The 56833-nt window shown below is 62.4% G+C and carries 50 protein-coding genes (1 of these 50 cut by a window edge); 27 read left to right on the forward strand and 23 right to left on the reverse strand.

What is annotated here, in order from left to right:
- Both J5Y06_RS20610 and J5Y06_RS23640 read left to right on the forward strand, forming a co-directional pair.
- On the forward strand, positions 1 to 431 hold a 431-nt coding region (locus tag J5Y06_RS20610; protein ID WP_209337092.1), incomplete at its 5' end, for a hypothetical protein.
- Between the two features lie 80 nt (positions 432 to 511).
- Positions 512 to 1006: a GNAT family N-acetyltransferase gene (locus tag J5Y06_RS23640; protein WP_385932477.1), complete on the forward strand. Its 495-nt coding sequence runs from the start codon at positions 512 to 514 to the stop codon at positions 1004 to 1006.
- Here J5Y06_RS23640 and J5Y06_RS20615 read toward each other — a convergent pair.
- The 5 genes from J5Y06_RS20615 to J5Y06_RS20635 form a co-directional block, all read right to left on the reverse strand.
- Positions 1003 to 1521: an AAA family ATPase gene (locus J5Y06_RS20615; RefSeq protein WP_209337093.1), complete on the reverse strand. Its 519-nt coding sequence runs from the start codon at positions 1519 to 1521 to the stop codon at positions 1003 to 1005. The genes J5Y06_RS23640 and J5Y06_RS20615 overlap by 4 nt on opposite strands.
- A complete protein-coding gene (locus tag J5Y06_RS20620; RefSeq protein ID WP_209337094.1) occupies positions 1518 to 1934 on the reverse strand; it encodes an ASCH domain-containing protein in 417 nt (138 codons plus the stop codon). The genes J5Y06_RS20615 and J5Y06_RS20620 overlap by 4 nt, the downstream gene beginning before the upstream one ends.
- Positions 1935 to 2264: 330 nt before the next feature.
- Positions 2265 to 4079: a translation elongation factor 4 gene (lepA, locus tag J5Y06_RS20625; protein WP_209337095.1), complete on the reverse strand. Its 1815-nt coding sequence runs from the start codon at positions 4077 to 4079 to the stop codon at positions 2265 to 2267.
- 147 nt (positions 4080 to 4226) lie between these two features.
- The gene (locus J5Y06_RS20630; RefSeq protein ID WP_209337096.1) at positions 4227 to 5135 is read right to left on the reverse strand and encodes an AraC family transcriptional regulator; all 909 of its coding nucleotides are present in this window, start codon (positions 5133 to 5135) and stop codon (positions 4227 to 4229) included.
- A 76-nt stretch (positions 5136 to 5211) separates the two neighbouring features.
- Positions 5212 to 5955, reverse strand: a complete 744-nt coding sequence (locus J5Y06_RS20635) for an SDR family oxidoreductase (RefSeq protein WP_209337097.1) — start codon at positions 5953 to 5955, stop codon at positions 5212 to 5214.
- Between the two features lie 622 nt (positions 5956 to 6577).
- On the opposite strand from J5Y06_RS20635, the gene J5Y06_RS20640 reads away from it, so the two are divergent.
- The 3 genes from J5Y06_RS20640 to J5Y06_RS20650 all read left to right on the forward strand — a co-directional run bounded on the left by J5Y06_RS20640 (position 6578) and on the right by J5Y06_RS20650 (position 12282).
- Entirely contained in the window at positions 6578 to 9640 is a 3063-nt protein-coding gene (locus tag J5Y06_RS20640) for an NB-ARC domain-containing protein (protein ID WP_209337098.1), read from the forward strand.
- A 429-nt stretch (positions 9641 to 10069) separates the two neighbouring features.
- The gene (locus J5Y06_RS20645; protein WP_209337099.1) at positions 10070 to 11296 is read left to right on the forward strand and encodes an alpha/beta hydrolase; all 1227 of its coding nucleotides are present in this window, start codon (positions 10070 to 10072) and stop codon (positions 11294 to 11296) included.
- Positions 11293 to 12282 (forward strand): Lnb N-terminal periplasmic domain-containing protein, encoded by a 990-nt coding sequence (locus J5Y06_RS20650; RefSeq protein WP_209337100.1) that lies wholly within the window; start codon positions 11293 to 11295, stop codon positions 12280 to 12282. Before J5Y06_RS20645 ends, J5Y06_RS20650 begins: the two co-directional genes overlap by 4 nt.
- 18 nt (positions 12283 to 12300) lie before the next feature.
- On the opposite strand, the gene J5Y06_RS20655 is transcribed toward J5Y06_RS20650, so the two are convergent.
- Both J5Y06_RS20655 and J5Y06_RS20660 read right to left on the reverse strand, forming a co-directional pair.
- On the reverse strand, positions 12301 to 14415 hold the full coding sequence (locus tag J5Y06_RS20655) for an ATP-binding protein (RefSeq protein WP_209337101.1): 2115 nt from the start codon (positions 14413 to 14415) through the stop codon (positions 12301 to 12303).
- 99 nt (positions 14416 to 14514) lie between these two features.
- Positions 14515 to 14808 (reverse strand): hypothetical protein, encoded by a 294-nt coding sequence (locus J5Y06_RS20660; protein ID WP_209337102.1) that lies wholly within the window; start codon positions 14806 to 14808, stop codon positions 14515 to 14517.
- A 194-nt stretch (positions 14809 to 15002) separates the two neighbouring features.
- Here J5Y06_RS20660 and J5Y06_RS20665 point away from each other — a divergent pair, with 194 nt between their 5' ends.
- The 3 genes from J5Y06_RS20665 to J5Y06_RS20675 all read left to right on the forward strand — a co-directional run bounded on the left by J5Y06_RS20665 (position 15003) and on the right by J5Y06_RS20675 (position 18028).
- A complete protein-coding gene (locus J5Y06_RS20665; RefSeq protein ID WP_209337103.1) occupies positions 15003 to 16706 on the forward strand; it encodes an MFS transporter in 1704 nt (567 codons plus the stop codon).
- A 128-nt stretch (positions 16707 to 16834) separates the two neighbouring features.
- Complete coding sequence (locus tag J5Y06_RS20670) at positions 16835 to 17599, forward strand: DUF2243 domain-containing protein (RefSeq protein WP_209337104.1); 765 nt, start codon at positions 16835 to 16837, stop codon at positions 17597 to 17599.
- Between the two features lie 90 nt (positions 17600 to 17689).
- Positions 17690 to 18028, forward strand: coding sequence for a hypothetical protein (locus tag J5Y06_RS20675; protein WP_209337105.1), 339 nt, complete (start codon positions 17690 to 17692; stop codon positions 18026 to 18028).
- Between the two features lie 66 nt (positions 18029 to 18094).
- Here J5Y06_RS20675 and J5Y06_RS20680 read toward each other — a convergent pair whose 3' ends face one another.
- Entirely contained in the window at positions 18095 to 18607 is a 513-nt protein-coding gene (locus J5Y06_RS20680) for a YciE/YciF ferroxidase family protein (RefSeq protein ID WP_209337106.1), read from the reverse strand.
- A 420-nt stretch (positions 18608 to 19027) separates the two neighbouring features.
- Here J5Y06_RS20680 and J5Y06_RS23360 point away from each other — a divergent pair, with 420 nt between their 5' ends.
- The gene (locus tag J5Y06_RS23360; RefSeq protein ID WP_280819566.1) at positions 19028 to 19159 is read left to right on the forward strand and encodes a hypothetical protein; all 132 of its coding nucleotides are present in this window, start codon (positions 19028 to 19030) and stop codon (positions 19157 to 19159) included.
- Positions 19160 to 19180: 21 nt separating this feature from the next.
- On the forward strand, positions 19181 to 20083 hold the full coding sequence (locus tag J5Y06_RS20685) for a ribokinase (RefSeq protein ID WP_209337107.1): 903 nt from the start codon (positions 19181 to 19183) through the stop codon (positions 20081 to 20083).
- Positions 20084 to 20087: 4 nt separating this feature from the next.
- Here J5Y06_RS20685 and J5Y06_RS20690 read toward each other — a convergent pair whose 3' ends face one another.
- Complete coding sequence (locus J5Y06_RS20690; RefSeq protein WP_209337108.1) at positions 20088 to 21083, reverse strand: CAP domain-containing protein; 996 nt, start codon at positions 21081 to 21083, stop codon at positions 20088 to 20090.
- A 69-nt stretch (positions 21084 to 21152) separates the two neighbouring features.
- The gene (locus J5Y06_RS20695; protein WP_209337109.1) at positions 21153 to 22091 is read right to left on the reverse strand and encodes a nucleoside hydrolase; all 939 of its coding nucleotides are present in this window, start codon (positions 22089 to 22091) and stop codon (positions 21153 to 21155) included.
- Between the two features lie 115 nt (positions 22092 to 22206).
- On the opposite strand from J5Y06_RS20695, the gene J5Y06_RS20700 reads away from it, so the two are divergent.
- Both J5Y06_RS20700 and J5Y06_RS20705 read left to right on the forward strand, forming a co-directional pair.
- A complete protein-coding gene (locus J5Y06_RS20700) occupies positions 22207 to 22632 on the forward strand; it encodes an Hsp20 family protein (protein WP_209337110.1) in 426 nt (141 codons plus the stop codon).
- Between the two features lie 65 nt (positions 22633 to 22697).
- Entirely contained in the window at positions 22698 to 22955 is a 258-nt protein-coding gene (locus J5Y06_RS20705; protein WP_209337111.1) for a BQ00720 family protein, read from the forward strand.
- A gap of 80 nt (positions 22956 to 23035) precedes the next feature.
- Here J5Y06_RS20705 and ptsN read toward each other — a convergent pair whose 3' ends face one another.
- From ptsN to lptC, 6 genes are all read right to left on the reverse strand, one after another.
- Positions 23036 to 23500 (reverse strand): PTS IIA-like nitrogen regulatory protein PtsN, encoded by a 465-nt coding sequence (ptsN, locus tag J5Y06_RS20710; protein WP_209337112.1) that lies wholly within the window; start codon positions 23498 to 23500, stop codon positions 23036 to 23038.
- Between the two features lie 64 nt (positions 23501 to 23564).
- Positions 23565 to 24149: a ribosome hibernation-promoting factor, HPF/YfiA family gene (hpf, locus tag J5Y06_RS20715; RefSeq protein WP_209337113.1), complete on the reverse strand. Its 585-nt coding sequence runs from the start codon at positions 24147 to 24149 to the stop codon at positions 23565 to 23567.
- A 262-nt stretch (positions 24150 to 24411) separates the two neighbouring features.
- On the reverse strand, positions 24412 to 25944 hold the full coding sequence (rpoN, locus tag J5Y06_RS20720) for an RNA polymerase factor sigma-54 (protein ID WP_209337114.1): 1533 nt from the start codon (positions 25942 to 25944) through the stop codon (positions 24412 to 24414).
- 148 nt (positions 25945 to 26092) lie between these two features.
- Positions 26093 to 26842: an LPS export ABC transporter ATP-binding protein gene (gene lptB / locus J5Y06_RS20725; protein WP_245248212.1), complete on the reverse strand. Its 750-nt coding sequence runs from the start codon at positions 26840 to 26842 to the stop codon at positions 26093 to 26095.
- 65 nt (positions 26843 to 26907) lie between these two features.
- A complete protein-coding gene (locus tag J5Y06_RS20730; RefSeq protein WP_385932447.1) occupies positions 26908 to 27495 on the reverse strand; it encodes an LptA/OstA family protein in 588 nt (195 codons plus the stop codon).
- Positions 27488 to 28195, reverse strand: a complete 708-nt coding sequence (gene lptC / locus J5Y06_RS20735) for an LPS export ABC transporter periplasmic protein LptC (protein ID WP_209337117.1) — start codon at positions 28193 to 28195, stop codon at positions 27488 to 27490. The genes J5Y06_RS20730 and lptC overlap by 8 nt, the downstream gene beginning before the upstream one ends.
- Before the next feature lie 294 nt (positions 28196 to 28489).
- On the opposite strand from lptC, the gene sppA reads away from it, so the two are divergent.
- The 10 genes from sppA (at position 28490) to olsB (ending at position 38079) form a co-directional block, all read left to right on the forward strand.
- Positions 28490 to 29464 carry a signal peptide peptidase SppA gene (sppA, locus tag J5Y06_RS20740; protein ID WP_209337215.1) on the forward strand — a complete coding sequence of 325 codons (975 nt, stop codon included), beginning with the start codon at positions 28490 to 28492 and terminating at the stop codon, positions 29462 to 29464.
- Positions 29465 to 29529: 65 nt separating this feature from the next.
- On the forward strand, positions 29530 to 29823 hold the full coding sequence (locus tag J5Y06_RS20745; protein ID WP_209337118.1) for an integration host factor subunit beta: 294 nt from the start codon (positions 29530 to 29532) through the stop codon (positions 29821 to 29823).
- Positions 29824 to 29891: 68 nt separating this feature from the next.
- Positions 29892 to 30245, forward strand: coding sequence for a LapA family protein (locus J5Y06_RS20750; protein ID WP_209337119.1), 354 nt, complete (start codon positions 29892 to 29894; stop codon positions 30243 to 30245).
- Between the two features lie 13 nt (positions 30246 to 30258).
- Positions 30259 to 31224, forward strand: a complete 966-nt coding sequence (gene lhpI / locus J5Y06_RS20755) for a bifunctional Delta(1)-pyrroline-2-carboxylate/Delta(1)-piperideine-2-carboxylate reductase (protein ID WP_209337120.1) — start codon at positions 30259 to 30261, stop codon at positions 31222 to 31224.
- Positions 31225 to 31287: 63 nt separating this feature from the next.
- Positions 31288 to 32406, forward strand: a complete 1119-nt coding sequence (locus tag J5Y06_RS20760) for an RsmD family RNA methyltransferase (protein ID WP_209337121.1) — start codon at positions 31288 to 31290, stop codon at positions 32404 to 32406.
- Positions 32403 to 33269, forward strand: coding sequence for a TrmH family RNA methyltransferase (locus J5Y06_RS20765; RefSeq protein ID WP_209337122.1), 867 nt, complete (start codon positions 32403 to 32405; stop codon positions 33267 to 33269). The genes J5Y06_RS20760 and J5Y06_RS20765 overlap by 4 nt, the downstream gene beginning before the upstream one ends.
- Entirely contained in the window at positions 33266 to 33763 is a 498-nt protein-coding gene (gene lspA, locus J5Y06_RS20770; RefSeq protein WP_209337123.1) for a signal peptidase II, read from the forward strand. The genes J5Y06_RS20765 and lspA overlap by 4 nt, the downstream gene beginning before the upstream one ends.
- Before the next feature lie 5 nt (positions 33764 to 33768).
- Positions 33769 to 34752 (forward strand): acrylyl-CoA reductase (NADPH), encoded by a 984-nt coding sequence (gene acuI / locus J5Y06_RS20775; RefSeq protein ID WP_209337124.1) that lies wholly within the window; start codon positions 33769 to 33771, stop codon positions 34750 to 34752.
- 88 nt (positions 34753 to 34840) lie between these two features.
- Positions 34841 to 37108 carry a PAS domain-containing hybrid sensor histidine kinase/response regulator gene (locus tag J5Y06_RS20780; RefSeq protein ID WP_209337125.1) on the forward strand — a complete coding sequence of 756 codons (2268 nt, stop codon included), beginning with the start codon at positions 34841 to 34843 and terminating at the stop codon, positions 37106 to 37108.
- A gap of 122 nt (positions 37109 to 37230) precedes the next feature.
- Positions 37231 to 38079, forward strand: a complete 849-nt coding sequence (olsB, locus tag J5Y06_RS20785; RefSeq protein WP_209337126.1) for a l-ornithine N(alpha)-acyltransferase — start codon at positions 37231 to 37233, stop codon at positions 38077 to 38079.
- A gap of 24 nt (positions 38080 to 38103) precedes the next feature.
- Here olsB and J5Y06_RS20790 read toward each other — a convergent pair whose 3' ends face one another.
- Both J5Y06_RS20790 and J5Y06_RS20795 read right to left on the reverse strand, forming a co-directional pair.
- On the reverse strand, positions 38104 to 39186 hold the full coding sequence (locus J5Y06_RS20790; protein ID WP_209337127.1) for an endonuclease/exonuclease/phosphatase family protein: 1083 nt from the start codon (positions 39184 to 39186) through the stop codon (positions 38104 to 38106).
- Positions 39187 to 39305: 119 nt separating this feature from the next.
- Complete coding sequence (locus tag J5Y06_RS20795; protein ID WP_209337128.1) at positions 39306 to 41591, reverse strand: NADP-dependent malic enzyme; 2286 nt, start codon at positions 41589 to 41591, stop codon at positions 39306 to 39308.
- 131 nt (positions 41592 to 41722) lie between these two features.
- Between J5Y06_RS20795 and mutS the strand changes: the two genes are divergently transcribed.
- The gene (gene mutS, locus J5Y06_RS20800; protein ID WP_245248233.1) at positions 41723 to 44419 is read left to right on the forward strand and encodes a DNA mismatch repair protein MutS; all 2697 of its coding nucleotides are present in this window, start codon (positions 41723 to 41725) and stop codon (positions 44417 to 44419) included.
- 20 nt (positions 44420 to 44439) lie between these two features.
- Here mutS and J5Y06_RS20805 read toward each other — a convergent pair whose 3' ends face one another.
- From J5Y06_RS20805 to J5Y06_RS20825, 5 genes are all read right to left on the reverse strand, one after another.
- Positions 44440 to 44847, reverse strand: a complete 408-nt coding sequence (locus tag J5Y06_RS20805) for a DUF1801 domain-containing protein (RefSeq protein ID WP_209337217.1) — start codon at positions 44845 to 44847, stop codon at positions 44440 to 44442.
- 77 nt (positions 44848 to 44924) lie between these two features.
- Positions 44925 to 46907: a BCCT family transporter gene (locus tag J5Y06_RS20810; RefSeq protein WP_209337129.1), complete on the reverse strand. Its 1983-nt coding sequence runs from the start codon at positions 46905 to 46907 to the stop codon at positions 44925 to 44927.
- Between the two features lie 198 nt (positions 46908 to 47105).
- Positions 47106 to 47531, reverse strand: coding sequence for a DUF1801 domain-containing protein (locus tag J5Y06_RS20815; protein ID WP_209337130.1), 426 nt, complete (start codon positions 47529 to 47531; stop codon positions 47106 to 47108).
- Positions 47532 to 47593: 62 nt separating this feature from the next.
- A complete protein-coding gene (locus J5Y06_RS20820; protein ID WP_209337131.1) occupies positions 47594 to 49090 on the reverse strand; it encodes a helicase HerA domain-containing protein in 1497 nt (498 codons plus the stop codon).
- 99 nt (positions 49091 to 49189) lie between these two features.
- The gene (locus J5Y06_RS20825; protein WP_209337132.1) at positions 49190 to 50449 is read right to left on the reverse strand and encodes an Hsp70 family protein; all 1260 of its coding nucleotides are present in this window, start codon (positions 50447 to 50449) and stop codon (positions 49190 to 49192) included.
- Between the two features lie 136 nt (positions 50450 to 50585).
- Here J5Y06_RS20825 and J5Y06_RS20830 point away from each other — a divergent pair, with 136 nt between their 5' ends.
- The 4 genes from J5Y06_RS20830 to trpS form a co-directional block, all read left to right on the forward strand.
- Positions 50586 to 51200 carry a hypothetical protein gene (locus J5Y06_RS20830; RefSeq protein ID WP_209337133.1) on the forward strand — a complete coding sequence of 205 codons (615 nt, stop codon included), beginning with the start codon at positions 50586 to 50588 and terminating at the stop codon, positions 51198 to 51200.
- Between the two features lie 73 nt (positions 51201 to 51273).
- Positions 51274 to 54078 (forward strand): [protein-PII] uridylyltransferase, encoded by a 2805-nt coding sequence (locus tag J5Y06_RS20835; protein WP_209337134.1) that lies wholly within the window; start codon positions 51274 to 51276, stop codon positions 54076 to 54078.
- Positions 54079 to 54127: 49 nt separating this feature from the next.
- A complete protein-coding gene (gene murJ / locus J5Y06_RS20840; protein ID WP_209337135.1) occupies positions 54128 to 55696 on the forward strand; it encodes a murein biosynthesis integral membrane protein MurJ in 1569 nt (522 codons plus the stop codon).
- Positions 55697 to 55817: 121 nt separating this feature from the next.
- Positions 55818 to 56833, forward strand: the 5' portion of a protein-coding gene (trpS, locus tag J5Y06_RS20845; RefSeq protein ID WP_209337136.1) for a tryptophan--tRNA ligase. The gene runs 52 nt beyond the window's last position; the window shows 1016 of its 1068 coding nt (coding positions 1-1016); its start codon is at positions 55818 to 55820; its stop codon lies beyond the right edge, outside the window.

Consider the following 56833-nt stretch of genomic DNA (forward strand, 5'->3'; position numbering starts at 1 on the left):
GATGTGATGACTTCGACCCTGCTGAACGGAGCGTCAGAGGCTTTGGACATAGTCTTACTCATAGGCGTATGCCTATGCCTTATCAGCTATGCCGCGTGTCCGGTCAAAATGGGGTGCGCTCCAACAGCACTGACTTCCATCCCGACAGGATGATCATCTATCATTGGTCCTCCTTCGCCATATCAGCGACAGCTGCGGTAGAGAGCTTCACTGCCCTCGCGACTTTCAAAGCGTACTATACAGGCAGCTTATGGGTGTACGGCCTTGTGATCGTAGCGCTGGGCGCAATGGGTAGCGCCGTTCAGAACACGGGTGCATCGCTGATGGCATGGACATTCGGGGCTGGTCCGATGCTCTCCAACCTTGTTCTGTTCCTAATGCTGATTTTTGCACTGGCATTGATTGTACTCGAACATCATCGAAAAACGTGAATTATCCAGTATGCACTCTCGACGTTCATTCGGCAGGATTTATGTTGGATATGACGAATCAGTTTGAATGGGGAACAATCATGAGGGAGACAGGCTGTGAGCGTACACTTTTCTCTACCCTTGCCCCCTGCACATCTGCCGACCCAGCAACGGTTCAAACCGTCTTGGAGCGGGCGGGCATAACTCAGCTTTACCCGAATTTCGAAGATTGGTTTCTCAGGAAGGTGGTTCCGGGAATACGAGCCGGTGAGAGGTGCATTATGACCTCTTTCATCGAAGGCTTGCTGGTGGGCGTTGCAATTTGTAAACGCACGGAGGTGGAACGAAAGCTATGCACTTTGTGGGTTTCGCCACAAGCTCGTAGGCGCGGTGTTGCTTCGGAGTTGGCCAGCAGCGCCTTCAGTTGGCTTGGCACAAACCAGCCGCTGTTCACTGTACCCGAAGAACGTCTTTGTGAATTTGATAGGCTACTTCAATCTTGGTCCTTTCCTAAGCCGGTAATCTACAAAGATTTATATAGATCGGACCGTGCCGAGTACGTGTTCAACGAACATTTGGACACGGTCTGTCATTAATCATCTTTTATGTAACAGCTCAACGTGCCGGCAAACGCGTCTAGCGACGGTTCGTCAAGCGTTATCACATGGATGCCTTGGCGCGCCGCGATGCGCTCGCACGCAGATCTTTCCATAAGACTCAGCGCGGCGATTTCTGCTTCCGAATGAACGGTAGCAGTCCGTAGACGTCTAGAAAGTATGTCCTTAGGTAGAGCATTGACATAAATGATCAGGTCGGGAGCGAGCTGATCGAAGAACCAATCTGGAACGATAAAAGGTCCCTCGCCGGTCTCGATAAGCGCATGTCCATCGATTAGCTGATGAGGCTGCTTGAAAGTGACAGACTGTAAAACATCGAGCGCTCGACGTTGATTAAATAATCCGTCAGCTAGCGTTAGGACGGGAAACACCCCACCTCCTGCTCGCAGTAGTTTACTGACACCAAGATAGTCGACAACAGACAAACTATTGGCCGCGTGGCGGGACCGGCTTGTTTTTCCAGATTTGGAGAGACCGGCAACGAATACTTTCAATCTATCATCCTAATCATATCGATGAGCTCTTGAGAGGCGTATGCCCACGATTGAGGTGCCGTAAAGCCAAGCTCTGAGCGCAATTCAACAAGCGGTACAGGTCTCACGAGAGAGACACAGCGACTGATATGAAGGCCGTAGCCGATGTCCCGTTTCAAGAAATAATCGTCGAATTGTAATCTGTCCACGCAGGAACCCTCGCCGCAAGCGTTCCAAAGGTCTGCGATTGGAAGTGCATCTATGCGGCCAATGCTTAGCGAGGCTGTTATGCCGGAAACAGGTGAGGTTTCGTATAGGTAAGCTGATGAGCCGACAGGCAGCAGAGGAAAGCGCCGCCGCAGTTCAATAGTCTTTTTACCTGAGCGAACCAAATTCGCCCATTTGGGCTGAATGCTAAGTACGAAATGCTTCATGACTTGCTTTTGACTTCTTTCATAGCATTAACATAGGATTACGCGAAGCAAAGTCGGATGAGGGGTGGTCCAGCTTGGCGCGGGCGGGGTGGGAGGTTGGCGGGGTGCGTAGGCGGAGAGGTCGGCGGGACACAGCACCCCTCATCCGTCTCGGCGCAAGACCGCCGATCCACCTTCTCCCACAAGGGGAGAAGGGGCAGCGCTTCGATCTGCGCCGTCACTGAAGCTGGAAGGCTCGGCGTAGATCCAGAGTCCAAGCCCTCGGATGGCGAGTTGAGGGCGAACACACGGCGGGCAAGAAGGCCAAGACGAGTGCGCGAAGCGCCGCTTCTAGTTGTCACCCATCTTGAGCGCCTGGATAAACGCTTCCTGCGGGATCTCGACCCGGCCGAACTGGCGCATGCGCTTCTTGCCTTCCTTCTGCTTCTCGAGCAGCTTGCGCTTGCGGGTGACGTCGCCGCCATAGCACTTGGCCGTCACGTCCTTGCGCAGGGCGGAAATCGTTTCGCGCGCGATGATGCGCCCGCCAATGGCCGCCTGGATCGGGATCTTGAACATGTGCTGCGGGATCAGGTCCTTCAGCTTTTCGCACAAGACGCGGCCGCGCTTTTCAGCCGCCGTGCGGTGCACCAGCATGGACAGCGCGTCCACCGGCTCGTCGTTTACCAGGATCGACATCTTCACGAGGTCGCCTTCGCGGTAATCGGTCAGGTGGTAATCAAAGGACGCATAGCCCTTGGAGATCGACTTCAGCCGGTCATAGAAATCGAACACCACTTCATTGAGCGGCAGGTCGTAAACCAGCATGGCGCGCTTGCCGACATAAGACAGGTCGGCCTGGATGCCGCGACGGTCCTGGCACAGCTTCAGGATGCCGCCGAGATAATCGTCCGGCGTCAGGATCGTGGCGCGGATCCACGGCTCCTCGATTGACGCGATCTTCATGACATCGGGCATGTCGGCGGGGTTGTGCAGTTCCTGCGTGGTGCCGTCGGCCATCACCATGCGGTACACCACGGAGGGCGCGGTTGCGATGAGGTCGAGGTTGAACTCGCGCTCCAAGCGCTCCTGGATGATTTCCAGATGCAGGAGGCCGAGGAAGCCGCAGCGGAAGCCGAAGCCGAGCGCGGCCGAGGTTTCCATTTCAAACGAGAACGACGCGTCGTTCAAGCGCAGCTTGCCCATGGCGGCGCGCAGGTCCTCAAAATCGGCGGCGTCGACCGGAAACAAGCCGCAGAACACCACCGGCTGCGCCGGCTTGAAGCCCGGCAGCGGGTTTGTGGTGGGGCGGCGGTCTTCCGTGATCGTGTCGCCGACGCGGGTGTCGGCCACTTCCTTGATGGACGCGGTGATGAAGCCGAACTCGCCGGGGCCGATCCCGTCGGACTGGATCATCTTGGGCGTAAAGAAGCCGGTGCGCTCCACGGGATATTTCGCCCCCGTGCCCATCATGCGGATGGTCTGGCCCTTTTTCAGCGTGCCATCGATGACGCGCACGAGCACGATCACGCCGAGATAAGCGTCATACCAGGAATCCACCAGCATGGCCTTGAGCGGCGCGGATGCGTCGCCTTCGCGCGGCGGCGGCAGCTGGTTGACGATCGCTTCCAGAACATCGGGAACGCCAAGGCCGGTCTTGGCCGAGATCATCACGGCCTGGGACGCGTCGATGCCGATGACTTCCTCGACCTGCTCCTTGATGCGCTCGGGCTCGGCGGCGGGCAGGTCGACCTTGTTGAGGACCACCACGATCTCATGGTTGGCGTCGATCGCCTGATACACGTTGGCCAGCGTTTGCGCTTCCACGCCCTGCGACGCGTCCACCACCAGGAGCGAGCCTTCGCAGGCGCGCAGCGAGCGCGACACTTCATACGCGAAGTCGACATGGCCCGGCGTGTCGATCAGGTTCAGCGTATAGGTTTCGCCGGATTTGGCGGTGTATTGGAGGCGCACGGTTTGCGCCTTGATGGTGATGCCGCGCTCCTTCTCGATGTCCATGTTATCGAGAACCTGCTCCTTGCCCTCCATTTCGCGGGCATCAAGGCCGCCGCAAAGCTGGATCAAGCGGTCGGCCAGCGTCGACTTGCCGTGGTCGATATGGGCGACAATGGAGAAATTGCGGATGTGGGACAGGGGCGTGGTCATGGTGCGCCGCGTATAAAGCGCGGCGGGCCAAAGGCAAAGCGAATTGCGGCCCGGCGGGGCAAAGGGGCGGCGCTTTTACGGATCTTTTCCGATTTTGGTTCTGGCGAGGCGCTGGAACTCGACCGCAGGCCGGACGTGGCGGTCGGCTCAATCCTCCACATCGGCGGCAACGGAACGGAGACTGCGAAGTGTCTGCGCATCCCTGCTCGGGGCGGTGCCAAAATACCGCCGGTACTCGCGGCTGAACTGAGAAGCGCTGTCGTAGCCGACCTTGAAACCCACTCCGGTCACATCGTTGGGATGGGTCGCCAGCAGCAACCTCGCTTCCTGCAGGCGGATCTGTTTCTGAAACTGGATCGGGCTCATGGCGGTGACCGCCTTGAAGTTGCGGTAGAAGGCGGACGCGCTCATGCCCACGAAGTCTGCCACGTCCTCCACCTTGAACGACACCGCATGATGCTCCCGTATCCAGCGAACAGCCCGGGAAACGTGGCTGAGGTGACTGTCAGCGAGCCCGAGCTGACGCACCGCGCTGCCTTGTTCTCCCACCATCAGCCACCAGAGGATTTCCCGCTTGATGAGCGGCGACAGCACGGCGATGTCGCGTGGGGAATCGAGCAGGCGAAGCAGGCGAAGCACTGCATCGAGCAGTGCTGGCGGGGCATCGCTGACCAGCATACTGGAAGGAGGCGGCCTATTTCCCTGGCGCCCCCCGCCGGGACCCGCCTGCAGCAGCAGTTCGGCTATCGCCGTCGGCTCAAGCAGAAAGCCGAAGCCAAGTGCCGGGTGATCGGGGCTGGCGCCGACGAACCTGCCCGACACGGGCAGATCCACCGAAGCGACCAGGTATTGGCCAGGACCGTACTCATACATGCGTTCGCCCAGCGCAAGGCGCTTCGCCCCCTGTGCAACAAGCGCCATCACGGTGCCAGACATGGTTTGTTCGTGAGCGGATACATCATGCCGCGCCAACAGGACGCCGGAGATCGATGTGCTCATGTCCGCTCTGGCGTGACGATCAATCAGGTCCCGAAGTTCCGCGATGTGCTTGTCCATGGCTCAACCGTTGTTCAGCTACGCCCGCTTGTGGATCCCACAAACAAACACTTCTGCTTTCCTGATTGCGTCCAGCTCAGCTGGCCCTCGCCAGTGCCACGGCATCGGCTCCGGCAGGAAAACGGAGCCGGCCGGACAGGTCGTTGGCAGCAGCCCACACTGCCTCGGCAACGTCACTCTCCCTTGTTGTGAGTGCGGGATTGGCAAACGCGGCAAAGATCGGCTGTGCAAAGGCCTTGTAAGCGGCGGGGACGAGATCATCGATGTTCAGTTCTGAGTTCTGGCCAAACCGCGTCGTCGGAGCATAGCCAGGCTGGACCAGTTTAGCGCGAATGTTGAATTCCGCCAGTTCATGCGCCAAGGAGCCCGTGAAGCCCTCGATCGCCATCTTGCTCGCTGTGTAGGCTGCGGCCAAAGGCATGGGCGTCAGTGTGACACTGGATGTGACATTCACCACGACGCCGGAGTTCTGCGCCCGGAACAAGGGGAGAACTGCTTGAGTCATGGCCATGACGCCAAACGTGTTGGTGTCGAAGACTTTTCGGATATGGCTCATCGGGGTTGCTTCAAAAGCCCCGACAACGCCGATCCCGGCGTTGTTGACGAGCACGTCGATGGGGCCGCTTTCATGAAGGGCCGCGGCGATGCTTCGCTCATCCGTCACATCCAGCGGGATGATCCTGAGGCGTTCGGAACAAGGCAGTATGGCTTTGTTGGGGTTGCGCATGGTCGCGACAACCTTCCAGCCCCTGGAATGGAAGAAGCGGGCAGTCTCAAGTCCATAGCCCGACGAGCTGCCGGTGATCATGACGGTCTTCATAGGTCGATCCTTTTGCTGACAGGCGACCTCTTGACCGCCTCGAGACCATCTAGGCGCCCTGCACTTCCGGCCGTTATCATCAAACTCCCCACAACTTGCACGATCCTACTTCTTTGGAGAGAGGGGCGAGGTTCCGCCCCGCGTCAGAAGGACGAGGTGAATTGTCCATGGAGAGTTCGCAGGGCGGCGCGATCGCCGAAAGAAGCGGTTTTGATCCCTTATGCATGAGCGCCGACGCGCTGTTTCAAACGCTGCACGGCTTGGCCCTGGAGGAAGAGGGCTTAGGAGGGAAGGGCGGCGAGTCGGTGACACCCTCCTCCGAACGGCGGAGGTCGTTTTTCGAACCCATGGCGGTCATTCAGATCCTAGCCACGGAATCAGTAAAGCTGCGATTCCACGGTTCGAGGGGACGGCTGCGAGGCGCCTCCTGTCGGCCGTTCGGACGCACGCGGGATTGTTCTTCGATAAGCCATGCTCCGGCGTCTGCAGCATAGTTTTCTGACCAAAAAACAGGTGTGGAATCTTTCCTGATTGTCGGCGGTTGCGCGCGCCCGTTTGAAATGGCGTAGTCTAAGCCGCGTCATATTAGGTTGCGGCAATGATAAGCGGCGGGAGAATGTAATTGCAAAACGATTTGGTATTCTACGAGAAAGACGCGCTCCTTTATCGGCTGCATGAAGGTCTTAAGAAGAGCGATAAGAGTGTCGTCTTCGTTGTTGGATCTCCACTAACGGCGCCATACGCGGCTGCGCCTGGCGTGTCTGACGTCGCCGAAATCGTCGAGCTGATCCGCTCAAGGTTTAAGGGTAGAGGTCCGCACCTGGAAAAGCTCGATGCGAGACTGGCAGGAGCACCCAACCGCTACCAAGAAGCATTTGATTTCCTGTCGCCCCGGCTGGGGCAGGACGCTGCTAACGATATCGTCAAGCAAGCCGTTGCCGCCGCGCTGGTCTCCTCAGGAACGGAAGCATGGAGCGAGGCAATCTGCCGGCTATCAGAGGACCAGCTTCAGGCCTTGGACAAGAACGAGCACGCCTGGCACTTGACGCCCGCCGCTAGCGCGCTCGGCGGGCTGATCGCGAAGTACCCCCATCGTTTCGGCAAGATTTTGATAACTTCCAACTTCGATCCTTTGGTCGAAGTTTCCATCCGGCGTGCTGGCGGGGTCGCCTGGCGCACCTCCCTTTCCGTTGATGGTTCAATCAACCAGAGCACGGCGGAAGGCTGTCAGGTAATCCATATCCATGGCTATTGGCACGGAAGCGACACCCTCCACACGAATAGGCAGCTCGTCCGCAGCCGTCCTACGTTGCAGAACGACCTGCTGGTTCGCCTAAGAAATCATATCGTTGTTGTCATAGCTTACGGTGGCTGGCCTGATATCTTTACGAGCGCGCTCGGCGGCGTGGTCGGAAATGATAATCTCTTCCCCGAAATACTTTGGTCCTTTTTCGGCGAGGTGCCGCAGGTAAGCGAACATCTACTAAGTCAGTTAAGCCGAGGAATACATCGCAACCGCGTTACCCTTTACAAGGGGATTGATTGTCACACGTTCCTACCTGAACTCCTCGGTCTCTGGGACGACGAAGATTACTCTCGTACAGCCGATCTACCGGCCGCGACGACTGTCGCGTCAGCGACTGAGCCCTCGGCCGCGAGAAGAGAGAAGTCGCGATCTCAGCTCTTCCGCCTTGCGCCGCTCGAATGTGACCGCCCCCCAAATATCGAGATATGGGTAGGGCGCGAGAATGAGTTGCGAGCGCTCGAGACATCGAATGCAAAGGTAGTCATCATCTGTGGGATCGGCGGCGAAGGAAAGTCGGCTCTCGCATCGCACTATGTTACGACGTTGAGCGAACGCGAGGGGATTTACCGCTTCTGGGATTGGCGCGATTGCAAGGAGCAAAGCGACCGAATCCGTACCCAGATTGTTGAGGTCATCGTTCGTTTCTCGGACGGCAAGATAGCATCAAGCGAATTAACCGAAGCAAGCGACGAGGAACTTGTTGAAGTCCTGATCGACCAAACAAGAGACGCTCATGCCGTCCTCGTCTTCGACAACGTCGACAGCTATGTCGATCTGGAGAACCGAGTTTATACGGGCGCCATCGATTTGCTCGTCCATCGGCTCGCGGCTAGCGAGTCTACGAGCCGCGTGATTCTGACCTGCCGACCTGATGTGCAATACTCACCTTCGTCGGTCATCACCTTTTCGATGAAGGGCATCTCGGCTGACGAAGCGGTCGACCTCTTTAATAAGCGGGCGCCGGGCCACTCTATACCCGAGGCGGACATTCACGATGCGCATACCTTAACGAAGGGGCATGCTTTCTGGCTCGACCTGTTAGCAGTTCAGGTCAACAAGGTTCCAGGCACAACGCTCCGCAAGTTGCTAGACGACATGCGCCGGGGGCGCGAAGAGGTTCCTGATGTCCTCTCGTCGATCTGGGACAAACTTGCTCTGCGCGAGCAGACGCTCCTTCGCTTCATGGCCGAGGCTGTGAGGCCTGAAACCGAGATCACTATCCAGCGATTCGTTGCGTCGAAGGTTAACTACAAAAATTTTATGCGCGCGCTCCGATCACTGATCTCTCTCAATTTGATTGTCGTGAAGCCCGAGATCGATGCGCCCGACCTCTACGATCTTCATCCGCTCGTTCGTCAGTTCGTGAGAACCCGGTTCGAGCGGGCGGAACGTGCCGATTTCATCACAGTGGTAATTGGCCAGTACAAGGCGATCATTGGCGCGATCGGCTCCGTGCTCGGCATCAATCTACCTTTTGCACTGCTCGAACGCTGGTCGCAGAAGGCCGAGCTCGAAGTCTCCGCTGGAAAGTATGACGACGCGTTCGAAACGCTGGTCGAGATCAAAGATGCGCTAATCGGAGGTGGCCACGTTCAGGAATACGTCCGTGTTGGACGACTCCTATTCGAATCGATCGACTGGGAAACCGCAGCGACGAAGTATAAGCAGTTCGACAATGTCGTGGGAACAATGATCTCAGCTTTTGACGGGCTAGGGGATTGGGAATCGGCGGACAGCCTTCTCGTGCGCTACGAAGCGACCATTCCTCAAAAGACGGCACGCTACATCAAATTCTGTGACGTAAAATCGTATTCCCATTGGCAGCGCGGTGAGTTCGAATCGGCGATCGATTGGGCGCGGCGAGGGGTGGGCCTCAAGAACGACAGCCACGTCGATACGATTTACGATTGCCAGCATACGCTGGCGCTGGCCGAACGGGATGCAGGTCAACCGGCTGAAGCGCTGGAGTATTTTCGGAAGGACTGGACTGTCGAGCAAATCGTCGCGGAGTCGGAGGGCATACCCGAAGATGGCCCGATGTACGGTAATGTAGGCCGCTGCCTCCAGTTCTTGGTTAAAAACGACGAGGCACTACGCTGCTACAAAAAATCGATGAAATTGCTGGAAAGTGACACCTCTTTCCACAGCAAGTCTAACCGGGCTTACGCGCGCCGGTGGGTCGGAGACGTGCTTGTAGAAATGGGCGATACTGCAAAGGCGGAAGCCTTTTTCATGGACGCCATCCGCGTTCTTGGTAGTTCGGCGCCGCTTCGGGTGCGCGAAATTTACGGTGAGTTGGAAAAGCTACGCGACAACCCCTCGCCGCTCATGAGCGAAGCTCATTCTTCTCGAATCGTAAGGGACTGGATGGCCGAGTGACCGTGGTCGGAGGTGAGTAGTGCCCGCTGATCCCTCTGCAATCGATGACGGGCATGAACGACGGAACGTCTGCGTATCTTGTCCGCTGTCCAACAGCAGACGGTCCCGTTTCCACTCCAGAACAGACATGCTCACCCCGGTCTTCGAAGACCCGCTTTGGCTGGTTGCCGTCAGGCTGCTCCGCTCCAGGCGAAAGATCGGGCACAACGTCGCAGTCGCACACTCGCAACTCATATGAACTGGGCAACCAAGCGCGGGCGTGCTGATGAAATTCGGCACAAGTCAGGTGCAATTGGGTCCGCCGCTGCGCATCACAAGTGCCCTTCCCCAGTTCCTCATTGGACGCGGGGCGGGTTTTGGGCTAGGTGGGGGCTCCGCCGGTTCTGATCGCCGCGCGTTGACCCAGATCCCAAAGCTGGCCGAGGGCCGATGTTCAAGCCCTTCACCGTTTTCCTTCTTCTTGCTCTTTTCATTGCCGGCTGCGCATCGCGCCCCTACGGCACGCTCCTGCCGGTGGCGGCAACCGTGCCCGGCGCCCATATCGTCGACATGCTGGTCGCCACCACCCGCGCGCCCTCGGCTGAACCCGGCGTGGTGTTTGCCGGCGAGCGCGGTTCGGGCCTGTCGGTGGAAAACATCGTGGTGTCGATCCCGCCCGACCGGGTGCGCCAGCCCGGCGCCGTGATCTACCCCCGGAGCAACCCGGGCGACCCCGCCCGCGAATTCGTGGCCCTGAAAATCAACTCGCTCGACGAAGCGGGCGCCTTGTCCTGGTACGACCGGGTGGCCGGCCCGCGCAAGCGCGTGCTGATCTTCGTGCACGGCTTCAACTCGAGCTACGAGGAAGCGGTGTTCCGCTTCGCACAGATCAGCCACGATTCAGGCGCCGATGCCGCACCTATCCTGTTCACCTGGCCCTCGCGCGGGTCGATCTTCGGCTATCTGTATGACCGGGAAAGCGCCAATTATTCGCGGGACAGCCTGGAACAGATCCTCGCGGCAGCCGCGGCCAACCCCGACGTGAGCGAGATCACGCTGATGGCGCATTCCATGGGCAGCTGGCTTGCCATGGAAGCCGTGCGGCAACTCGCGATCCGGCAGGGCGGCGTGCCGGACAAGCTGCGCAACATCGTGCTCGCCGCGCCCGATCTCGACGTGGACGTGTTTCATGAACAGCTCGACGTTCTCGGGCCAGCGCAGGAGCGCATCACCCTCTTCACCTCGCAGGACGACCGTGCGCTGCTCGTGTCGCGGCGGCTTGCCGGCGGCGTCCAGCGGCTGGGTGCGGTGGACCTGACGCGGCGCGACGTGCAGGCGCGCTACGCCCAGCGCGGCATCGACGTGGTGGATCTGAGCGGCATTCGCGCCGGCGACAGCCTCAACCACACCAAGTTCGCCGAAAGCGCGGAAGTGGTGCAGGCGATCGGGCGGCGCTTGATTGCCGGCGATCGCGTCTCCGACTCGCGGCTGAGCCTGGCGGAAACCATCGGCGCAACCGCCATCGGAACAGCGCAGGGCGTGGGCTCGGCGATCAGCGCCACGGCGAACATTCCGGCTGCCGTGGTGGATCCGGCGGCGCGCCGGCGGCTGGAAGACCAGCTGGAGGACACCGGGCGCAGCCTTGGCGGCTCCCTGCTGACCGCAACCGGCCAGTGAGCGCGCGCGGCACAAACGGCCGGCGCCTCGCCGGCTTTCTCCTGCTGGCCGTGCTTGCCGCGCTGTTTGCCGGCTGGAGCAGCCTGGCACTTTGGTATCAGGTCGAGCAGGCGCGGCTCGTGGTCGTGGTCGCATGGCTGGCGCTCGTTACTGTGCTGGTGGCGATATCCTGGAGCCGGCGGCGGCTCGGGATCGCGCTGCTTCTTGCGGCCGCCCTCGGCTTTCTTGGCTGGTGGTGGAACCTGGAGCCGCGGCTCGACCGCGACTGGGCGCCCGAGGTTTCGCGCCTGGTGACGGGCGAAGCCGGCGGCAACCGTGTGACGCTCAACGATGTGCGCGATTTCGAGTGGCAAAGCGAAACCGCCTTCACGCCGCGCTGGACAAGCCAGACCTACGACCTCGCCGCGCTCATGAGTGCGGATGTGATCCTGTCTTATTGGGGCATTGATGCGATCGCCCACACGCTGGTGAGCTTTGGCTTTGCGGATGGGCGCCACGTTGTGTTTTCCGTGGAGATCCGCCGCGAAACGGATGAAGTGTTTTCTTCCGTGGCAGGGTTCTTCAGGGCCTACGAACTGGCGTTGATTGCATCCGAAGAACGCGACATTCTTTACCTGCGCACCAACGTGCGGAAGGAAGACGTTTATCTTTACCCGCTCGACCTGCCGCCGCAGGCGCTGCAAGCGCTGTTTCTGAGTTATGTCGAAGCGGGAAATACGCTGGCGGGCGCGCCGCGCTTCTACAACACGCTGACGGCCAACTGCACCACGGTGGTGTTTGACCTGGCGCGGCTGATTGAACCGGGCATCCCGCTCGACTGGCGGATCCTCTTGTCCGGCTACCTGCCGGGCTACCTTGTGGATCAGGGCATCCTGATGTGGGACGTAAGCGAGCCCGAAGCCCGCCGGCGCGCCGCAATCAGCGCCCGGGCCCAGGCGGCTTCGCCAAGCGCGACGTACTCGTCCGTTATCCGAAACGGTGGGTAAGCGAGCGCTCTGCCGCTTTCAGTCTTCAACCAAGCCGCGGATGCGGTTGGACAGCACCGCGATGTCGAACGGCTTGGTGACCACCTGCATCCCCGGCTGAAGGTGGCCGTCGCTCAACACGGCGTTTTCGGCATAGCCGGTGATGAACAGGACCTTCAAATCGGCACGCAGCTCGCGTGCCGCATCCGCGACCTGACGGCCGTTCATGCCATTGGGCAGACCGACGTCGGTGATCAGGAGATCAAGCGCAATCGCGGAACGCAGGATGCCCAGCGCCTGAGGACCGTCGCCGGCTTCAATCGCGGTGAAGCCGAGTTCCTCCACCGTTTCCACCACAAGCATGCGCACCAGCGGCTCGTCGTCCACCACCAGAACGGTTCGTTCCTGCGGCCGGCTTTCGGCGATGGCGGCTGGCTGCGCTTCGACCTCATCTGCCATGTCGGACTGGTGGCGCGGCAGATAAAGGCAAACCAAGGTGCCCTGCCCCACTTCAGAATCGATGCGCACCTGGCCACCTGACTGGCGGGTAAAGCCATAGATCATCGACAATCCGAGACCTGTGCCAAGGCCGATCGGCTTGGTGGTGAAAAAGGGATCGAACGCCTTTTCCTTGACGCTCGGCGGCATCCCCGTGCCGGTGTCGGAAACGCACATGGACACATAATCGCCCGGCATCAGGTCGCGCTCGCGCGCGCCCTCCCCGTCGAACGCGTGGTTGCTGGTTTCGATGGTGATCTTGCCGCCATCCGGCATCGCGTCGCGTGCATTGATGCACAAATTAAGCAGCGCATTTTCAAGCTGGTTGGGATCAACAATGGTTGGCCACAAGCCGGGCTGGGCAATGCGTTCCACCGTGATGGAGGGACCGACCGTGCGCTGAACCAGGTCTTCCATCTCGGCGATCAGCCGGTTGAGGTCGGTGGGCTTCGGCTCCAGCGTTTGGCGCCGCGAAAAGGCGAGCAGCCGGTGGGTCAAAGCTGCAGCGCGCTTGGCCGCGCCCTGAGCGCCGACAACATAGCGCTCGATGTCGCCCACCCGGTTCTGGCGCAACCGCGCCTGCACCATGTCGAGCGAGCCCGAAATACCGGCCAGCAGATTGTTGAAATCATGCGCGAGGCCACCCGTGAGCTGGCCCACTGCTTCCATCTTCTGGGATTGGCGGAGCGCTTCCTCGGTGGCCATCAACTGCTGGGTCTTTTCGATGACGCGCTGTTCCAGCGTCTCGTTGAGCTCACGCAGCATTTCCACCATGCGCCGGCGTTCCGCTTCAGCAGCACGGCGCTCTTCGACGTCGATCAGGACGCCGGGGAAGCTGAGCGGCGTCCCATCCGGCGCGTACTCAACGCGACCGTTGGCTTCCAGCCAGTAATAGTGACCGTCCAAGCGGCGGGTGCGGTATTGATGGGCGTAGGGAGTACCCTTTCGGATAGCCGCGTTCACAGCGACAGACAGCCCGTCCCGATCATCCGGATGAACGGTTTTCATCAGCTGCGCGAGACTCAGATCCTGACGTCCTGCCGCCGGATCAAGCCCGAATGCGCGGGCAAAGCCCTCATCCACCGAAAAGCGATCGTTTGGAATATCCCAGAACCAGGTGCCGATGATCGCGCCGGCTGCCAGCGCAAGCTGCACGCGCTGGATGTTCTCGCGGGCGACTTGTTCGCTCACCCGGAGCGCTTTTTCCGCTTCCTTACGGGCGCTGATGTCGCGAAACAGAACCGAAACCTGATTCAAGCTTGCCGGCTCAACGCGGGCGGCGGACACTTCGATATGCCGCCTTGCATCCACGAATTCGCGCTCGAAGCGGAGCGGTTTGCCGGAACGAAGCACTTCGCCGTATAGGTCCACCCATTGCACCGCTTCAATGGGAGCGATGTCGTAAACCGATTTGCCGACGATGTTGGGAATGCCCGTGTGGCGCTCGTAGCCGGAATTGGCTTCCACGTGGATGTAGTTGCTCAACGGTCCGCGCGGACCATCCACGAATTCGATGATGCAGAAGCCATCATCAATTGCCTCGAACAAGGCGCGATATCGGCTTTCGCTGCGGGCAAGTGCTGCCGAAGCAAGGGCCAAGCTGCCCTCAGCCGTCGGGCTGCTTCCACCTTCGAAAACCGATTCGTCAAAGATCACGTTGTTTCAACTCTGCAGGCCGGGCCGATGTTATAGGGGCTTGCTCCGGGCAAGACCATAGCTCCCGAAGATGCAGGCGCGCTTCAGATAGGAGCACGGTTACCGGCGCTGCATTCGCCGCCAAAGGCGCAGGATCCCAAGAACAGCGGCCAGAATCAGCGTGTTGCTCGCCACCCCCATCAGGATTTGCGCCAACAAGTCGGGCGCACCACGGTAGAAGGTCACCGGGATCAGAACGGCGATAAAGAGAACACCGAGAATGAGCGGCGCAGCTCGGCCCGCACGGGTTTGCGTGGCGGTCGCGGTTCTGGCGGCGGTAAGGGCCAGAAACACGATCATGCCGATGCGGAAGATGTCGGTCAGCTGGGAAACCAGCAGCGCTTGCAGATCCATGAAGAGGTCGTCCCCCGCTGTTTTACCGTCCAAGCCGCGGCGCACCACCGGCCAATTCAACTAAAGTCATAAGCCGAAAGACCGGATAGCGGCCAGCCCCGAAGCAGGCTCATAGTCGGCTTTGTTTGCGGAACCGGCTGGGCGTGGGGGAGTGTCTCGCCAAGGCTGCCGGCCCGCCCAGCGGGAGGATATTTATGGCAATGGCACAAGCAGCCGGGGCTCCAAGCCGCGGCATGACCGGCGAAGAGCGCAAGGTCATCTTCGCATCTTCACTCGGCACAGTGTTCGAGTGGTACGACTTTTATCTTTATGGCTCGCTCGCTGCCTTCATCGGTGCGACCTTCTTCAGCCAATATCCCGAAGCAACACGCAACATCTTCGCGCTGCTTGCTTTTGCCGCCGGCTTCCTTGTTCGCCCGTTCGGCGCGCTGGTGTTCGGCCGCATTGGCGACCTTGTCGGCCGCAAATACACCTTCCTTGTCACCATCCTGATTATGGGCCTTTCCACCTTCCTGGTGGGCCTCCTGCCGGGCTCGGCCACGATCGGCATTGCAGCGCCGATCATCCTGATCATCCTGCGCATGCTGCAGGGCCTGGCACTGGGCGGCGAATATGGCGGTGCCGCGACCTATGTCGCCGAACACGCGCCCGACCACCGGCGTGGCTTCTATACGTCGTGGATCCAGACCACGGCCACGCTTGGCCTGTTTCTGTCGCTGATCGTGATCCTCGCCATCCAGGCGTCCATGTCGAAGGAAGACTTCGCAGCCTGGGGCTGGCGCGTGCCGTTCCTTCTGTCCGTGGTACTGCTCGGCATCTCCGTCTGGATCCGCATGACGTTGTCGGAATCGCCGACCTTCCAGCGCATGAAGAGCGAAGGCAAAACGTCCAAGGCGCCGTTGTCGGAGGCGTTCGGCCAATGGCGCAACGCCAAGATCGCCCTGATTGCGCTGTTCGGTTTGACGGCCGGCCAGGCGGTGGTGTGGTATTCCGGCCAGTTCTACGCGCTGTTCTTCCTCACCAACGTGCTCAAGGTGGACGCGCAGTCGGTCAACATCATGATCGCCATTTCGCTGGCGCTCGGCACGATCTTCTTCGTGGTGTTCGGCTGGCTGTCCGACAAGATCGGCCGCAAGCCCATCATTATGGCAGGCCTGGCGCTCGCCATCGTCACCTATTTCCCTTTGTTCAAGGCGCTCACCTGGGCTGCAAATCCGGCACTTGCCCAAGCGCAGGCCACTGTGCGGGCGACCGTCACAGCAGCACCGGGCGACTGCACCTTCCAGTTCAACCCGGTTGGGACCGCCAAGTTCACCACGTCCTGCGACATCGCCACCGGCTTCCTTGCCCGCAATTCGGTGCCGTATGACATCGTCACCACGGCGGCACCCGGCACGCCGGCGACCGTACAGGTCGGCGAGGCCACCGTGCCGTCCTATGATGCGGTGCAGGCGGGTGCAGCCGCGGCTGACCAGGGCAAGGCGTTCAACACCGCCGTCCATACCGCGTTGCACGACGCTGGTTATCCGCTGGTGCGCAACGAAACCACCGGCGCTTTCTCCATGGTCGCCGATCCGAACGCCGTGAACTGGCCGATGACCATCGGCATCCTGTTCATTCTCGTGCTTTACGTCACGATGGTGTACGGGCCGATCGCCGCGATTTTGGTGGAAATGTTCCCGACGCGCATCCGCTACACCGGCATGTCGCTGCCCTACCACATCGGCAACGGCTGGTTTGGCGGTCTCCTGCCCGCAACGGTGTTTGCGATGAGCGCGGCCCGCGGCGACATTTATTTCGGGCTTTGGTACCCAATCGCGATTGCGGCCATGTCCCTGGTGATCGGACTGCTTTTCGTCAGGGATACGCTTGGCACGGACCTGAACGCGCGCGACTGAGAACCGGCGAGTGACCCGAAAGGCCGGCGGGAGCGATACCGCCGGCCTTTTCTTTTGTGCCGGGCGTGCCCGGCCTCGGAACATTGCCCGCAGCCTCTGGTTCGAGCGTCGAACAGGGAAACATCAGCATGGAAGCGCGAGCTCAGCTTTCACGGCGCGCATGGTGGGCAGCCCTGCTGATCGGGTTTTCGCTCGGCGGGTTCTTTGATGGAATCCTGCTGCACCAGATCCTGCAATGGCACCATCTGCTCAGCCTGGTTGACGGCATCGGCGACCTTTCGAGCCAGGTGTTGTTCGACGGGCTGTTTCACCTCCTTATGTACGTCATCGGTGCGGTGGGGCTCGTGCTCCTCCTTTGGGCGCGACGTGAGCTTGGCGGCAGCACAAGGCTGCTGGTGGCGGCAACGCTGATCGGCTTCGGCGCCTGGCACACGCTCGACGCTGTTTTGTCCCACTGGTTGCTTGGAATTCACCGCATCAAGCTCGACAGCGCCAACCCGCTTGCCTGGGACCTCGCTTGGCTGGTGGTGTTTGGCCTTCTTCCCGCGGGGGTCGGCGTCCTGTTGACGCGAAGGTCCGACGGCACGGGTGGCGCAAACGGCGGAAGGGCAGCGGCCGCTTTGGTTGTGCTCGTGGCGATCGGCGCGCTGTGGGCCGCGCAGGCGCCGGCGGACAGCCGCAGCGCGCTGGTGGTGTTTCGCCCCGGCATGGATCAGGCGCAGATGATGCGGGCTGTCGTGGCCAGCGGCGGCGCGCTGCTGTGGGAAAAGCGCGGGATCTGGGCCGTGCGCTGGGACGATGAACCTCCGAGCGGGCAGCTTTACCGCGACGGTGCCTGGCTGGTGAGCAACTCCTTTCTCCCCGCCGGATGCCTTTCATGGGCGCAACTCTGACCGACCAGTTCCCCAGGCTTGACTGACAGCGCCGACCGGGTTTGGTGGCGCGACGCGCTTCCATCAGCGAGCGCGGCGGAGAGGAACCCCATGAGCACACTCGGTGCGCTGCAGCTCGGCGTCACGACGATCATCTTCATGCTGGCGGGCAGCGCGGCCAAAGCCTGGACGCTTGCGCCGAGCCTGCCGCGGCTTGCCCTCGTGCTGGTGCTTTATTCGCTGGGCAACCTGATCATGCTGCGGCTGATCCGCGAGTTTGGCATGGGCGTGGCGCTCAGCCTTTCGGGGATCGTGCAGCTGGTGGCGGTGAACATCGTCGCTTTTACCTTTTTTGGAGAGCGCGTGGGCACGCTCCAGGGGGCCGGCATCGTGCTGGCCGTGGTGGCGGTGGTGCTGATCACGCTTGGGCCCTATTTCGAAAGCCCATGACAAGGAAAAAGGCTCCCCGCGGACGCGGAGAGCCTTTCCTGTTGTTGCTGGCGTTGAGGCGCCAGCTTATTCCGCAGCGGCCATCGAGTTGACGCCGCCCTGTTCGGCAATCTGCGTCAGCTTCTTGTCGGTTGCTTCTTCTTCCTGAAGGTTCTGCGCGAGAACCGCGGCGCAATCGGAGCGACCGAGCTGCTTTGCCCAGGCAATCAGCGTGCCGTAGCGCGTGATCTCATAGTGTTCCACGGCCTGAGCGGCGGCTACCAGCGCAGCATCCAGCACCTGCTTGTCGTCGATGTCGCCAACAATCTCGTTGGTTTCCTCAATAATGCCGTCAATGGCCGGGCAGCGAACCTGCTTCGCCTGTACGCCATGCATCTCGAAGACCTGCTCGAGGCGCTCGATCTGGCCCTTGGTTTCCTGAAGGTGCAGTTCGAAACCACGGCGCAGCTGGGTATCGCTCGCTTTCTCGATCATCTTCGGCAGCGCCTTGGCGATCTGGTTTTCGGCATAATAGATGTCGCGCAGGGTGTGCACGAAGAGATCATCCATCGTCTTGATGTCTTTGGAAAAGAAACCCATCGTTTTGATCCTCTTGGTGGTCGACTGTTCGGTGCGGCCGCTTGAGCAGCCCTGACACGTCCAGCCTGTGTTCATCCGGTTCTTGTTTGCCGCCCCGGCAGCCATTCCGGCCGTCATCGTGGCGGTCAGGGGAGGAACGGCATTTTCCGCAGGTCGTTCCGTTAAAATGTGTTGACGGGAAGCCTGAGCAGGCGAAACGGCGCGCTGCAGCCTCTTCTTAGATGTTGCAACAAGGCAACGTCCGGCGCGCTTGGCGCAAAGCCATGAAAACGGGGCAGAAATACCCTGATTTCGCCACGATCGGCACGGATTTGGCGCTTGTCTTAAAGCGGCATTCACCAGGGATTCACGGACGCCTGCTAGAGACATCGGAAAGAGCAGACAGCGCTTCGAACCGGCGCTGAGTTGGACACCAAGCCTATGTCGATCCTGAACATCATCACAAGCGCCGCGCGCATCCTGCGTGAATTCATTGCGCCGACCTATCGGCCCGAACGCCATTACATGCGCGGTCCCGGTCCGGCTTGCGCGCGCCGCACCAGCTTCCAATAAGCGCCGCATCAGGACGGCTGCATGATCATCGTCATCGGGTCGATCAATCTTGACCTGATCACCACCGTGAACCGCTTGCCGTCGCCCGGCGAAACGGTTTCCGGAACACGCTTCCACACCGCACCCGGCGGCAAGGGCGCCAACCAGGCGCTAGCCGCAGCGCGCGCCGGAAGCCCGGTGCGGATGATCGGCGCAGTGGGACACGACGCCTTCGCGGGCGAGGCACTCGCGCTCCTGAAAGCCTCATCGGCGGATCTGACCGGCGTGCGGACAGTGGAAGAGCCTACGGGCACGGCGCTGATCCTGGTGGATGCCAAGGGCGAAAACATCATCGCGGTGACGGCCGGGGCAAACGGCCGGGTGGATGAAGACGACCTGCGCGCCTGCGCCATTGGCAAGGGCGACGTCGTCTTGTTGCAGCACGAGATTCCCCTGCCAACTGTGGACGCAGCACTGCGCGCGGCCAACGACGCCGGGGCGGTATCAATCCTCAACACGGCACCGTTTCGTGCCGAGGCCGCCGACCTGCTGCCGCTTGCCAGCATTGTCGTCGCCAACGAGACCGAATTCGCGCTTTACGCCGAAGCCTTGGCGCTCGCAGGCGCGACGCTGGCGCAGCGGATGGAAAGCTTCGTCGAACAAACCCGGCGTACGCTGATCGTGACGCTCGGCGGCGAGGGGGCTCTAGCGCAAACCCCCGACGGCGCTCTGACCGTGCCGAGCCTCGCAATCGAGCCGGTGGATACGGTTGGCGCAGGAGACACGTTTTGCGGTGTTCTGGCAGCAGGGCTGCATGACGGTGTTTCGCTTGACCAGGCGCTGCGGCGGGCGGCTGTTGCTGGCGCCCTCGCCTGCCTCAAACCCGGCGCGCAGCCCTCGATCCCGACCCGGGCCGAGATCGACACCGCGATGAGCGGCTCATAACGGCTCAGCGCCTTGCCGCAAGCACGAGAACCGCAACCTTGCGGCCCTCGCCATTGACCTGCAAAGCAAAGCCAAGGGACGAGAAGGTGCTGCCCAGCAGCTGACGGCTATATTGCGGATTGTCCAGCCACTGCTCGCGGAAGCTCCGAAGATCGGCTTCCGTGGGTTCTTTCCCGCAGCCTCCGCAGACCCCGGCGATCACGGACACGCGGCGCCACGCGGTCCGCTCGCCTTCTGGGAGGGCGGAGAACAGATCGCCGCTCGTGTCCAGGTCGATTGTTTCGGATTCGGGTGGCGGCAGAACGCTGTTTGCGACCGCGTCCAACGCTTCGCTGTGGTTCAGGGCGCCCAAGTTCTGGCGCTCACGCGCCCGGTTGAGAAGATCCGCCATGCGGGCGGCTGCATTTGCCGGATCGAGCACCCTGGGCTCTTCGCCGGAAGCCAAGCCGCGCGGCGTGCCGGGACCGGCAAAGGTTTGAACGGCATAAAGGCCGTTGTCGGCACCAAGCACAATGCCATAGCCGAAGTTTTCCAGCCCTTCGCCCAGGATCGCCTCGCGATGCGGCGGGCTGTTCATCCAGCCGGTTTGCAGCCGTTCGACGCGCTCTGCCGTGATGGGTGGCGTGCACTCCTCGCAGCGGGCGATGTTCTCGGCCACGAACTTCCAGCGGCTGCCGCCGGCATCCATGTAGCGGTCCTGTACAGTATCGCCTTCGGGCGAGGTGTGGGCGTAGTAATCGCGGTCGAACATGTCTGCGGCATGCATCTGCGCCGCTTCATTGAGCTGCGGCCCGAGCGTCAAGGCAGGCAGGCCGTGTTCCTCACGCGCCTGGTTGACCAGGGCGAGGGCCTGTTCGCGCCACTTTGCGAGTTGCTCGGGCGCTTCGGCCGCCAAGGAGGGCACGGGCGCAATCAGCAGCGCGCCCGCCACTAAAAAAGCGGCGAAGCACCGGGCGACGATCGTTGGCGACTTTCGTTCGCCTGGATGAAGTGCCGACATTCGGATCTCCTGCCTGTGGACCCTCGTGCACGAGGAACCCTCTTCTCCCAGCCGTGTTCCGAACGCGCCTTAAAGCCGCCCCAGTCGCTCCACGAGCAGGGCAAAGAAGCCATCGGCGTCGATGTCGCGCATCACCGTCGCGTTCTTCTTGCGGTCGGTGACGCCCCACCAGTCGACCACCGTCATGCCGTAGGTGAGTGCGGATCCTGTCTCGATCTCCACATTGCATTCGCGGCCGGAAAACAGCTCCGGCTTCAGGAGCCAGGCGATCACGGTCGGGTCATGCAGCGGGCCGCCGAGGCTGCCATATTTGTCCACGTCGTAGCGCTCGAAGAATTCCAGCATCTCCGCGGTCGCGGTGCCGACCGGCGTGTTGAGCTCGCGAAAGGCCTGAATGCGCGGCGGCGTGGTGAGCGCCTTGTGGGTGACATCGAGCGGCATCATCACGATCGGCACGCCGGCTGAAAACACCACTTCGGCGGCATGCGCATCGATATAGATGTTGAACTCGGCGGTAGGCGTGATGTTGCCGCCTTCGAAAAAGCCGCCGCCCATCATCACGATCTGCTTGATGCGGCCGGCGATCCGCGGTTCGCGGTTGAGCGCCAAGGCGACATTGGTCATCGCACCAAGCGTGCAGAGCGTGACGGTGCCGGCCTCTTCGCGCATCAGCGCTTCAACGAGGAACTCGACGCCATGCTGCGCCTGCAGCGGCAGGGCCGGCTCCGGCAGCGCAGGGCCGTTCAGCCCGCTTTCGCCATGCACATGCTCGGCGGTGATCAGGGGACGAACCAGCGGGCGGCTGGCGCCGGCATAAACAGGCACGTCCGTCCGCCCGGCCAGTTCACAGATCTTGCGAGCATTCTTTTCCGTCAGCGCCAAGGGCACATTGCCCGCCACGGCCACGATGCCCAGGATGTCGAGCTCGGGGCTTCCCAGCGCAAGGAGGATCGCAACCGCATCGTCCTGGCCCGGATCGGTATCGATGATGATCTTTTGCGTCGCCATGTCGGTTCCAAGCCCTGGTTCTTGAATCGGAATTCGGCGCGAACCATATCAGGCGGGTCGGGAGAAATGCCATTCGGGTTTCTTCCAAATCGTCGCTCTCCAGGAGGACAAACGCATGTCGCGCATGACGCCGTTTTCGAGCCCGTTGCTGCTCGGCTTCGACGCAATGGAAAAAACGCTCGAACGCATCGCCAAGAATGGCGACGGGTACCCCCCCTACAACATCGAACGCCTGCGCGGGAACGACGGCTGCCTGGAGCGGCTGCGCATCACGCTGGCGGTGGCCGGTTTTGCCGAAAGCGACCTCGACGTCGCGATCGAGGAAAACCAGCTGACCGTTCGGGGCAAGCAGAGCGAGGAAGGCGACCGCGAGTTCCTGCACCGCGGCATCGCGGCACGCCAGTTTCAGCGCATGTTCGTGCTGGCGGACGGCATGCGGGTGACGGGTGCGGAACTGAAGAACGGCTTGCTGTCGATCGACCTTGATCGCCCCGAGCCGGAACGACTGGTACGTAAAATCAACATCTCGGTGAAAGACTGAGCTTCTGGAACCGAAGGCTCTTCCATGGGTTGGTTCCTTGAACGGCCCACATACAGGAGGCTGACATGAGTGAAGCAGAAAACAAGATTGCACTGACTCCGACTCAATTCGCCCATCTCGGCGAGGGCATCGTGGCCTATATGCGCCAGATCGACAGCGATGACCTGAAAAACAAGTTTCCCGGTCTTCCGGAGATCGAGTCCGGCCTCCGGCTGTGGGCGCTGTTTGCCGCCAACGGGCAGCCGATCATGCTGACGGACGAGAAATCGAGCGCGATGGCCAGTGCCATGCAGCACGACCTGACGCCGGTCAGCCTTCACTGAAGCGCCACCAGCAAAGGCAGTGACGCAAGCAAAAGGCGGCCGAGAGCCGCCTTTTCCGTGATCAGGACCTGGCGCGCCAATCAAGCGGCGTGGGACGTCGGACCCTGGGCCAAGAAGGTGTGAATGGCCGTTGCGTCGCTTGTGCCACGGATCTTGCGAACCGTTTCACCGTCGCGCAGCACACGCGCGATGCGCGACAACGCCTTGAGGTGGTCGGCGCCGGCTCCTTCCGGAGCGAGCAGAAGAAAAACGATGTCGACGGGCTGATCGTCCAGAGCATCGAAATCAACGGGCTGTTCCAGTCGTGCGAAAACGCCGGTGATGCGCTTCACGCCAGACAGCTTGCCATGCGGAATGGCAATCCCGTTTCCGACGCCGGTGGAGCCCAGACGCTCGCGCTGGAGGATCGTGTCAAAGATTTCCCGCTCGGGGATACCGGTGACCGAAGAAGCCTTTTCCGCAAGAAGCTGAAGGAGCTGCTTCTTGGAATTGGCCTTCAAGGCCGGCATCACTGCCGATGCCTCGATCAGATCACTCAAGTCCATTCACTTGCCGTCCTTCGATTGCACCGGACGCGAATCTCGCGCCCGGTTACACGATCCTAGCTGATCAGCGCTTGGCTGCCGAGCCGGAGTCTATCCAGCCGATGTTGCCGTCCGAGCGCCGATAAACAACGTTCACATGATTGTTTCCGGCGTTGCGGAAAACCACCACCGGATTGTCCTGGATGTCGAGCTCCACCACGGCATTGGCGACCGACATGGTGCGCAAGGAAACTGTCGATTCCGCCACGATGGCCGGGGCGTAGTCTTCCGCGATCTCTTCGTCGCCCTCATCCGGGATTGCTTCCATCACCGTGTAGGCGATGTCTTCAGCGGCCACACCGTTGCCGCCGCCGGGCGTGTGCGACTTCAGCTTGCGCTTGTAGCGCCGCAGGCGCTTTTCGATGCGGTCCGCAGCTGCGTCAAACGCTCCAGGCGCTTCCTGGCCCTGGCCGGTCGCCTGAAGCGACATGCCGCTATCTAGGTGAACCACGCAATCGGCGTTGAAGCGCGAGCTTTCTTTCGCAACCACTACATGGCCGGAAAAACCACCGTCAAAATACTTCGCGATGGCATCATTGATGCGGGCTTCAATCCGGCCCCGCAGTGCGTCGCCGATATCCATATGCTTGCCAGAAATGCGCAGAGTCATGTGAAGCAGACCTTTCTTCCCGATTGCAGTCACGTACGCGAAACGCTGCGCCACCGTGTACAGGAGCCGCCGGCCGCTTCATCGCCGGTTGGAGGCCTGAACGCACGCTCGGAAGAATTTCCGAGATCAAGAGAGCGGCCCACAAGCGCCGTCTCATGCGGGGCGGCTTCTAGTGACTTGACGTTTCATTGTCAATCAAGGCGCGGAACGCCCCCCAGGTTCCATAGCCGGCGCCGCGTGTTCAGGCGCATCCAAACCGGTGCTATTCCGCAGCCGAACGCAGCCGTGCCCGCTTTTCGCGGCGGCGCTGTACGGACGACGGGATATTCATGCCTTCGCGGTATTTGGCAACCGTGCGGCGGGCGATATCCACCCCGGTTTTCCGCAGAAGATCGACAAGCGTGTCGTCCGACAGGATCTTGCCCGGTTGTTCCTCCTCGATGAGTTGGCGGATCCGGTCGCGCACGGCTTCGGAGGAATGGGAATCACCTCCGGCCGCCGAACCGATCGCGGCGGTGAAGAAATAACGCAGCTCAAACACGCCGCGCGGCGTCAGCATGTATTTGTTGGCGGTCACCCGACTAACGGTGGACTCGTGCATGCCGATCGCATCCGCGACCGTGCGCAGATTGAGCGGGCGCAGGTGGCGCACGCCATGCACGAGAAAAGCGTCTTGCTGGCGCACGATCTCGGTGGCCACTTTCAGGATCGTGCGGGCGCGCTGGTCAAGGCTGCGGGTGAGCCAGTTTGCGCTTTGCAGACACTCGCTCAAGAAGGCCTTGTCGGCTGGAGAACGGGCATGACGCGACACATGGGCATAATAGCTCTGGTCAACCAAGACGCGCGGCAGGACGTCCGGGTTGAGCTCCACGCTCCAGGAGCCGTCGCTGGCGGCCCGCACCAGAATGTCCGGCACCACGATCTCACTAGATCCACCGGTGAAGGCCAGACCGGGGCGCGGATCCAGCGCGCGGATCTCGCCCAGCATGTCGAGGAGGTCTGCTTCATCGACGCGGCAGATGCGGCGCAGCGCCTCGAAATCGCGCTTGGCCAAGAGGTCCAGATGGGCAAGAAGCGCCTGCATGGCCGGATCGAAGCGATCGCGGGCGCGCAGTTGCAGGGCCAGGCATTCACCAAGCCCGCGTGCAAAAAGCCCAGGCGGATCAAAGGACTGGCAGACCTGAAGCACCGCATCCACCTGGCGCCGCGCGATGCCGAGATCGGCCGCGATGTCGGTTGGCGAGGCATCGAGATAGCCGTTTTCATCGAGACGATCGGCCAGTTCGTGGGCAATGGCCGTTTGCACCCTGTCGCGAAAAGCGAGGGCAATCTGCGCTTCCACATGGCTGCGCAGCGTGGGGGTTCCGCCCGCAAGTTCCTCGAAGCCGGCATCCGAGGGGCTCGTTCCAATCCCTGTCGCGCCTCCGGCCGAGCGCCACTGCGCTGACAGGGTCGGGTCGACATGACTCGGGACGCCAGGATCGTCGGGAAAGATGTTTTCCAAGGACGTATCGAGCTGATCGGCCAGGCTTTCTGCCGTCCAGGCGATCTCTTCGCCAATGGCCGGAGCAGCAACGGGCGGCGCGTCGTCCGCTGCAAATGGCTCCGACGGGCCATCGCTGGCGTTTTCGGCGCCGTCAGCGCGCTCCAAAAGCGGGTTGCGCTCGATTTCCTCGTCGATGAAGCGATCAAGCTCCAAGCGGGTCAACTGCAGCAAACGGATCGATTGCAGCAGTTGCGGCGTCATCACCAGCGACTGCGCTTGCCGAAGCTGTAGTTTCGCCGCCAGCGCCATGCGCGCTTGCCTCCAACCCTGTTCCCGAAAAGCCCCGAAGCTGACTGAACTGGCCCGGCTCTTGCTTGTCAAGCGCCCTTGTAGCGCCAAAGCCTTAACAAGGAAGGTCGCGGGGGTAGATTGGCCGGTGGTAAGCCGGCGCAACAGTTTAGAGGGTAAAGGCTTCGCCGAGATACAGGCGCCGGACATCGGCATTGTTGACGATGTCGGTCGGGTGGCCGTGCGTGAGCACCTGGCCGGCGTGGATGATGTAAGCGCGGTCGATGAGACCCAGCGTTTCGCGCACATTGTGGTCGGTGATCAGAACGCCGATGCCGCGGGCGGTGAGGTGGCGCACCAGTTGCTGGATGTCGGCCACTGCAATGGGGTCAATGCCCGCAAACGGCTCGTCGAGCAGCATGAAGTTCGGCCGCGTGGCCAGCGCGCGGGCGATTTCAAGCCTCCGGCGCTCGCCGCCAGAAAGCGCAATTGCCTGCGCCTTGCGCAGATGGGTGATGTGAAACTCTTCGAGGAGAGCGTCGAGATCGCGCTCGCGCTGCTTGCGGCTCGGTTCCACCATTTCCAGAACGGCGCGGATGTTGCTTTCGACGTTCAACCCGCGGAAGATCGAGGCTTCCTGCGGCAGGTAGCCGATGCCCAACCGGGCCCGGCGGTACATCGGCATGGACGTGACATCGTAGCCATCGATCTCGATCGTGCCCTGATCAACCGGCACCAGCCCGGTGACCATGTAGAAGCAAGTGGTCTTGCCCGCGCCGTTTGGACCAAGCAGTCCAACGGCCTCACCGGCCCGCACGCCGATGGACACGCCGCTCACCACCGTGCGGCCCTTGTAGCTCTTGGTGAGCCCGCGCGCGATCAGCGTCCCCTTGAGGTTGCTGCGGTCGTCCGCGGACATCTTGCGCGGCGCCTTGGCGCCGAGCGAGGCGCTTATCTTCGAAACAAGCGTCAAACGGGGAAAGCCTAGCGGTTCTGCGAGCCCGGCTGCAACAGCATCTTGACGCGGCCGCCCGTGCCCGTGCCGCCGCAGCCATCGAGCTGGGCCTGCCCGGTCTTCATCTGAACGGTGAGCTTGCAGCCGACGATGACGTTCTCGCCTTCGGTCAGAACCACTTCCTTGCCCGACAAGGTGAGCACTTCCGAGCGCATGTCGAAGCTTGCGCGGTCGCCCGTGGCGACCTGACTTTCCGACTTGACGTAAACCTTGCCGTCGACCTCGATGCGCTCGATGTCACCGGAGCCCGCAGCAGCGGCACCACCGGTTGACGCCTGCGTGCTGCCAGCGGCATCCGTGGCCTGGCCAACGTAATAGACCGTCATCTTGCCGGCCTTCATCAGCGTCTGCCCCTGGGCGACGCTGACATTGCCGGTGAAGATCGCCATGCGATCGTTGTCGCGCACCTCGAGCTTGTCGCTTTCGATGGAGATCGGCTGGTCGTTTGACAGGTTGAGGCTGGTCATCCGGCTTTGCGACTGCTGCGCAAGAACCGGTCCGCCGGCCAAGCTCATGGCAAGCGCGGCAATGGTGAAACGAGCAAGCAGGCTAGTCATCGGCATTTTCCCCCGCATCCCCTGCTCTTTCGGCGTTCAAGCGGCCCGGGTCAAGATGCATCTGCACGCGATCTTCGAAGACAATCACTTTCCCGTTTTCCGCAACCGACAAGCGCCCCGCATCGATGGATGCACCATTGATGCGGATCACCACCGGGTGTTCGGTCACAAGCGTTCCTGCGGCCATGTTGATGCTGGCCGATTGCAGCGTCGCCGACTTGCCGTCGCTGGTGGACAAGTTCATCGGATCGTTGAGCTGAATCGTGTTGCTGACGCGATCATAAACCGCGCGCCGCGCGTCGATCCGGGCCGTGGTGCCGTCGCTGATCGGCACGGTTGCATCGATGTCTTCCAGTTCAATCACGCTGGTGTTGCCGGCGTCCTGGACGGCGCGCGCGGCTGTCATGGCGTATGGGAGATTGTCGGTGGTGTAGCCTTCAAGCTTCGGCTCAGCCATCACAAGCTTGCCGTCGCGGATCGCCGTGCTCGACAGGTCGAATCCGATCGTCACCGGCGACGACAGCCAGGAATACCCGACAAAGGCTGCGCCGATCAGCAGAGACACGACGGGCAGCGCAATCTTCAGCATGCGCACGCGGCCGGAATGACGCGTTGCGCTCCTGAACTGGGCTTCGCCGCGATCGGAAGGGCGGAGACTTTCCGGCGCCTCCAAAGCGGGATTGGCGGTGGTGCTGCTCATTTCCATTCTCTTTGCTGAGCCGGCGAGAAACTCCTTTGCAGGAGGACACGCGCCAAATCAAAGACGTGAGATAGTTATGCAGAAGGCGAACCGCCAGCTTTATGCGTTTGCCACGCGCATGCGGCGGGCGCCAGCGAGAATTCAACAACCTGCTGACATCAAGCCGCTTTTTGCGTGAAAAGTAAGGCGCGGAGGCGGTTGAACTGCGGCTGCCGCAGCACGCGGCAATGCGTATCCAAGAGCCCGCGTTTGCTTTAAGCAGGAGGTGACGTGCGTTCACCCAAGGACATGTTGATGGTTCTTCGAGCCGACGATCTGATCGACCGCCGCAGATTGCGCCGTAAGCTCACCTTCTGGAGGGTGCTCACCCTTCTTGTTCTGGCAGCCGCCGTGATCGCCACCGCCCGGTTCGTGTTTCCAAGCGAACTGGCGGCAGGCGCGGTGGATCACATTGCGCGGGTGAAGATCGAAGGCACCATCACCGAAGATGACGAGCTCCTCGAGCGGCTGGACAAGATCCGCGAAGCGGAGGCGGTGAAAGGCGTTGTCCTGACCATCGACTCGCCAGGTGGCACAACAGCCGGCGGCGAAGCGATCTTCGAGGCGATCCGCCGCATCGCCGCCGAAAAGCCGGTTGTGGCGCAGGTGGGAACCCTTGCCGCTTCGGCCGGCTACATGATCGCCAGCGCGACCGATCACATCGTGGCGCGGCAATCTTCCATCGTCGGTTCCATAGGCGTTCTGGTGCAATATCCCGACGTCACGGCGCTGATGGACAAGCTCGGCATCAAGCTGGAGGCGATCAAGTCGACGCCGCTAAAGGCAGAACCCAACCCGTTCACCCCCACGACGGAGGAGGAACGGGCGATGCTGCGCCGGATGATCCTCGACAGCTATGATTGGTTCGTCGACCTTGTCACCGAACGGCGCAACCTGCCGCGCGTACAAGTACTGCAACTGGCGGACGGCTCGATCTTCACCGGCCGACAGGCGCTCGGAAATCGCTTGGTGGACCAGCTCGGAGGAGAGCGCGAAGCGGTCGCCTGGCTTGCCAGCAAAGGCGTGGATGCGGATCTCGATGTGATCGAATGGAAGAAAAAGGACGAGCGCGGCTTCTTTACGCTGATGTCCTCGTCGCTTGCCTTTGGCGGTGGCGAAAGCTTGAGCCAGGCCCTGCAAACGCTGCTTTCCCAAGCCGGCGGCGAGCACCTCTTTCTTGACGGTCTCGTTTCGCTCTGGCACCCTTCGGGATCATCGCCAGCACGCTGACCAAAGGCGGCCAAGCCAGCTTTTCTTTCACCAGACCCGCATTTGAATGTCCCGGTAGCGTCCTGATGATTAAGTCCGAACTTGTCCAGATCATCGCCAACAAGAACCCGCATCTGTTTTTGCGCGACGTGGAAAACATTGTTGGCGCCATTTTCGAAGAGATCACTGCAGCGCTTGCCGCCGGTAACCGAGTCGAGCTGCGCGGCTTTGGCGCCTTTTCGGTGAAGAACCGGCCCGCCCGAACCGGCCGCAACCCCCGCACCGGCGAGGCGGTGGAGGTCGAGGAAAAGTGGATCCCCTTCTTCAAAACCGGCAAAGAACTGCGCGAACGGCTCAACATGGAAGACGAGCGACGCTGAACAAGCGTTGATTGTTGGAAGCGGCCCGCTAGTTTTTCGCGCAACGCAATCGCAGGATTTGACACGGCATGCTGACGCGCATTCTTCTGGTGGTTATCGTGGTTCCGGTTGCCGTGATCCTGATTGCCCTTGCCGTCGCGAACCGTGCTGCCGTGCCTTTCACCCTGGACCCGTTCAATCCCGGCAATCCGGCGCTGACCATCCAGATGCCGTTCTTCATCTACCTGTTTCTCGCCTTGATTCTTGGCGTGCTGATCGGCGGCTTTGCGGCCTGGCTGCGGCAAGCCTCCTACCGCCGACTGGCGCGGCAGCGCGGCCAAGAAGTCGAAACCCTGCGCACATCAGAGGCGCGCCAGTCGGAAGCCGTTGTTCCGCCGCAGCCAGCGGCCGAAGGCACGGCCCTGATCCGTCCGGCGCCGTGAGACACCGGGTCCCGTGCTGATCCTTGGACCGGACGCCGTTGATGCGTCACTCACCTACAAGGGCCTGATCGAAACGCTGCGCGAGGCCTTCAAGGCGGGCGCGGTTCAACCGGTGCGTCACCACCACCATGTGGAGCGGCCGGACGGTGCGGCCAACACACTTCTGTTGATGCCCGCCTGGACCGATCTGCAAGCGGCCGGCCGCTCTGCGGGTGGCCATATCGGCATCAAGATCGTCACGGTTGCGCCGGACAACGGCAAGCTTTCCAAACCGGCCGTGATGGGCAACTACCTGCTGCTCGATGCCGCAACGGGCGAGCCGCAGGCCATGATTGACGGGCAGAAGCTGACGGTGTGGCGAACCGCCTGCGCGTCTGCGCTAGCCGCCGACTATCTGGCGCGCCCCGACGCGGCCGTGCACCTGATCTGTGGCGCAGGCGCCTTGTCCCCTCACCTTGCCAAGGCGCATCGGGCGGTTCGACCACTCCGACGCGTGCTCCTTTGGAACCGCACGGCTGCCCACGCGGCCGCGGTGGCGGAAGCGCTTCAGGCGGACGGCATCGACGCGCAGGCCGTTGACGATCTCGATGCCGCGCAAGCCCAAGCGGACGTGATTTCCTGCGCCACCTTGTCTTCCGTGCCGCTCGTGAAAGGCGCGCTTCTGAAACCCGGCACTCATGTCGACCTTGTTGGCGCCTTCACGCCAACCATGCGCGAAAGCGACGACGAGGCGATCCGCCGCGCGCGGGTTTACGTGGACACCCGCGCTGGCGCCACAAAGGAAGCCGGCGACATCGTTCTCGCCCTGCAATCGGGCGCACTCACCGAAGGCGACATTCGTGGCGACCTGTTTGACCTGACCCGTGGCAAGGCCGCCGGACGAAACCTGGACAGCGAGATCACGCTGTTCAAGTCGGTCGGTGCTGCCCTGGAAGATCTTGCAGCCGGCATAGCCGTTTACAGAGCACAGCAAGGCTGACGCTTCGCGCATGCAGCGTTGCGAGCGCGCGCCCGCTATGCCAAAAGCCGGCAACGCTGGAGCATGGATCCCTTGAAACCAACGCGCGGTGCCCGCCGCGACCGTGACAACCGGAAGTCCCCTCGCGCGCCCGCCGAGGGCGGACCGGCACGCGACACGCATTCTAAGCCGCTGGCCAATCCGCTGGTTAGCGCCGCCAATCCACGGCGCCAGCCGCGTTTGCCGGAGAGCAAGGGCGAGCCAGTCCAGAATAAAGCGCCGGCGGCGGAAAGGCGAAGCGGCGCACTTCCAGCCGAAACACTGCCCCTCATTCTCGAAGTCGCGCCCAGCGCCGATTACGCACTGATCGACAGCGGCAACGGCGAAAAGCTTGAGCAATATGGGCCGTATCGCATCGTTCGGCCGGAAGGCCAGGCGATCTGGACCCGCGCTTTGGCCGAGCGTGATTGGGAAAACGTCGACGCGGTTTTTACCGGCGACACGGACGAAGAAGGCCTCGGGCGCTGGCGCTTTCCCAAGGCGGCGCTGGGGGAAACCTGGCCGATGCGCCACGACTGCATCGATTATCTCGGCCGCTTCACCTCGTTTCGGCATGTCGGCGTGTTTCCCGAACAAGGGCCTCACTGGGCTTTCATGGAAAAGCAGATCCGGACCGCCGGGCGCCCGGTCAAGGTCCTGAACCTGTTCGGCTATACCGGCCTGGCTTCACTTGTGGCGGCGCGCGCCGGCGCGGAAGTCACCCATGTGGATGCGTCCAAGAAGGCGATCGGCTGGGCACGCGAGAACCAGGAAATGGCGCGACTGGCGGACAAGCCGATCCGCTGGATCTGCGAGGACGCCATGAAGTTCGCCGAGCGCGAGGCACGCCGCGGCAGCCAATATGACATCGTGCTGTTTGATCCGCCGGCTTATGGCCGCGGACCCAAGGGCGAGGTGTGGCAATTGTTTTCCGACCTGCCGCGGCTCACCGACCTGACCCGCACGATCCTGACGCCCAAGCCGCTCTCGGTGGTGCTGACGGCCTATTCGATCCGCGCGTCGTTTTTCGCGATCCACACGCTGATGCGCGACGCCTTTGCCGGCATGGGCGGGCGGGTGGAATCGGGCGAACTCATCATCCGCGAGCAATCGGCCGGCCGGGCGCTTTCAACCTCGCTCTTTTCACGCTGGGTGGCGCAATGAACAGCGACGTGCGCGGCAACCGGAGCGGAGCTCCCGGGCAGGTCAAGGAGATCACCAGCCTCGCCAATCCGGTGATCAAGGACATCCGATCGCTCGCGCTAAAGAAATTCCGCGACGAGCAGAACGCCTTTATCGCCGAAGGGCTGAAGCTCGTGATCGATGCCCTCGATCTCGGCTGGACGATCCGCACGCTCGTGTTCGCCAAAAGCGCGCTCGGCCACCCGCTGGTGGAAAAGGTTGCAGCGCGTTCAGTGGCAGCCGGCGCCCTTGTGCTGGAAGTCAGCGAAAAGGTGCTGACCGCCGTGACGCGCAAGGACAATCCGCAAATCGTGCTCGGCGTGTTTGAACAGAAAACTACCGCGCTGCGCGATGTGCGGATCGGTTCCGGCGATGTTTGGGTGGCGCTGGACCGCATCCGCGACCCAGGCAATCTCGGCACGGTGATCCGCACCGTGGATGCGGTGGGGGCAAAGGGCGTGATGCTGGTGGGCGACTGCGTCGACCCGTTTGCGCTGGAAACCGTGCGCGCCACCATGGGCTCCGTGTTTGCCGTTCCGCTGGTGAAAACCAGCAGCGATGCTTTCGTGCAATGGCGCAAGGGATTCAACGGCATGCTGGCCGGCACGCACCTCAAGGGCGCCGTGGATTACCGCAGCGTTTCTTATGCCGGCAAACCGCTGGTGCTGCTGATGGGCAATGAAAGCCAGGGTCTGCCCGAACCATTGGCGGCCTTGTGCGACACGCTGGTGCGCATCCCCCAGGCGGGCCGGGCGGATTCGCTCAACCTTGCCGTTGCGACGGGCGTGATGCTTTACGAAGCGCGGCGCGACGCACTGTCCCTGACTGTGGATGGGACGCCATGAGGTCGCGCACGCTCCTGTTTTACCTGATCCTGGCGCTCGTGCTGATCGGCACCGACCAGATCGTGAAGGCGCTGGTGGAAACCCGCATGGCGATGCACGAGCAGATCGACCTCCTGCCGTTCTTCGCCTTGTTTCGCACCCACAATACCGGCATCGCGTTTTCGATGTTCTCGAGCTTCGGGGCGCCGGCGCTTGTTGTGCTGACGCTTGGCGTCGTTCTTTTCGTTTCCGTGCTCGCTCTGCGCACCGCGAGCCACCAGACCGCAGCCCGGCTCGGCTTTGCGTTCATCATCGGCGGCGCGATCGGCAACCTGATCGATCGGGTGAGCCTCGGCTATGTGGTGGACTACTTCCTGTTCCACACGCCCAGCTGGTCGTTCGCCGTGTTCAACCTCGCGGACGCGTATATCACCGTCGGCGCGGGCCTCGTTCTGCTGCAGGAGGTGCTGGATTACCGGCGTGAGCGAAGCACGGCACGCGAAAAAGAGGAGTGAGAAGCATGTCGTTCAAGGCGATCATCATCGACCGCGATGCGGACAAGAAGCAGAGCTTTACGGTCGGCGAGATGCAGGAAAGCGACCTGCATGAAGGCGATGTCACCGTTGCCGTGGAAGCCACAACCGTCAACTACAAGGACGGGCTGGCGCTTACCGGCAAGGCACCTGTGGTGCGCAAGTTTCCGCTGGTGCCGGGCATCGATCTCGCCGGAACGGTAACGGCTTCCGAGCATCCGGACTGGAAGTCGGGCGACAAGGTCGTGCTCAATGGCTGGGGCGTCGGTGAAACCCATCATGGCGCTTACGCCGAGGTCGCGCGACTGAAGGGCGATTGGCTGGTGCCGCTGCCCCAGGCGTTCAGTTCCAAGCAGGCCATGGCGATTGGCACGGCTGGGTACACGGCCATGCTGTGCGTGCTGGCGCTGGAAGATTTCGGCCTCACCCCAGACCAGGGCCCGGTTGTTGTGACCGGGGCGGCAGGCGGTGTCGGCTCGGTGGCGATCGCGCTTCTCGCCAAGCTTGGCTGGCAGGTGATCGCGTCCACCGGACGTGCAGCCGAAGAAAGCTACCTGCGTGATCTCGGCGCAAGCGAGATCATCCACCGGGACGAGCTATCCGCACCCGGCAAGCCGCTGGGCAAGGAGCGCTGGATCGCTGGCGTCGACGCGGTGGGCAGCCATACGCTGGCCAATGTGCTCGCCAGCACACGCTATGGCGGGGCTGTGGCCGCCTGCGGACTGGCGCAGGGCATGGACCTCCCGGCCAGCGTGGCGCCGTTTATCCTGCGGGGCGTGGCGCTGCTTGGTGTCGATTCCGTGATGGCGCCGAAGGCAAAGCGCCTGCGCGCCTGGGAGCGGCTTGCAGCGGATCTCGACATCGCGAAGCTCGACGCGCTGACCACCACGATCGGGTTTGAGGCCATTCCGCAAGCGGCGGCGGACATCGTGGACGGCAAGGTGCGCGGGCGGCTCGTCATCCAGATGTAAGGGTCGCAAGCCTTCGGAGCGCGGTTCGTTAAAATGCGAACGACCTGCCGAAAGGTTCCGCAACAGCGCGCTGCTATGGGGTGTTCCCATGGTGGCAGTGCATCGAAATTCTGAACTCTTCCCGGTCGAAGTCCAAGCGGGAGAGCGCCCCGTTGAGGAGGCGCACACGCTGGCTCCGGCTGCTTCAACGCAGCCGAAACGCACGTCCCGCCTTCTTTGGCTGAGCTTCCTGATCACCGCGCTTTGGCTCGGTGTCGCCTTTGCCACGATGGGAAGCGCGCCGATCTTGGGGTTCGCCCTCGGCGCGGCTGGAAGCGTCGGCCTCGCCGTTCTGGCTTTTCTCGCGGGGTCGCGTAGCTCTGCGCGCCGCATAGAAAGGCGCTCGGCTCCCGCTGATGAAGGCAGCCCCCCTGCGCGGTCGGACGAGGTGCGGAAGCTGGAAGAAAGTGCCGAGCGGTTCAACGGCCTTCTTGACGCGCTTGGCGACCTCGTGGTGCATCGCGATGACGAGGGACGCATCGTTCACGCCAATCGGCTGCTGGGCGAACTGACCGGCCGCGACCATCGCAACCTGATCGGCAACAAGCTGACCGATCTTGGCGTCGACATCAGCCTCGTTCCGGCCGCAGCTCTTGCCGAGGGCGATTGTCTTCGCTCCGCAGATGTTGCCGTGAGCACGCCAGGAGGGCTGCGGTGGTTCTCCTGGGTTGAGTATTCCAAGCGCGACGCGGGCGATGGCACTGTGCTCCACCGGGCGATCGCGCGGGAGATCACGGCGCGCAAGCAGGCGGAAACCGAAACGCAGGCGGCGCGGGAGCGGGCGGAATATGCCAGTCAGGCCAAGTCGCGTTTTCTGGCCATGGTCAGCCACGAGATCCGCACGCCGATGAATGGCATTATCGGCATGGCCAAGCTGCTGGCCGACACCAACCTTTCGCCGGAACAACGAACCTATGTAGGCGCCGTTTCGACGTCCGGCGGGCATCTCCTCGCGTTGATCGAGGATCTGCTGGATTATTCCAAGATCGAGGCAGGTCGTTTCGAGCTTGAGCCGCAGCCGGTTTCGCCGCGCGAACTCAGTGAAAACGTCGTGGAACTGCTCGCGGCTCGCGCTTACGCAAAGGGGATCAGCATTGCCGCGCATGTTGCGCCCGATGTCCCCGTTCGCATCGAAACGGATCCCGGGCGGCTGCGCCAGGTGCTGCTCAACCTGATTGGCAACGCGGTGAAGTTCACCGAAGTGGGCGGCGTGACCGTGGATGTGGCACTCGACGCGGCGCCCGAAGGTCCACGCATCCGGTTTGCCGTGCGCGACACGGGCCCCGGCTTGCAGCAATCCGACGCGGCACGAATTTTCGAGGAGTTCGAGCAGGCCGACACTACCACGACCCGCGCCCATGGTGGCGCCGGGCTGGGGCTGGCGATCTCCAAGCGCATCGTGGAAGCCATGAACGGGACGATCAGCGTGGAAGCGGAGCTTGGGCGAGGAGCGACCTTCCTGGTTTCGCTGCCGCTCCTCCAACCGCTGGCGCCAGCTCGCGACCGAACCACGGCACTTGGCGACTGCCGCGCCGTGATCCTGTCTCCTGCTCACACCGAAGCGGAAGCGCTCGCCCTGACGATCCGCGATCATGGCGGAAGCGCACACATCGCAGCCACGATCGGGGACGCGCTGGCTTGCCGCGACTGCAACCTCGTTCTGATCGACGCGTCGCTGGAGAACAACACTGACGCCTGCCTTGCCGCCCTGTGGGATCAGGGCCTGCATGGCGTGCGCGCCATCACCATGATCGCACCGGACGACCGAGGGCGACTGCCGCAGCTTCGCGCGTCGGGCTATGCCAACTTCCTTGCCCGCCCGGTTCGCGAAGAAACGCTTCTGCGCGTCCTGTCTTCTGCTCTGACAGCCGAGGATGCGCAGCCGCGCCCCCGGCCGTCCGGCGCGACGACATCAGGGTTCGCGGCACAGGGGCGTCTTTCGGTCCTCGTGGCCGAAGACAACGAGATCAACGCCCTTCTCGCCCGCGCCACGCTGACAAAAGCCGGGCACAATGTGCGGATCGTCGGCAACGGGCGTGCGGCCGTCGATGCGCTTGCCGAACGCGACGGAAGCGCTGGCGTCGACGTCGTTCTGATGGACCTCCACATGCCGGTGATGGACGGGCTCGACGCCATCGCCATGATCCGCAAGCACGAGGAAGAAAAGGGCTTCCCTCCCGTGCCAATCATCGTGCTTTCCGCGGACGGACAGGAGCGCACGCGTCACCATGTGCTGGCGCATGGCGCTTCCGGCTTTGTCACCAAGCCGCTTGATCCGGCCGCACTTGTCGATGCCGTGGAAGCGCGCGCAGCCTGATCCAGGCTAGGACACCCTGCGGACGCGGCAAGGATTCTTAGCCGGCAAGCCTCGATTTTTTGTCACCGTCGTGTGATAGTGGCGCTGTATCCGCTTGGAAAGAGTCCACGGAGAATCAGTCCATGTCCCTGAGCTTCGACATCGGCGGGCACTTCCCCCTGCATTCGCTCCCTGCGCCACAACCCGAGCCTGTGCTCCTGGGCAAGATCGGGTCGCTGGAAGTCCGGCTCGCCGTGGATGAAGCCGAGATCCGGGCTGCGCAAGCGCTGCGCTTTCGCGTTTTCTACCAAGAACTCAATGCGCGCCTGACGAATCCCACCCATGATCTTCGCGACGCAGATCGCTTCGACGATATCTGCGACCACCTCCTGGTGTTCGACACCGCGCTGCCGGGACGTCCGCACCAGCAGATCGTGGGCTGCTACCGCCTTTTGCCGCAAAGCCGGGCCTTGACGGCCGGCGGCTTTTATTCGGCTGACGAGTTCGAGATGGACCGGCTCGTCGCGCGCCACCCCGACCTTAACTTCCTGGAGCTTGGCCGCTCCTGTGTTTTGCCGCCATATCGTTCGAAACGCACCATCGAGCTCTTGTGGCAGGGGATCTGGGCTTATGTGAAAGCCAACAACATCGACGTCATGGCCGGTTGCGCGTCGTTTCAGGGAACGGTGCCGGCGGCCCATGCCGAGGCGCTTTCCTTCCTGGCACAGAACTGCACGGCAGAAGGCGAATGGGCGGTTCGCGCTGTTCCAACCCGCTTCTGCTCCATGGATCTGGTTCCGGCGGAAGCCATCAACGCCAAGACAGCGCTCGCCGCCTTGCCGCCGCTGATCAAGGGCTACCTGCGGCTCGGCGCGCGCTTCGGCGAGGGCTGCGTGGTGGATTGCGACTTCGGAACCACGGACGTGTTCGTGGTGATGCCGGTGAGTGCCATCTCCGAGCGCTATATCAGCTATTATGGCGGCGCTGCCTGAGGTTCGACCAGGCAGCGCTGCTCCTCACGTTTCCCAATCCGTGCCGATCGGTTCCTCGTGCCGCTCCCGTGCTTCCTTCACGAGGGTGCGGGCACGGCTGAGATCTTCCGCATCCGCTTCTTCCGGCTCTTTGTGATCCCTCTCCTCGTGGCACAGGAAAAGATCGAACTGCACCGGAAAATGATCCGAACCGCCGGGCTCCAGGCGCTTCATGTCGATCAAGCGGAAATGCGCGGAATGGAACAGGTGGTCGAGTGGCCAGCGCATGAACCAGTAGCGCGCGTCGAACGAGTTGATCATGCGCCGGCCAATGCGTGGATCGAGCAGGCCGCTGATCCGCAGGAAGCGCCGCGTGGTTTTCGACCAGGCCACGTCGTTCAGGTCGCCCGTGACGATCACCGGGCCATCGTTTTCGCGAGCTTTCAACGCGATCAGCGATGTTTCGCCATCCCGCCCTTCCGTGCCACGCGTGGGCACCGGCGGCTCGGGATGAATGGAATACAAGCGGAAGCGGAGATCTTCCGTCACCACCACCGTAGCGAAGATCGACGGGATGCCTTCCGTCAGGAGATCCTGCACCGACACGTCGTCGAGGCGAAGCTTTGACGCCATGAACATGCCGTAGGAATTGTCCTGCGCACGATCCACGCGATGCGGGTAGCGCTCCAGCGTGGATTTCAGGCCCTCAATCCACGCATCATCCACTTCCATCAGGATGAGAATATCGGGATCGGAGGCCTCGATCATGCGCGCATGCGCGGCATAATCGCGGTTGGACATCTTCACGTTGCTTGCCACAAGGCGGAAGCGTTCGCCGCGATCGGCTTGGGGATCATGGTCTTTGGAGCGCTTGCGCCAGATCGGTGTGAACTCGGCGATGAACCACGCCTGAAACAAAGCGACGGCGGCGAAAACGACGTCGAACAGTGTCCGGTCGAACATATAAGAATCGGCGAACACCGAAACCGCCAGGCAGATCAAGGCCAGCACCAGGATCTGCTGACGCGGGAAATCCCCGATGCGCACGATGCCATGCGCCACCGGCAGGAAGGGCACCAGCGTGACTGCTAGAAGCAGGACCGCGAAGATCGTTTGCGCGATCAGCATGATTTGCCCCACTCCGTGTGCGCTTCAGGTCCCTGAACCGACGGCCATATAGCGTCGGTCGAGGATTAGCAAAGCCGGCCCGGACTTTGGTCTATTTTTCCTCGCGGCGCCAAGCGGCTTCACGCGTTTGCGTTGTAGGCCGCGATGGCCGCCATGTTCACCAAGTCGCTGTCGCGCGCGTTGAGCGAGACGATCTGCACCGGCTTGTTCAAGCCGACCAGCATCGGGCCGATCACGGTGGAGCCGCCGAGTTCCTGCAGCATCCGCGTCGAGATCGAAGCCGAATGGAAGGCCGGCATCACCAGAACATTGGCCGGGCCGGACAAGCGGCAGAACGGATATTGCGCCATCAGCTTCGGGTTGAGCGCCACGTCGGCCGCCATTTCGCCGTCGTATTCGAAATCAACGCGGCGCTTTTCCAGGATCTTGACTGCTTCCTGAACGCGTTCGGAGCGCTCCCCGGCCGGGTGGCCGAAGGTGGAATAAGCCAGCATCGCGACACGCGGCTCATAGCCCATGCGGCGCGCGAAACCGGCCGTTTCTTCCGCGATATCGGCAAGTTCAACGGCGTTCGGCATGTCGTGGACAGCGGTGTCCGCGACAACCACGGTGCGGCCGCGTGCCAGAACCAGCGACACGCCGATCACGCGATGTCCGGGTTTGGCGTCGATGACGTCGCGCACCTCTTCCAAAACAGTGGAGTAGTTGCGCGTGACGCCCGTCACCATCGCATCCGCATCGCCCAGCGCGACCATGGTGGCGCCAAAATAGTTGCGGTCGTTGTTGATCAGGCGCTGGCAATCGCGAAACAGCAGGCCGCGGCGCTGCATGCGCTCGTAAAGAAAATCAGCATAGATACCGTTGCGGCGTGAAAGGCGTGCATTGATGATCTCGATACCTTCGCGGTTGAGATCGATGCCGGACGCCTGGGCGTGTTCGCGAATGATATCGTCTCGGCCAATCAGGATCGCCGTGCCGAGCTTCTGGTTGGCGTAGGACACGGCGGCGCGCATCACCTGTTCTTCCTCGCCCTCGGCAAACACCACCCGCTTTGGCTTGCGCCGGACGCTGTCATAGATGCGCTGGAGCGTGGAGGCGATCGGATCACGACGCGCTGACAGTTGTTGGCGGTAGCGCTCGAGATCAACGATCGGCCGGCCGGCCACGCCCGACTCCATTGCCGCCTTCGCAACAGCCAGCGGAATGGCCGAGATCAAGCGGGGATCGAACGGCACGGGAATGATGTAGTTCGGGCCGAAGCGCGGGCGCGAGCCCTGATAAGCGGCAGCGACCTCGTCCGGCACATCTTCACGCGCGAGATCGGCCAGCGCCTGGGCGGCCGCGACCTTCATCGCGTCGTTGATTGTGGTGGCGCGCACATCCAGCGCGCCACGGAAGATGTAAGGGAAGCCCAGAACGTTGTTGACCTGGTTCGGGTAGTCCGAACGGCCCGTCGCCATGATCGCGTCCGTGCGGATCTCGGCCACTTCTTCCGGCGTGATTTCCGGATCCGGATTGGCCATCGCGAAGATGATGGGGTTCTTGGCCATGGACTGAACCATGGCGGTGGTCAGCGCACCCTTGGCGGAAACGCCGAAAAAGACGTCGGCACCATCCATTGCCTCGGCCAGCGTGCGCTTCTCCGTCGGCACCGCGTGGGCCGACTTCCACTGGTTCATGCCTTCAGTGCGGCCCTGGTAAACCACGCCCTTGGTGTCGCACAGGATGACGTTTTCGGGCGTGAAGCCAAGTGATTTCACCAGTTCGATGCAGGCGATGCCCGCTGCACCCGCACCGTTGCAAACAAGCTTCGCGGTTTTCATGTCGCGCCCGGTGATGTGGAGCGCGTTGATCAGTCCGGCAGTGGCGATGATGGCGGTGCCGTGCTGGTCGTCATGGAAAACGGGGATGTCCATCAGCTCGCGCAGGCGCTGCTCGATGATGAAGCATTCCGGCGCCTTGATGTCTTCCAGGTTGATGCCGCCAAACGATGGGCCGAGATAACGCACGCAGTTGATGAATTCGTCCGCGTCTTCCGTGTCGACCTCGATGTCGATGGAATCGACATCGGCAAAGCGTTTGAACAGGACTGACTTGCCTTCCATCACGGGTTTGGAGGCCAGTGCGCCCAGATTGCCGAGGCCAAGGATGGCGGTGCCGTTGGAGATCACGGCCACCATGTTGCCCTTGGCCGTATAATCATAAGCCCGCGCCGGGTCTTCCGCGATCGCCTTCACCGGCACCGCGACGCCGGGGGAATAGGCCAGGCTCAGGTCGCGTTGCGTGGCCATCGGCTTTGTGGCGATGATCTCGAGCTTGCCGGGGCGGCCTTGCGCGTGGAAGTCGAGCGCCTCCTGCGGGCTGACGGATGGACCGTTCGGTCCGCTGCGATCGTTTGGCGCCATTTCCGGATCTCCCCCCAAAGCTGCGCTTCTTGTGGAGGGTCGGGATTAGGACTCCCAATCGAGCACGTAAAGGTCGAAAACGCAGAAGCGGCTTGCAAGGACCTGCGGTGAACGCCCACACACGCATTTCAATGACAGCGAACGAGGCACCAACCATCCAGCCGGCGGCGACGCCGATGATGGAGCAGTATCACGCGATCAAGGCGGCGAACCCGGATTCGCTGCTGTTTTACCGCATGGGCGATTTCTACGAGCTGTTTTTCGACGATGCCGTGATCGCATCCCGCGTGCTCGGCATCACGCTCACCAAACGCGGCAAGCATCTGGGCGACGATATCCCGATGTGCGGCGTGCCCATCCATGCCGCCGACGACTACCTGTCGAAGCTGATCGGGTGCGGCCATCGCGTGGCCGTTTGCGAACAGATCGAGGATCCCGCGGAAGCCAAGAAGCGCGGCTCGAAATCGGTCGTGGCGCGCGACGTGGTGCGCCTGGTCACGCCCGGCACCATCACCGAAGAAAAGCTGCTGGCGCCGGGCGAAGCGAGCTACCTGATGGCGCTCGGGCGGGCAAAGGGTGCGGAAAGCCCCTATGCCCTTGCCTGGATCGATATCTCGACGGGCGCCTTCACCGTGATGGACACAACGGCGGAGCGGTTGCTGGCCGACATCCTGCGCGTCGATCCGCGCGAACTGATCGTGCCGGAGCCGGTGTTTTACGATCCGGAGTTGAAGCCAGTTTTCGAGGTGCTGGGGCGCGTGGCCAATCCGCAGCCTGCCAGCCAGTTCGACGGATCGGCGGCCGAGGGACGCATCACCAGGTATTACGACGTCGCGACGCTGGACGGGTTCGGGTCCTTTTCCCGTCCCGCCCTGTCGGCCATCGCGGGGGCGATCGCCTATGTCGAGAAAACGCAAAAGGCGGAACGCCCGCCCCTCGCCCGCCCGGTCTGCGAAGATGGCGGGACTGCGGTTTTCATTGACCCGGCCACGCGCGGCAGCCTGGAACTCACGCGAACGCAGGCGGGAACACGCGAGGGCAGTTTGATCGCGGCCATCGACCGCACGGTGACGGGTGCCGGCGCCAGGCTGCTTGCGGAGCGGCTCACCGCGCCGCTGACGGATGCTGGCGCGATCAACGCGCGGCTTGACTCCGTATCGTTTTTTTGCGGCGAAACGCGGCTCACCGAGGCATTGCGGCTTTCCTTGCGCGATGTGCCCGATCTCATGCGCGCGCTATCGCGGCTGGCGCTGCATCGCGGCGGACCGCGCGACCTCGGCGCCGTTGCGGCCGGCCTGCAAGCGGCGCAAGCGATCTCGGGTCTCCTGAGCGCAGCTACGCTGCCGACCGAGTTGACGCTAGCGACGGAAGCTTTACGCGCCCTCCCCGGGAGCGTCGCAGAGCAGCTCGCGGAAGCCCTCGACGATAGCCTGCCGCTTCTCAAGCGCGACGGCGGCTTCGTGCGCAAGGGCCATCACGCCGAGTTGGACGAGATGCGCGCGCTTGCCACCCAGTCGCGGCAGGTGATCGCGGCGATGGAACGGGATCTTTGCGAAGAAACCGGCGTCCGGTCGCTGAAGATCCGGCACAACAACGTGCTGGGCTATTACATCGAGGTGACGGCGGGCAATTCGGATGCGCTGACCAGCACGCCGGAAGCCAAGGCGCGTTTCATTCACCGCCAAACCATGGCCAACGCCATGCGCTTCACCACCACCGAACTCGCCGGGCTCGAAACAAAGATCGCCAATGCGGCCGACCGAGCGCTGTCGATTGAGCTGCAGGTGTTCGACGATCTGGTGGCGCTGGTGGTGGACCATGCCGAAGCGATCCGGCAGGCAGCGGGCGCAATCGCCGTGCTCGACGTCTCTGCAGCGCTCGCCTGCCTCGCGGCGTCCGAAAGCTACAACCGCCCGCATGTCGACGACAGCCTCGACTTTTGCATCGAAGGCGGTCGGCACCCCGTGGTGGAACAGGCGCTGCGCAAGCAAAACGCACCGGCCTTTGTGATGAACGACTGCGACCTGTCGCCGGACAAGGCCGGTCAGCCCGGCAAGATCTGGCTGCTGACCGGCCCCAACATGGGCGGCAAGTCGACCTTCCTGCGCCAAAACGCACTGATCGCGCTGATGGCCCAGATGGGGTCTTTCGTACCGGCCCGGCAGGCGCGCATCGGCGTGGTGGACCGGCTGTTTTCCCGCGTCGGCGCGTCCGACGACCTGGCGCGCGGCCGCTCCACCTTCATGGTGGAAATGGTGGAAACCGCCGCCATCCTCAACCAGGCGGGCGAGCGGGCGCTCGTGATCCTGGACGAAATCGGGCGCGGGACCGCCACCTTCGACGGACTGTCGATCGCCTGGGCGGCGGTGGAATATCTGCATGCGGAGAACCGCTGCCGGGCGCTGTTTGCCACGCACTTCCACGAAATGACTGCGCTGAGCCAAAAGCTGCCGCGGCTCGCCAACGTCACGATGCGCGTCAAGGAATGGGACGGCGAAGTCGTGTTCCTCCACGAGGTGGGCAAAGGGGCGGCCGACCGCTCCTATGGCGTGCAGGTGGCGCGGCTTGCCGGCCTGCCGAAGGCGGTGGTGGAACGGGCGCGCAGCGTTCTTGCCGAGCTTGAGGCCGGGTCGACCTCCGGCAAGGCCATCAAGCTGGTGGACGACCTGCCCTTGTTCAGCGCCGCGCTGCGCGAACCACCGAAGCCTGCCGCCGCAAGCGATCCGCTGCGCGACAGCCTCGGTGCACTCAACCCGGACGACATTAGCCCGAGGGAAGCGCTGGAAGCGCTGTATCGCTTAAAGGGGCTGGCTGGGGAGAAACCCTGAACTCATACCGTAAGGAGTGCTCACTCCAAGGGAGACGAGCCCTTCTGCGCTTTCGGCTTGGTCGCCTTGCTTTTGATGTTGAGTTCGACCGCCGCACGGATCAGCGCCTTTAACGCATCCTCGTCCAAGTTCTCCCCTTCGTGGATGTCGATGGCGCGGCGGACGTTGCCGTCGAGGCTGGCGTTGAACAGGCCTGTTGGATCGGGCAGCGACGCGCCCTTGGCGAACGTGAGCTTCACGGCCGCCTTGTAGGTTTCGCCGGTGCAAAGGATGCCGGCATGTTCCCAGACCGGCACGCCGCGCCATTTCCAGGTTTCCTCAACCTGGGTGTCGGCCTCATGAATGAGGGCGCGGACTTCGGCTAGGACCTCGCCACGCCAATCGTTGAGTTCCCTTATTCGCGCGTCGATCTGCTCAGACGGCGCCATCGCATCAATCGTGGATTCAGGCACGACTTGGTCCCTCCCGCATGCCCGGCGATTTATCTGCTTTCTTTCGTTTCCATTCAATCCGGATCAGGCGAGGCTGCGTAAAGCGAGGTGCTGCGCGCGTTTGTCAGGATCTGGTAGCGCTCGAACTGCGCCAGCACGTCAGCCAGAACGTCATCCTTGCTGAAGCCCATGACGTCATAGCCGCGGCTGCCATCCGAAAAGGACGTGCGGGCCGACCAGATCTGCCGGCGCCGCGCGTCCGGACGGGCGGCATCGGCTGCCGAGAACGCCATGGCGAGCTGGTGAACCGGCGACACCCGATAAAGGAAATTGCGGGTTCCTTCCGCAAGCACGGTGAGCGCCACCCCCTTGTCCTCATCGTGGCTGACGCTTGCGTCCGCCCCCCTTTTGGAAAGTTCGCGACACACATCGGTCAAAGCCGGCCGCACTACGCTGTCGAGGAAGCGGAGAACCTCGGCCTCAGTTGGTTCGTGCAGGATCGAGCCCAAACGCGCTTGCCACGTCGCATCGCGGCGCGGAATGGCCGGCTGCGCCTGACGATGCTCGACGACGCGTGCCACATCGGCGCGCATGCCCCGCACAAGGCCGAAGGCAAGCAAGAGCAGGATCACCGTGAACGGCAAGGCGCTGATCAGCGTCATGGTTTGCAAGGCGGTGAGGCCGCCGGCGAGAAGCAGCAGGGCAGCAACCGCGCCTTCGAGGCTGCACCAGTAAATCCGCTGCCAGATCGGTGTTTCCACCGTGCCGCCGGAGGCAATCGTATCCACCACCATGGAGCCGGAATCCGAGGACGTCACAAAGAACACCGCCACCAGGATGATGCCCAGCGTCGATGTCACGGCAGACAGCGGCAGGTATTCGAAGAACTGGAACAAAGCGACCGAGATGTCGGCGCCAACCGCCTGCGAGATCGCGCCTGCGGCCGATCCCATGTCGAGCGAGATCGCGGTGTTGCCGAACACAGTCATCCAGAAGAAGGTGAAGGCTGACGGCACGAACAGGACGCCCACAACGAACTCGCGCACGGTGCGGCCACGCGAGATCCGCGCGATGAACATGCCGACAAAGGGCGACCAGGAAATCCACCACGCCCAATAAAACAGGGTCCAGTTGCTGACCCAGTCGCGCGGCTCATAGGCGTAGAGCTTGAAGGTGCGCTCGATGAAGGTATCGAGATAGGTGCCGACATTCTGCACGAAGGCGCGGAAGATGAACTCCGTTGGCCCTGCCAGAAGAACAAACAGCATCAGCAGGACGGCGATGATGAGATTGCCTTCCGACAAGCGGCGGATACCGACATCGAGCCCTGACACAACGGACAGCGTGGCGAGCCCGGTGACCACCACGATCAGCGCCACCTGCACCCAAACCGTCTGAGGGACATCAAGCAGGTAGTTCAGGCCGGCGTTGATCTGCAGAACGCCAAGGCCGAGCGACGTCGCAATGCCGAACAAGGTGCCGCAGATCGCGAAGATATCCACCGCATGGCCGATCGGGCCGGTGATGCGATCCTTGAGCAGGGGATAAAAGCCGGAGCGGATCGTCAACGGCAGATTGTAGCGGAAGGAAAAGTAGGCGAGCGACAGGCCGACAACGGCATAGATCGCCCAGGCGTGGATGCCCCAATGGAAGAAGGTGATCGACATCGCCTGGCGCGCCGCATCGAAGCTGCCAGATTCGGCTTCCGGCGGCACAGAATAGTGCAGGATCGGCTCGGACACGGCGTAGAACATCAGCCCGATGCCCATGCCGGCGGCAAACAGCATCGCGAGCCAGGACAGGTAGGAATAATCCGGCTCCGCTTCGTCGGGGCCGAGCTTCAGCTGGCCATAACGGCTGATCGCCAGAAACAGAACGACGAACACAAAGATGCCGACCGCCAGCAGATAAAACCAGCCGAACGTCTCGATCACGAAGCCCTGCGCGGCGGAGAAGATGCGCTCGGCATCTTGCGGAAACACCACGCCAATCAGCACCATCATCACGATAATGGCGCTGGAGATAAAGAAAACGGGCTTGTTGATCGTGGACTGCATTACACTCTTTGCGTTCGAGGGGGCCGAGCCAGGGACGACTTGCTCTGCGCTGAAACATAGGCCAGCAGAGCGAGAAGCAAGTGCAGAACGCCCTCCGCCGCCATAGCCGCCAAAGGCGGGGCATCGCTTTCAGCATTGCCTACGCAACGCACAAACGCCAATGCGGGGGCGAAATCAGCGGGTCGCGGGCCTCCGACCTTACATCTTTTCGCCGGGAATGTTCTTCGCCTGGGTCACCCAGGCCGTGAACTGCGCTTCATCAAGCGGCTTGTCTTCAAACACGTGCAGGTAGCGGGTATCCCCGCTCTTGGATGCAACCGGCGGCGGAGGCTCGAGCTGCCCCCCCTTGAAGAAGGCGATCTTGATGTATCGGGTGAAGCAATGGATGCCGAGAAACCAGTGCTGCCCGTCGGTGCCGTAAAGCGGTGAGTTCCATTTCACGGCCTTGCGCACATCCGGCGCGGCTTGCGTGATCAGCGCATCAAGCCGTTCTCCAAGCGCCCGCTTCCAGCCAGGCATTGCCGCGATATAGGCCTGAACCGGCGCGTCGCCCTCACCTTTGGCGATCTGCGGGTTGCCGCCGGACAGAAGTTTGGCACCGGCGGACTGCGTTGCTTCGCTCATGGGCCGCAGATGAGCAGATCGGATGCTCCGCCGCAAGACGAACGGGCGCGGGTTGCCGCAGCCTATTCCGCCGCGTCCCTTTGTGCCTCGTCGGGGGCGTCGGGATAACCGGGCGCCGTTTCGCAGCCGAGATCCGGAAAGGCAAGGACGCGACGGTTATGAAAATCGGTGCGGGCCACCAGAAGGCCGCGCTCTTCGAAATAAGCCAGGAGGCGACGCGCCCTGCGCGGCGAATGGCTGCCATAAGCGCGCGCGAGCGTTGCATCGGACGGGCATGGCTCCTTGTCGGTTGCGGCCCGCGCAACCATCAGGAACACGCCCTGGAGGTCATCCGGAAGGGTTTCCGATAAGGCCAAGGCCGTTGCCCAGGTTTCGCCGCCGGCGCCGCCATCAACACCCGCGCGCGCCACCGCCAGGCGACGGCGGAAGCCGGACAAAGGCAGCGGTTCGCCTGCAACGCGGCGGATGCGGCAGCGCACCAGAAAATCCTGATAGAGCACGGCATCCGTGCGGTAGGCGGCATCGGGATCTTCCAGGATCTCCCGCAGAACCGCGTCGATGCCAGCATCGCGTTCGGCTTCGTCGATGATCGCAAACACCGGCTCGGCGGGTGGCTCGGGTGCGGGCTTCGGCCTTGAAAGCTGCGCCAGAAGGTCGGCGGTGGGGATCGGCTTGGGCGGCTGGCGGCGCACAATGGGCATCGCGTCGTCCGGACCCGGCGTGAAGATCAGGTCGCGCGCATCCTGCGGCGCTTCTGGCAGCGGCGTCAGCTTGGGGCTGGTGGAGCGAGCCGAGGTTTCCACCGAACCGATGGTGATCGGCAGCGGACGGCGCGACAAGGCTGGCCCAAGCGCCACGAAATGGCCGCGCGCGAGGTCCCGAAACTGCTCGGACTGGCGGCGATCCATGCCCAAGAGATCCGCCGCGCGCGCCATGTCGATGTCGAGAAAGGTGCGGCCCATCAGGAAGTTCGACGCTTCCGCCGCGACATTCTTGGCGAGCTTGGCGAGGCGCTGCGTGGCAATCACGCCCGCCAGGCCGCGCTTGCGCCCGCGGCACATCAGGTTGGTCATGGCGCCAAGCGAAAGCTTGCGCGCCTCGTCCGACACCTCGCCGGCGGCGGCAGGCGCAAAAAGCTGCGCTTCGTCCACCACAACCAGCACGGGATACCAGTGGTCGCGTTCGGCATCGAACATGCCGCCGAGAAACGCAGCGGCAGCGCGCATCTGCTGCTCGACGTCCAGGCCTTCAAGATTGAGCACCACCGACACACGATGCTGGCGCACGCGTCCGGCAATGCGGGTCAGCTCGTTTTCCGTGCGCGCGGCATCCACCACCTGATGGCCGAACTTGTCTGCCAGCGTGACGAAATCGCCTTCGGGATCGATGATGCACTGCTGCACCCAGGGCGCGCTTTGTTCAAGCAGCCGGCGCAAAAGGTGCGACTTGCCGGACCCGGAATTCCCCTGCACCAGCAGACGCGTGGCCAGCAGTTCTTCCAGATCAAGCCGGGCCACGGCGCCACGGGCCGCGACGCCCATGTCGATGTCAACCTTCATGCGGCACCTTCTCCTGGTGGCTTTCTTAGCATCGGGCGCAACCCGACGCGAAGCACAGCCTGGCTGTTTCCCACAGGCCAGGATGACGCAGCCGCAACCTCACGCGGCGAATTTGCGCTCCGCATCCAGCGCCAAACCAAGACCGACACTGCCGAAACGATCGCCCTGAACGGCGCGGGCGTTGGGAAACAAGCGCAAAACGCTTTCCCGCAGCAGGGGCACAGCCGTGGAGCCGCCTGTCAGAAACAGCGTGTCGATGCGATCCGGCGTGAGCCCCGCATCGGCAAGCGTCCTGGTGATCGTGTCGGTGATGCGGCCGACCGGAGGCGTGATCGCCTTTTCCAGTCCGGGCCGGGTGACCGTCACGCGCAGCACCTCCGCCATCAAGCGCATGTCCAGCTCCGTTTGTTCAGCATCGGTGAGCTCGATCTTGGCCGTCTCGACCTTGGCTGCCAGGGCATGACCCTGCCGGTTCTCAACGACGTCGATCAGACGTTCGACCTTGTGCGGTTCGGCGGCCTCGTAGCGGATCTGGCGCAGCGTGTTCATGGCCTTTGCGGTGTAAAGCAGGTTGATCCGCTGCCAGGTCGCCAGGTCGAAATAGGTGCCCACCGGCAGGTTGCGGCGGCCATCCTTGGTCAGCGTGTTGTAGCCGAGTTCCGGCATCACATGCGCCACCGAGATCAAGCGATCGAGATCCGTTCCACCGACATGCACGCCCGTGTTGGCGAGGATGTCGCCGCGGCGATCGGCTTGCTTGGCGCGATCCGGCGACACGCGGACGATGGAGAAATCGGAGGTGCCGCCGCCGATGTCGACGATCAGCGCCAGTTCTTCCCGCGTCACGGTGCGCTCATAGTCCAGCGCTGCCGCGATGGGTTCGAACTGGAAGGCGATGTGCTTGAAACCGCGCTTGCGCGCCGCCTGTTCGAGCTCGCCCTGAGCCTTCGCGTCGGCCGCTGGATCGTCATCGACAAAGTGCACCGGACGGCCAAGCACGACATGCTCCACGTCGCCGCCCCGCTTTTCGTCAAGCGCGCTTTTCAGGTGCTGGAGAAAAGCTCCGATGATGTCAGTGAAGGCGATGCTTTGCGCCTTGACGCGCGTTTTCTCGCCGATCAGCGAGGTGCCTAGCACACTCTTCAAGGCGCGCAGGAGCCGGCCTTCCACGTTGTCCGTGTAGTTGGCAATGGCATGGCGGCCGAACTCGGTTCGGTTCGTTTCGAAGTTGAAGAAAACGGCGGTCGGGATGGTGGGATGCTCGCCTTCAAGCGGCACCAGGCTGGGCTGACCGTTCTCAACGATCCCAACCGTGGAATTCGACGTACCGAAATCGATGCCACCGGTAATCGGTTTCATGAAGCTTCCAATCGATGGGTTTTCGCGAGGGAGTGGCCGCTTACACATTCGCTGCCGGTCTGTCGAGGCAGAAGCGTAGGCCGACGCTGCCTGCGCCCTATGTAGGCGGAACAGAATAAAACCGGCGGACAGGGCGATGACGCTTCCAAATGCGGACAACAATGGCACGCACGAGCCGCAACAGCGGGCTCCCGGTGGCCCAGAACGCGTGCCGGGTACGCTCGACCGGCTGAAGCGCAGGGGTCTCGGCCCCGAACTGATCGAGAAGTTTTACGAGACTTTGTCGCTGATCTACTTCTTCACCGCGACGCTGTTGTTGATCCTGACGGCGATCCTGCTCCTGGGCAGCGCCGTTTGGCGCATCGCAGCCAGCCTCTGGTACGGAGACGTGGTCAGCGTCAGCCTTGATGCCATCGGGCTCATGATCATCGGCTTTGCGATCGTCGAAACCGCCAAGTTCATCGGCGAAGAAGAACTTCTGCGAAATCGCGAACTGCGCTCATCCATGGAATCGCGGCGCTCGATCACGAAATTCACCACGATCATCGTGATTGCGATGAGCCTGGAAGCGCTCGTGATGACGTTCAAGGCTAGCCAGGAGTCGCTTTCCGAGGCGGTTTACCCGGCCTTCCTGTTTGTCGCGGCGATGTTTTCGCTGATTGCGCTCGGCATCTACCAGTTCCTGTCAAGCCGGATCGAACCGGCGTCGCATGAGGAACGGTTGGAAGCGGATCCCGACCTCGAAGGCTAGCCATGCTTATTCGAAGCTTCCCTTAACGGGCGCAGGGTTATACAGGCCGCGCCTGATGGTTGATCGAAACGGCATGACACGCGTCCCCCTCAAGCTCGACGAGATGATCGATGGCGACACGCTGCGCGACCGCCTCGAAGCGGTGGCAGCGCAGGCGGCCGGCCCCGCCACCATCGTCCGTGCCGACGTGGTGGCCCTGCTGCGCCAGTCGATCCGGATGGGCAAGCAGCACGCCGAGGCGCTCCTCATGCAAGATGGCGGCGGACGCGCTTGCGCGGAACGCATCTCGCACCTGATGGATGAGGTGATGCGCGCGCTCTACGATTTCGCGGCCGCGCATGTTTATCCGATGACCAATCCGTCGAGCGCCGAACGGATGGCGCTGGTAGCGGTCGGCGGCTACGGTCGCGGCACGCTGGCGCCCGGCTCGGACATCGATCTCCTGTTTCTGCTGCCCTACAAGCAGACACCCTGGGGCGAACAGATCGCCGAATATATCCTTTACGTGTTGTGGGACCTCGGGCTGAAAGTCGGCCACGCCACGCGCACGGTCGACGAGTGCATCCGCTTGTCGCGCGAGGACATGACGATCCGCACGTCGATCCTGGAAGCGCGGCTGGTTTGGGGTGAAGCGTCGCTTTACGAGGAGCTTCTGCGCCGGTTCGACACTGAAGTGGTGAAGGGAAGCGGCCCGGAATACAGCGCTGCAAAGCTTGCCGAACGCGACGAGCGGCACCGCAAGTGGCACGAAACGCGCTACCTCGTGGAGCCGAACGTCAAGGACGGCAAGGGCGGCCTGCGCGACCTTCACACGCTATTTTGGATCGCGAAATATTTCTACCGCGTCAGGACCGGCGAGGAGCTGGTGCAAAAGGGCGTGTTCACGCGGCAGGAATACCGCGCCTTCAGCAAGGCCGAGGATTTCCTGTGGGCCGTTCGCTGCCACCTCCACTTCCTTACCAACAAAGCCGAGGAACGGCTTCATTTCGACGTCCAGCGCGACATCGCTGAGCGGCTGGGCTATGTGCGCCACCCCGGGCTTTCCGCGGTGGAACGCTTCATGAAGCACTACTTCCTGATGGCGAAAACCGTGGGCGACCTGACCCGCATCTTCTGTTCGGCTCTGGAAGAAGAACAAGCGCGGCAAGTGGAAGGCTTCAACCGGCTCTTCCACAGCTTCTCGCGGCGTCGGAGGAAGCTTGCAGGCACGAGCGATTTCCTGATCGACAACAGCCGCATCACCATCGCCGATGACGGTGTGTTCCAGCGCGACCCCGTGAACCTGATCCGCTTGTTCTGGTTTGCCGATCGGCACGGGCTTGAATACCACCCGGACGCCCTGCGGCTGGTGACACGCTCTTTGAAGCTGATCGATCGAACCCTGCGGCGCAACAAGGAAGCGAACCGCCTTTTCCTCGACCTCCTGACCTCCCATCGCAATCCGGAGCTCAATCTGCTGCGGATGAACGAGTCCGGCGTGCTCGGTAAGATCATCACCGATTTCGGGAAGATCGTGGCGATGATGCAGTTCAACATGTACCACCACTACACGGTGGACGAGCATCTCCTGCATTGCGTCGGCGTGCTATCAGCGATCGAGCAGGGCCGCGAAACGGCACAGCACCCGCTCGCAACCAAGCTCATGCCGGGGCTGAAACGCCAGCGCGAGCTGCTTTATGTGGCGGTGCTGCTGCATGACATCGCCAAGGGACGGCCGGAAGACCACTCAACGGCGGGCGGCCGCATCGCGCGCAAGATCTGCCCCCATATGGGGTTTTCGGCCGCGGACTCCGAATTGATCGCGTGGCTGGTGGAAAACCACCTGACGATGTCGCTTACGGCGCAGACGCGCGACCTCAACGACCGAAAGACCATCGAGGACTTCGCCGCCGTGGTGCAATCGGTGGAACGGCTGAAGTTGCTCACCGTACTGACAATTTGCGACATCCGTGGCGTGGGACCGGGCGTGTGGAACAGCTGGAAGGGCCAACTGATCCGTACGTTGTATTACGAAACCGAGCTGCTCCTCACCGGCGGCTTTTCCGAAACCACACGGAGTGAGCGGGCGGCCGTCGCCCGTGTGGCGCTCCAGCGCGCGCTGGGCGACTGGCCGGTTGATGAGCGTGATCGGATGATTGCGCTTCATTACGACAATTACCTCATGACCGTGGATCTCGTTGACCAAATCCGTCATGCCGCCTTTATCCGCGAGGTCGACCGGGGCCGAAAGCGACTGGCCACGATGGTCAAAACGCGGGCCGCCGAGGGGGTCACCGAGATCACCGTGCTGGCGCCGGACCATCCGCGCCTCCTGTCGGTGATTGCAGGCGCCTGTGCTGCGGCAGGGGGCAACATCGTGGACGCACAGATCTTCACCACGGTGGACGGTCGTGCGCTCGACACAATCCTGATCAGCCGCGAATTCGACCACGACGAAGACGAGGAGCGCCGCGCGCGGCGGGTCGGCACGCTGATCGAGGATGTGCTGTCCGGCAAAACGTGGCTGCCCGAAATGATCGAGAAGCGCACCAAACCGAAGCGGGGGCAGAAGGTGTTTCACATCGCGCCGCGCGCGGAACTGCGCAACACCTTGTCGAACCGCTTTTCCGTGATCGAGGTCAAGGGATTGGACCGGCCGGGGCTGCTTTCCGAAGTCACCGGCGCCTTGTCGGACCTGTCGCTCGACATTGCTTCCGCACACATCACCACGTTCGGTGAAAAGGTGATCGACACCTTCTATGTCACCGACCTGACGGGACAGAAGATTGAGAACCCGACCCGCATGGCCGCCATCCAGGCACGCTTGACGAAGGTGATGGAGCACGGATCGCGCCCCGCGCAGAAGGCTGCAGCCGGACGGGAAGAAGCGCCGGTATGACCGTCCAGTTTCCTCACGAGGATCCCCGCCCTATGAGGATCCTCGCCGCATGAGTCTCGCCACCAAGCTGGCAACGGTTGCTTCCGGCACGCTGATGAGCCGCCTGCTCGGCTTTACGCGCGAGATGCTGATGGCGGCCGCGCTCGGCACCGGACCGGTGGCCGATGCGTTCTATGCCGCTTTCCAGTTTCCCAACACGTTTCGCCGCTTGTTTGCGGAAGGCGCCTTCAACGCTGCCTTTGTGCCGCTGTTTGCCAAGGAAATCGAGCAGAACGGCCTTGATGGCGCCCGCCGCTTCTCGGAGGAAGTGTTTGGCGTCCTGTTCACCGTTTTGCTGGTGGTCACCATCGCCATGGAACTGGCGATGCCGGTTCTGGTGGCCACGATCATCGCGCCGGGCTTTTCCGACGACCCCGCCAAGTTCGAGCTGACCCGTTCGCTCGCTGCGATCATGTTTCCTTATCTGGTGTGTATGTCGCTTGCGGCCATGATGGCCGGCATGCTGAACTCGCTCAGGCGCTATTTTGCGGCAGCCGTCGCCCCGGTTTTCCTCAACATCATCCTGATCGGGGTTCTGGCGGCCGGCTGGCAGCGCGGCTGGGACGCGACGGCCATCGGCTACGGCCTGTCCTGGGGCGTGCTCGCCGCGGGTCTGGTTCAACTCGCCATTGTCTGGATCGCCGCGCGCTTTGCGGGAATACGGCTGTCGTTTACCCGCCCCCGCCTCACGCCCGGCGTGAAGCGCCTTTTGCTGCTCGCGCTGCCCGCCGCCATCACCGGCGGCATCACCCAGATCAACCAGCTGATCGGCACGGCCATCGCTTCCACGCAAAACAGCGCGGTGTCGAGCCTCGCGCTCGCCGATCGCGTATACCAGCTGCCGCTCGGCGTGGTGGGGATTGCGGTGGCCATCGTGCTGCTGCCGGAACTTGCCCGCGCACTCAAAGCCGGAGATGACGCGGAAGCTTCGAGCCTGCAGAACCGCTCCGTGGAATTCAGCCTGTTTCTGACGCTGCCGGCCGCCGCCGGCCTGTTTGTTTTGGCCGAGCCCGTGGTGCGAGTGCTTTATGAGCGCGGTGCCTTTGCAGCCAATGGCAGCACGCCACTGGTGGCCGCAGTGCTCGCCATCTTTGCCCTGGGGCTGCCGGCCTTTGTGCTGATCAAGGCGTTCACGCCCGGCTATTTTGCGCGCGAAGACACGCGCACGCCGATGATTTTTGCGGCGGTGTCGGTGGGGCTGAACATCACGGTTGCGCTGGCAACGTTTCGCACGCTGGGCGCACCGGGAATCGCCCTTGCTTCCGCCATCGCCGGCTGGGTGAACGCGCTTCTGCTTGCGGGCCTCCTGATGCGCCGCGGTCACTACAAAAGCGATCGCGGGCTGATCAAGCGCGTGCCGCGGATCGTCCTGGCCACCCTTCTGATGGGGGTGGCGCTTTGGTATGGAGCTGGGTGGCTGGAGGGCGCCCTGTCATCCCGCGCAAGCTTCCCCGTGCAGGTGCAGGCGCTGGGTGGGCTGATCCTGGCCGGCATGGCGATTTATCTTGCCGCCACCTTCGCGTTGGGCGGCGTCGACTTGCCGACGCTGAAGCGCAACATGCGCCGCCGCCGCGGCTGATCTCAACCTTGCCCTCGCCTCTTGCGCGGGTGCGGCCGCTGGTCCATAAGCGCGCCGATTTTCACGGCACGTCCGTTTTCGCGGCTTTCGCGAAATGGCCCTCCACAAGCCACGAGGCACCATGTCCCCCTTCAAGCCGCTCGTTTTTTCCGGCGTTCAGCCCACCGGCAACCTGCATCTCGGCAACTACCTCGGCGCGATCCGCAAATTCGTGGCGCTGCAGGACGAGCATGACTGCATTTATTGCGTGGTGGACATGCATTCCATTACGGCGCAGCTGGTGCATGAGGACCTTGCCGCGCAAACGCGCTCCATCACCGCTGCCTATCTCGCCGCCGGCATCGATCCGAAAAAGCACATCGTGTTCAACCAGAGCCGGGTGATGCAGCATGCCGAGCTCGCCTGGATCTTCAACTGCGTGGCGCGCATCGGCTGGATGAACCGCATGACGCAGTTCAAGGACAAGGCCGGCAAGGACCGCGAGAACGCCTCGCTCGGCCTTCTCGCTTATCCGAGCCTGATGGCGGCAGACATCCTGCTTTACCGCGCCACGCATGTTCCGGTTGGCGACGACCAGAAGCAGCATATCGAGCTGACGCGCGACATCGCGATTAAGTTCAACAACGACTTCTCCCATCGCATCCGCGAACTGGGTGTGGGCGTGGAACTCGCCATGGGCGAGGAAACGGTGCACGGCTTCTTTCCGCTCACCGAACCCATGATCGAAGGTCCGGCCACGCGGGTGATGAGCCTGCGCGACGGCACAAAGAAGATGTCGAAATCCGATCCGTCGGATCTGTCGCGCATCAACCTGACGGATGATGCCGATACGATCTCCAAGAAGATCAAGAAGGCCAAGACCGACCCGGATGCGCTGCCGAGCGAGCTCGCGGGGCTGAAGGAGCGGCCGGAAGCCGACAACCTCATCGGCATCTATGCGGGGCTGTCCGGCCAAACACGCGAAGCCGTGATCGCCGAATTCGGTGGCCAGCAGTTCTCGACCTTCAAGCCCGCGCTGGCCGACCTGGCGGTGGACAAGCTCGCCCCGATCGCCTCTGAAATGCGCCGCATCCAGGCCGACACCGCTTATGTCGACGCCGTTCTCAAGGACGGTGGTGAGCGGGCACGCGCGATTGC

This window comes from Tianweitania sediminis (assembly GCF_017813335.1).
GTDB lineage: Bacteria > Pseudomonadota > Alphaproteobacteria > Rhizobiales > Rhizobiaceae > Tianweitania > Tianweitania sediminis.

Coding starts and splice junctions, on each gene's coding strand:
- J5Y06_RS20730 (WP_385932447.1), bottom strand. CDS start 27,495: ATGACTAGCCTGCTTGCTCGTTTCACCATTGCCGCGCTTGCCATGAGC.
- J5Y06_RS20690 (WP_209337108.1), bottom strand. CDS start 21,083: ATGTCGGCACTTCATCCAGGCGAACGAAAGTCGCCAACGATCGTCGCC.
- lptB (WP_245248212.1), bottom strand. CDS start 26,842: ATGTCCGCGGACGACCGCAGCAACCTCAAGGGGACGCTGATCGCGCGC.
- lptC (WP_209337117.1), bottom strand. CDS start 28,195: ATGAGCAGCACCACCGCCAATCCCGCTTTGGAGGCGCCGGAAAGTCTC.
- J5Y06_RS23640 (WP_385932477.1), top strand. CDS start 512: ATGAGGGAGACAGGCTGTGAGCGTACACTTTTCTCTACCCTTGCCCCC.
- lepA (WP_209337095.1), bottom strand. CDS start 4,079: ATGACCACGCCCCTGTCCCACATCCGCAATTTCTCCATTGTCGCCCAT.
- rpoN (WP_209337114.1), bottom strand. CDS start 25,944: ATGGCGCTGGCGGCGAAACTACAGCTTCGGCAAGCGCAGTCGCTGGTG.
- J5Y06_RS20620 (WP_209337094.1), bottom strand. CDS start 1,934: ATGAAGCATTTCGTACTTAGCATTCAGCCCAAATGGGCGAATTTGGTT.
- J5Y06_RS20635 (WP_209337097.1), bottom strand. CDS start 5,955: ATGAAGACCGTCATGATCACCGGCAGCTCGTCGGGCTATGGACTTGAG.
- J5Y06_RS20810 (WP_209337129.1), bottom strand. CDS start 46,907: ATGCAGTCCACGATCAACAAGCCCGTTTTCTTTATCTCCAGCGCCATT.
- J5Y06_RS20695 (WP_209337109.1), bottom strand. CDS start 22,091: ATGGCGACGCAAAAGATCATCATCGATACCGATCCGGGCCAGGACGAT.
- J5Y06_RS20825 (WP_209337132.1), bottom strand. CDS start 50,449: ATGAAACCGATTACCGGTGGCATCGATTTCGGTACGTCGAATTCCACG.
- J5Y06_RS20665 (WP_209337103.1), top strand. CDS start 15,003: ATGGCAATGGCACAAGCAGCCGGGGCTCCAAGCCGCGGCATGACCGGC.
- J5Y06_RS20675 (WP_209337105.1), top strand. CDS start 17,690: ATGAGCACACTCGGTGCGCTGCAGCTCGGCGTCACGACGATCATCTTC.
- J5Y06_RS20745 (WP_209337118.1), top strand. CDS start 29,530: ATGATTAAGTCCGAACTTGTCCAGATCATCGCCAACAAGAACCCGCAT.
- J5Y06_RS20795 (WP_209337128.1), bottom strand. CDS start 41,591: ATGGCGCCAAACGATCGCAGCGGACCGAACGGTCCATCCGTCAGCCCG.
- acuI (WP_209337124.1), top strand. CDS start 33,769: ATGTCGTTCAAGGCGATCATCATCGACCGCGATGCGGACAAGAAGCAG.
- J5Y06_RS20630 (WP_209337096.1), bottom strand. CDS start 5,135: ATGGACAAGCACATCGCGGAACTTCGGGACCTGATTGATCGTCACGCC.
- J5Y06_RS20750 (WP_209337119.1), top strand. CDS start 29,892: ATGCTGACGCGCATTCTTCTGGTGGTTATCGTGGTTCCGGTTGCCGTG.
- J5Y06_RS20780 (WP_209337125.1), top strand. CDS start 34,841: ATGGTGGCAGTGCATCGAAATTCTGAACTCTTCCCGGTCGAAGTCCAA.
- olsB (WP_209337126.1), top strand. CDS start 37,231: ATGTCCCTGAGCTTCGACATCGGCGGGCACTTCCCCCTGCATTCGCTC.
- J5Y06_RS20760 (WP_209337121.1), top strand. CDS start 31,288: ATGGATCCCTTGAAACCAACGCGCGGTGCCCGCCGCGACCGTGACAAC.
- J5Y06_RS20820 (WP_209337131.1), bottom strand. CDS start 49,090: ATGAAGGTTGACATCGACATGGGCGTCGCGGCCCGTGGCGCCGTGGCC.
- J5Y06_RS23360 (WP_280819566.1), top strand. CDS start 19,028: ATGTCGATCCTGAACATCATCACAAGCGCCGCGCGCATCCTGCGTGAA.
- J5Y06_RS20705 (WP_209337111.1), top strand. CDS start 22,698: ATGAGTGAAGCAGAAAACAAGATTGCACTGACTCCGACTCAATTCGCC.
- J5Y06_RS20700 (WP_209337110.1), top strand. CDS start 22,207: ATGTCGCGCATGACGCCGTTTTCGAGCCCGTTGCTGCTCGGCTTCGAC.
- sppA (WP_209337215.1), top strand. CDS start 28,490: ATGGTTCTTCGAGCCGACGATCTGATCGACCGCCGCAGATTGCGCCGT.
- J5Y06_RS20815 (WP_209337130.1), bottom strand. CDS start 47,531: ATGAGCGAAGCAACGCAGTCCGCCGGTGCCAAACTTCTGTCCGGCGGC.
- J5Y06_RS20830 (WP_209337133.1), top strand. CDS start 50,586: ATGACGCTTCCAAATGCGGACAACAATGGCACGCACGAGCCGCAACAG.
- J5Y06_RS20685 (WP_209337107.1), top strand. CDS start 19,181: ATGATCATCGTCATCGGGTCGATCAATCTTGACCTGATCACCACCGTG.
- J5Y06_RS20805 (WP_209337217.1), bottom strand. CDS start 44,847: ATGGCGCCGTCTGAGCAGATCGACGCGCGAATAAGGGAACTCAACGAT.
- ptsN (WP_209337112.1), bottom strand. CDS start 23,500: ATGGACTTGAGTGATCTGATCGAGGCATCGGCAGTGATGCCGGCCTTG.
- murJ (WP_209337135.1), top strand. CDS start 54,128: ATGAGTCTCGCCACCAAGCTGGCAACGGTTGCTTCCGGCACGCTGATG.
- J5Y06_RS20670 (WP_209337104.1), top strand. CDS start 16,835: ATGGAAGCGCGAGCTCAGCTTTCACGGCGCGCATGGTGGGCAGCCCTG.
- J5Y06_RS20645 (WP_209337099.1), top strand. CDS start 10,070: ATGTTCAAGCCCTTCACCGTTTTCCTTCTTCTTGCTCTTTTCATTGCC.
- J5Y06_RS20680 (WP_209337106.1), bottom strand. CDS start 18,607: ATGGGTTTCTTTTCCAAAGACATCAAGACGATGGATGATCTCTTCGTG.
- lspA (WP_209337123.1), top strand. CDS start 33,266: ATGAGGTCGCGCACGCTCCTGTTTTACCTGATCCTGGCGCTCGTGCTG.
- J5Y06_RS20835 (WP_209337134.1), top strand. CDS start 51,274: ATGACACGCGTCCCCCTCAAGCTCGACGAGATGATCGATGGCGACACG.
- J5Y06_RS20790 (WP_209337127.1), bottom strand. CDS start 39,186: ATGCTGATCGCGCAAACGATCTTCGCGGTCCTGCTTCTAGCAGTCACG.
- hpf (WP_209337113.1), bottom strand. CDS start 24,149: ATGACTCTGCGCATTTCTGGCAAGCATATGGATATCGGCGACGCACTG.
- mutS (WP_245248233.1), top strand. CDS start 41,723: ATGACAGCGAACGAGGCACCAACCATCCAGCCGGCGGCGACGCCGATG.
- J5Y06_RS20660 (WP_209337102.1), bottom strand. CDS start 14,808: ATGGATCTGCAAGCGCTGCTGGTTTCCCAGCTGACCGACATCTTCCGC.
- J5Y06_RS20765 (WP_209337122.1), top strand. CDS start 32,403: ATGAACAGCGACGTGCGCGGCAACCGGAGCGGAGCTCCCGGGCAGGTC.